This window comes from Methanobrevibacter sp. V74, assembly GCF_963082495.1.
Lineage (GTDB): Archaea > Methanobacteriota > Methanobacteria > Methanobacteriales > Methanobacteriaceae > Methanocatella.
In genome coordinates this window covers 309,043-366,713 of the sequence record NZ_CAUJAN010000004.1, presented here as the reverse complement: position 1 = coordinate 366,713, position 57,671 = coordinate 309,043, and the positions used below count along the sequence as shown (strand labels likewise).

The 57,671-nt window shown below is 30.3% G+C and carries 56 protein-coding genes, 1 tRNA gene and 1 pseudogene (2 of these 58 only partly in view); 30 read left to right on the top strand and 28 right to left on the bottom strand.

What is annotated here, in order from left to right:
- On the top strand, positions 1-464 hold the 3' portion of the coding sequence (locus Q9969_RS08935) for a site-2 protease family protein (protein ID WP_305515456.1). It extends 667 nt beyond the left edge of the window; only the last 464 of its 1,131 coding nucleotides appear in the window; its start codon lies off the left edge, out of view; its stop codon occupies positions 462-464.
- Between the two features lie 47 nt (positions 465-511).
- Here Q9969_RS08935 and Q9969_RS08930 read toward each other — a convergent pair whose 3' ends face one another.
- The gene (locus Q9969_RS08930) at positions 512-925 is read right to left on the bottom strand and encodes a ferritin family protein (RefSeq protein WP_305515454.1); all 414 of its coding nucleotides are present in this window, start codon (positions 923-925) and stop codon (positions 512-514) included.
- 18 nt (positions 926-943) lie between these two features.
- Positions 944-2,170 (bottom strand): FprA family A-type flavoprotein, encoded by a 1,227-nt coding sequence (locus tag Q9969_RS08925; RefSeq protein WP_305556724.1) that lies wholly within the window; start codon positions 2,168-2,170, stop codon positions 944-946.
- Positions 2,171-2,637: 467 nt separating this feature from the next.
- On the opposite strand from Q9969_RS08925, the gene Q9969_RS08920 reads away from it, so the two are divergent.
- The 3 genes from Q9969_RS08920 (at position 2,638) to Q9969_RS08910 (ending at position 5,275) form a co-directional block, all read left to right on the top strand.
- Complete coding sequence (locus tag Q9969_RS08920; RefSeq protein WP_305515451.1) at positions 2,638-3,081, top strand: hypothetical protein; 444 nt, start codon at positions 2,638-2,640, stop codon at positions 3,079-3,081.
- Between the two features lie 311 nt (positions 3,082-3,392).
- Positions 3,393-4,679 (top strand): DUF4143 domain-containing protein, encoded by a 1,287-nt coding sequence (locus Q9969_RS08915; protein ID WP_305556710.1) that lies wholly within the window; start codon positions 3,393-3,395, stop codon positions 4,677-4,679.
- A gap of 113 nt (positions 4,680-4,792) precedes the next feature.
- The gene (locus Q9969_RS08910; protein WP_305555439.1) at positions 4,793-5,275 is read left to right on the top strand and encodes a helix-turn-helix domain-containing protein; all 483 of its coding nucleotides are present in this window, start codon (positions 4,793-4,795) and stop codon (positions 5,273-5,275) included.
- Positions 5,276-5,346: 71 nt separating this feature from the next.
- On the opposite strand, the gene Q9969_RS08905 is transcribed toward Q9969_RS08910, so the two are convergent.
- Complete coding sequence (locus Q9969_RS08905; protein WP_305556707.1) at positions 5,347-5,532, bottom strand: hypothetical protein; 186 nt, start codon at positions 5,530-5,532, stop codon at positions 5,347-5,349.
- 73 nt (positions 5,533-5,605) lie between these two features.
- On the opposite strand from Q9969_RS08905, the gene Q9969_RS08900 reads away from it, so the two are divergent.
- The gene (locus Q9969_RS08900; RefSeq protein ID WP_305556704.1) at positions 5,606-5,848 is read left to right on the top strand and encodes a hypothetical protein; all 243 of its coding nucleotides are present in this window, start codon (positions 5,606-5,608) and stop codon (positions 5,846-5,848) included.
- Positions 5,849-5,869: 21 nt separating this feature from the next.
- Positions 5,870-6,103: a transposase gene (locus Q9969_RS08895; protein WP_342766070.1), complete on the top strand. Its 234-nt coding sequence runs from the start codon at positions 5,870-5,872 to the stop codon at positions 6,101-6,103.
- A gap of 12 nt (positions 6,104-6,115) precedes the next feature.
- Here Q9969_RS08895 and Q9969_RS08890 read toward each other — a convergent pair whose 3' ends face one another.
- The 3 genes from Q9969_RS08890 to Q9969_RS08880 form a co-directional block, all read right to left on the bottom strand.
- Positions 6,116-6,430: a hypothetical protein gene (locus Q9969_RS08890; protein WP_305556696.1), complete on the bottom strand. Its 315-nt coding sequence runs from the start codon at positions 6,428-6,430 to the stop codon at positions 6,116-6,118.
- 297 nt (positions 6,431-6,727) lie between these two features.
- On the bottom strand, positions 6,728-8,344 hold the full coding sequence (locus Q9969_RS08885) for a hypothetical protein (protein ID WP_305556682.1): 1,617 nt from the start codon (positions 8,342-8,344) through the stop codon (positions 6,728-6,730).
- Positions 8,345-8,390: 46 nt separating this feature from the next.
- The gene (locus Q9969_RS08880) at positions 8,391-8,513 is read right to left on the bottom strand and encodes a hypothetical protein (RefSeq protein WP_305515440.1); all 123 of its coding nucleotides are present in this window, start codon (positions 8,511-8,513) and stop codon (positions 8,391-8,393) included.
- Between the two features lie 1,270 nt (positions 8,514-9,783).
- Between Q9969_RS08880 and Q9969_RS08875 the strand changes: the two genes are divergently transcribed.
- The gene (locus Q9969_RS08875; RefSeq protein ID WP_305515517.1) at positions 9,784-10,554 is read left to right on the top strand and encodes a V4R domain-containing protein; all 771 of its coding nucleotides are present in this window, start codon (positions 9,784-9,786) and stop codon (positions 10,552-10,554) included.
- Here the strand turns inward: Q9969_RS08875 and cobI are convergent.
- Positions 10,551-11,252, bottom strand: a complete 702-nt coding sequence (gene cobI / locus Q9969_RS08870; protein ID WP_305556679.1) for a precorrin-2 C(20)-methyltransferase — start codon at positions 11,250-11,252, stop codon at positions 10,551-10,553. The two genes, Q9969_RS08875 and cobI, sit on opposite strands and share 4 nt — an antisense overlap.
- Before the next feature lie 75 nt (positions 11,253-11,327).
- On the opposite strand from cobI, the gene Q9969_RS08865 reads away from it, so the two are divergent.
- Positions 11,328-13,157 carry an ATP-dependent DNA helicase gene (locus tag Q9969_RS08865; RefSeq protein ID WP_305556672.1) on the top strand — a complete coding sequence of 610 codons (1,830 nt, stop codon included), beginning with the start codon at positions 11,328-11,330 and terminating at the stop codon, positions 13,155-13,157.
- A 1-nt stretch (position 13,158) separates the two neighbouring features.
- Here the strand turns inward: Q9969_RS08865 and Q9969_RS08860 are convergent.
- The 6 genes from Q9969_RS08860 to Q9969_RS08835 form a co-directional block, all read right to left on the bottom strand.
- A tRNA-Arg gene (locus Q9969_RS08860) sits at positions 13,159-13,232 on the bottom strand.
- 16 nt (positions 13,233-13,248) lie between these two features.
- Positions 13,249-14,247, bottom strand: a complete 999-nt coding sequence (locus Q9969_RS08855; RefSeq protein WP_305556657.1) for a topoisomerase IV — start codon at positions 14,245-14,247, stop codon at positions 13,249-13,251.
- Between the two features lie 11 nt (positions 14,248-14,258).
- Positions 14,259-14,570, bottom strand: a complete 312-nt coding sequence (locus Q9969_RS08850) for a transcription factor S (RefSeq protein ID WP_305556654.1) — start codon at positions 14,568-14,570, stop codon at positions 14,259-14,261.
- Positions 14,571-14,627: 57 nt separating this feature from the next.
- Positions 14,628-15,053 (bottom strand): NUDIX hydrolase, encoded by a 426-nt coding sequence (locus Q9969_RS08845; RefSeq protein ID WP_305515529.1) that lies wholly within the window; start codon positions 15,051-15,053, stop codon positions 14,628-14,630.
- A 29-nt stretch (positions 15,054-15,082) separates the two neighbouring features.
- Positions 15,083-15,361, bottom strand: coding sequence for a DNA-directed RNA polymerase subunit L (locus tag Q9969_RS08840; RefSeq protein WP_305515532.1), 279 nt, complete (start codon positions 15,359-15,361; stop codon positions 15,083-15,085).
- A gap of 14 nt (positions 15,362-15,375) precedes the next feature.
- Positions 15,376-15,945: an exosome complex RNA-binding protein Csl4 gene (locus Q9969_RS08835; protein WP_342765953.1), complete on the bottom strand. Its 570-nt coding sequence runs from the start codon at positions 15,943-15,945 to the stop codon at positions 15,376-15,378.
- 335 nt (positions 15,946-16,280) lie between these two features.
- On the opposite strand from Q9969_RS08835, the gene Q9969_RS08830 reads away from it, so the two are divergent.
- The 7 genes and pseudogenes from Q9969_RS08830 to Q9969_RS08800 all read left to right on the top strand — a co-directional run bounded on the left by Q9969_RS08830 (position 16,281) and on the right by Q9969_RS08800 (position 25,533).
- Positions 16,281-16,553, top strand: coding sequence for a hypothetical protein (locus tag Q9969_RS08830; RefSeq protein ID WP_305556651.1), 273 nt, complete (start codon positions 16,281-16,283; stop codon positions 16,551-16,553).
- Between the two features lie 6 nt (positions 16,554-16,559).
- Positions 16,560-17,129: a transposase gene (locus Q9969_RS08825; RefSeq protein WP_305556645.1), complete on the top strand. Its 570-nt coding sequence runs from the start codon at positions 16,560-16,562 to the stop codon at positions 17,127-17,129.
- Positions 17,050-17,673, top strand: coding sequence for a transposase (locus tag Q9969_RS08820; protein ID WP_305556628.1), 624 nt, complete (start codon positions 17,050-17,052; stop codon positions 17,671-17,673). The genes Q9969_RS08825 and Q9969_RS08820 overlap by 80 nt, the downstream gene beginning before the upstream one ends.
- Positions 17,674-20,794: 3,121 nt before the next feature.
- On the top strand, positions 20,795-21,211 hold the full coding sequence (locus tag Q9969_RS08815) for a hypothetical protein (protein ID WP_305556625.1): 417 nt from the start codon (positions 20,795-20,797) through the stop codon (positions 21,209-21,211).
- 15 nt (positions 21,212-21,226) lie between these two features.
- Positions 21,227-22,834 (top strand): hypothetical protein, encoded by a 1,608-nt coding sequence (locus Q9969_RS08810; RefSeq protein WP_063720327.1) that lies wholly within the window; start codon positions 21,227-21,229, stop codon positions 22,832-22,834.
- 742 nt (positions 22,835-23,576) lie between these two features.
- A pseudogene (locus Q9969_RS08805) lies at positions 23,577-24,779 on the top strand (ATPase, T2SS/T4P/T4SS family); the annotation flags it as partial.
- Positions 24,780-24,786: 7 nt separating this feature from the next.
- Positions 24,787-25,533, top strand: coding sequence for a sugar phosphate isomerase/epimerase family protein (locus Q9969_RS08800; protein ID WP_305556597.1), 747 nt, complete (start codon positions 24,787-24,789; stop codon positions 25,531-25,533).
- On the opposite strand, the gene Q9969_RS08795 is transcribed toward Q9969_RS08800, so the two are convergent.
- The 3 genes from Q9969_RS08795 to Q9969_RS08785 form a co-directional block, all read right to left on the bottom strand.
- The gene (locus tag Q9969_RS08795) at positions 25,530-27,845 is read right to left on the bottom strand and encodes a DEAD/DEAH box helicase (RefSeq protein WP_305556594.1); all 2,316 of its coding nucleotides are present in this window, start codon (positions 27,843-27,845) and stop codon (positions 25,530-25,532) included. The genes Q9969_RS08800 and Q9969_RS08795 overlap by 4 nt on opposite strands.
- A gap of 1,258 nt (positions 27,846-29,103) precedes the next feature.
- The gene (locus Q9969_RS08790; RefSeq protein WP_305556591.1) at positions 29,104-29,481 is read right to left on the bottom strand and encodes a PIN domain-containing protein; all 378 of its coding nucleotides are present in this window, start codon (positions 29,479-29,481) and stop codon (positions 29,104-29,106) included.
- Positions 29,471-29,704: a hypothetical protein gene (locus tag Q9969_RS08785; protein ID WP_042692044.1), complete on the bottom strand. Its 234-nt coding sequence runs from the start codon at positions 29,702-29,704 to the stop codon at positions 29,471-29,473. The genes Q9969_RS08790 and Q9969_RS08785 overlap by 11 nt, the downstream gene beginning before the upstream one ends.
- A gap of 287 nt (positions 29,705-29,991) precedes the next feature.
- On the opposite strand from Q9969_RS08785, the gene Q9969_RS08780 reads away from it, so the two are divergent.
- From Q9969_RS08780 to Q9969_RS08770, 3 genes are all read left to right on the top strand, one after another.
- Positions 29,992-30,300 carry a hypothetical protein gene (locus Q9969_RS08780; protein WP_305556565.1) on the top strand — a complete coding sequence of 103 codons (309 nt, stop codon included), beginning with the start codon at positions 29,992-29,994 and terminating at the stop codon, positions 30,298-30,300.
- 645 nt (positions 30,301-30,945) lie between these two features.
- Entirely contained in the window at positions 30,946-32,988 is a 2,043-nt protein-coding gene (locus Q9969_RS08775; protein WP_305556562.1) for a hypothetical protein, read from the top strand.
- Between the two features lie 294 nt (positions 32,989-33,282).
- Positions 33,283-36,303, top strand: coding sequence for a hypothetical protein (locus Q9969_RS08770; protein ID WP_305556551.1), 3,021 nt, complete (start codon positions 33,283-33,285; stop codon positions 36,301-36,303).
- Between the two features lie 48 nt (positions 36,304-36,351).
- On the opposite strand, the gene Q9969_RS08765 is transcribed toward Q9969_RS08770, so the two are convergent.
- The 7 genes from Q9969_RS08765 to hpt all read right to left on the bottom strand — a co-directional run bounded on the left by Q9969_RS08765 (position 36,352) and on the right by hpt (position 42,796).
- Positions 36,352-37,875 (bottom strand): Mur ligase family protein, encoded by a 1,524-nt coding sequence (locus Q9969_RS08765; protein WP_305556537.1) that lies wholly within the window; start codon positions 37,873-37,875, stop codon positions 36,352-36,354.
- The gene (locus Q9969_RS08760) at positions 37,868-38,791 is read right to left on the bottom strand and encodes a Mur ligase family protein (RefSeq protein ID WP_305556858.1); all 924 of its coding nucleotides are present in this window, start codon (positions 38,789-38,791) and stop codon (positions 37,868-37,870) included. Before Q9969_RS08760 ends, Q9969_RS08765 begins: the two co-directional genes overlap by 8 nt.
- Positions 38,792-39,165: 374 nt before the next feature.
- A complete protein-coding gene (locus Q9969_RS08755) occupies positions 39,166-39,525 on the bottom strand; it encodes a PIN domain-containing protein (protein ID WP_305556534.1) in 360 nt (119 codons plus the stop codon).
- A complete protein-coding gene (locus tag Q9969_RS08750) occupies positions 39,522-39,752 on the bottom strand; it encodes an AbrB/MazE/SpoVT family DNA-binding domain-containing protein (protein WP_305556531.1) in 231 nt (76 codons plus the stop codon). The genes Q9969_RS08755 and Q9969_RS08750 overlap by 4 nt, the downstream gene beginning before the upstream one ends.
- Before the next feature lie 696 nt (positions 39,753-40,448).
- Positions 40,449-40,631, bottom strand: coding sequence for a transposase (locus Q9969_RS08745; RefSeq protein WP_305556520.1), 183 nt, complete (start codon positions 40,629-40,631; stop codon positions 40,449-40,451).
- A gap of 586 nt (positions 40,632-41,217) precedes the next feature.
- Complete coding sequence (dph2, locus tag Q9969_RS08740) at positions 41,218-42,225, bottom strand: diphthamide biosynthesis enzyme Dph2 (protein WP_305556504.1); 1,008 nt, start codon at positions 42,223-42,225, stop codon at positions 41,218-41,220.
- A gap of 1 nt (position 42,226) precedes the next feature.
- Positions 42,227-42,796: a hypoxanthine/guanine phosphoribosyltransferase gene (gene hpt / locus Q9969_RS08735; RefSeq protein ID WP_305556500.1), complete on the bottom strand. Its 570-nt coding sequence runs from the start codon at positions 42,794-42,796 to the stop codon at positions 42,227-42,229.
- Between the two features lie 82 nt (positions 42,797-42,878).
- Here hpt and Q9969_RS08730 point away from each other — a divergent pair, with 82 nt between their 5' ends.
- The 6 genes from Q9969_RS08730 to Q9969_RS08705 all read left to right on the top strand — a co-directional run bounded on the left by Q9969_RS08730 (position 42,879) and on the right by Q9969_RS08705 (position 47,915).
- The gene (locus Q9969_RS08730; protein WP_305556855.1) at positions 42,879-44,228 is read left to right on the top strand and encodes a signal recognition particle protein Srp54; all 1,350 of its coding nucleotides are present in this window, start codon (positions 42,879-42,881) and stop codon (positions 44,226-44,228) included.
- A 1-nt stretch (position 44,229) separates the two neighbouring features.
- Complete coding sequence (locus Q9969_RS08725) at positions 44,230-45,435, top strand: tRNA pseudouridine(54/55) synthase Pus10 (RefSeq protein ID WP_305556492.1); 1,206 nt, start codon at positions 44,230-44,232, stop codon at positions 45,433-45,435.
- Between the two features lie 4 nt (positions 45,436-45,439).
- Complete coding sequence (moaC, locus tag Q9969_RS08720; protein WP_305556475.1) at positions 45,440-45,907, top strand: cyclic pyranopterin monophosphate synthase MoaC; 468 nt, start codon at positions 45,440-45,442, stop codon at positions 45,905-45,907.
- Between the two features lie 70 nt (positions 45,908-45,977).
- Positions 45,978-46,139 carry a preprotein translocase subunit Sec61beta gene (locus Q9969_RS08715; protein WP_305515323.1) on the top strand — a complete coding sequence of 54 codons (162 nt, stop codon included), beginning with the start codon at positions 45,978-45,980 and terminating at the stop codon, positions 46,137-46,139.
- Between the two features lie 49 nt (positions 46,140-46,188).
- On the top strand, positions 46,189-47,013 hold the full coding sequence (gene hisF, locus Q9969_RS08710) for an imidazole glycerol phosphate synthase subunit HisF (RefSeq protein ID WP_305515325.1): 825 nt from the start codon (positions 46,189-46,191) through the stop codon (positions 47,011-47,013).
- Positions 47,010-47,915 carry a DNA glycosylase gene (locus Q9969_RS08705; RefSeq protein WP_305556472.1) on the top strand — a complete coding sequence of 302 codons (906 nt, stop codon included), beginning with the start codon at positions 47,010-47,012 and terminating at the stop codon, positions 47,913-47,915. The genes hisF and Q9969_RS08705 overlap by 4 nt, the downstream gene beginning before the upstream one ends.
- 278 nt (positions 47,916-48,193) lie before the next feature.
- Here Q9969_RS08705 and Q9969_RS08700 read toward each other — a convergent pair whose 3' ends face one another.
- Positions 48,194-48,625, bottom strand: coding sequence for a peptidylprolyl isomerase (locus tag Q9969_RS08700; protein WP_305515328.1), 432 nt, complete (start codon positions 48,623-48,625; stop codon positions 48,194-48,196).
- A 536-nt stretch (positions 48,626-49,161) separates the two neighbouring features.
- Between Q9969_RS08700 and mtrH the strand changes: the two genes are divergently transcribed.
- Entirely contained in the window at positions 49,162-50,103 is a 942-nt protein-coding gene (gene mtrH / locus Q9969_RS08695) for a tetrahydromethanopterin S-methyltransferase subunit H (protein ID WP_305515330.1), read from the top strand.
- A 184-nt stretch (positions 50,104-50,287) separates the two neighbouring features.
- Entirely contained in the window at positions 50,288-51,448 is a 1,161-nt protein-coding gene (locus Q9969_RS08690) for an aspartate aminotransferase family protein (RefSeq protein ID WP_305515332.1), read from the top strand.
- Between the two features lie 192 nt (positions 51,449-51,640).
- Here Q9969_RS08690 and Q9969_RS08685 read toward each other — a convergent pair whose 3' ends face one another.
- Complete coding sequence (locus Q9969_RS08685; protein WP_305556469.1) at positions 51,641-52,084, bottom strand: NUDIX hydrolase; 444 nt, start codon at positions 52,082-52,084, stop codon at positions 51,641-51,643.
- Between the two features lie 322 nt (positions 52,085-52,406).
- Between Q9969_RS08685 and Q9969_RS08680 the strand changes: the two genes are divergently transcribed.
- From Q9969_RS08680 to dapF, 4 genes are all read left to right on the top strand, one after another.
- A complete protein-coding gene (locus Q9969_RS08680) occupies positions 52,407-53,018 on the top strand; it encodes a hypothetical protein (protein WP_305556461.1) in 612 nt (203 codons plus the stop codon).
- A 322-nt stretch (positions 53,019-53,340) separates the two neighbouring features.
- On the top strand, positions 53,341-53,724 hold the full coding sequence (locus Q9969_RS08675; RefSeq protein WP_305556445.1) for a hypothetical protein: 384 nt from the start codon (positions 53,341-53,343) through the stop codon (positions 53,722-53,724).
- Positions 53,725-53,813: 89 nt separating this feature from the next.
- Positions 53,814-55,097, top strand: coding sequence for a diaminopimelate decarboxylase (gene lysA / locus Q9969_RS08670; RefSeq protein ID WP_305515340.1), 1,284 nt, complete (start codon positions 53,814-53,816; stop codon positions 55,095-55,097).
- Positions 55,098-55,106: 9 nt separating this feature from the next.
- Complete coding sequence (dapF, locus tag Q9969_RS08665) at positions 55,107-55,967, top strand: diaminopimelate epimerase (protein ID WP_305556442.1); 861 nt, start codon at positions 55,107-55,109, stop codon at positions 55,965-55,967.
- Between the two features lie 60 nt (positions 55,968-56,027).
- Here the strand turns inward: dapF and Q9969_RS08660 are convergent, their stop codons facing one another.
- The 3 genes in view from Q9969_RS08660 to Q9969_RS08650 are tightly spaced (at most 8 nt apart) and all read right to left on the bottom strand, a layout consistent with a single transcriptional unit that may run on beyond the window.
- Positions 56,028-56,612, bottom strand: a complete 585-nt coding sequence (locus Q9969_RS08660) for a HemK2/MTQ2 family protein methyltransferase (RefSeq protein WP_305556439.1) — start codon at positions 56,610-56,612, stop codon at positions 56,028-56,030.
- 5 nt (positions 56,613-56,617) lie between these two features.
- Positions 56,618-57,490 (bottom strand): 16S rRNA (adenine(1518)-N(6)/adenine(1519)-N(6))-dimethyltransferase RsmA, encoded by an 873-nt coding sequence (gene rsmA, locus Q9969_RS08655; protein WP_305556431.1) that lies wholly within the window; start codon positions 57,488-57,490, stop codon positions 56,618-56,620.
- A gap of 8 nt (positions 57,491-57,498) precedes the next feature.
- On the bottom strand, positions 57,499-57,671 hold the 3' portion of the coding sequence (locus tag Q9969_RS08650; protein ID WP_305515348.1) for a DUF655 domain-containing protein. Its footprint extends 454 nt past the window's final position; the window shows 173 of its 627 coding nt (coding positions 455-627); the start codon falls outside the window, past its right edge; its stop codon occupies positions 57,499-57,501.

Below are 57,671 nucleotides of genomic sequence, written 5' to 3'. Positions count from 1 at the left end.
GAATACTGAAAGAAGGTATGGTTCTACAGGCTATTGATAATAAAACAATCAGCAATTCAGAAGATTATGTTGGGGTTGTAAGTTCATTTGCTCCGGGGGATAACGTAACGATTCAAACGGATCAGGGAAATTATCAGGTAACTCTTGGCACCAATCCAAATAATGAATCTTTAGGCTATTTCGGAATTCAGGCAGTTAAGCATTTCGAACTGGTGGATGATAGTTTAGGACCACTTCCATGGATTTTATTCGAGCTTGTTGAGCTATTCAAATGGGTGGCTATGCTGAACTTGGGAATTGGCCTATTCAACCTACTTCCGATGAAACCTTTAGATGGAGGGTACATGCTTGAAATATTGCTTAGCTACAAATTATCTGAAGAACAGTATAAACCAACAGTAAATGCCCTATCGGTAGTTTTAGCAATGGTCATTGTATTTAGTTTGGGGGCAGGTTTTATCTGATTAAAAAAAAATAAAAATTGAAAGAATAGTTAAATTCTTTCATAAATCTAGAAGTACCTTTCCAGGATTCCTTCTAAGATTTTGTAATGGCGACCTTCGTCTCTGGAGCTGTCTCTAAAAAAGTCAACTGCAGTTTCAATACCTGCTTCTGCTGCAATTTCTGATGCATCTCTTTTTTCTTGGTTAGCCATTTTTTCCCCATCCATCATCCATTCGATGTTTTCTTTGAGGGTAGGTTTGATTATTCCATTCATTTCACAGAATCTAGCTGCATGTTCAGCTTCTTCCCATGCCAATCTTTTAAATACTTCAGCTAATTCTCCATATCCTTCACGGGAAGCTTGTCTAGACATTGCTAAATAGATTCCTACCTCTTGAGTTTCACCCATAAAGTTGTTTTGAACTTCTTTTTCTACAGGTGTGTCTTTTGTAATGCCAACTTGGTGTTCGTATTTAACCATAATATTCTCTCCTTATATTTATAATTCTTTACATGCTTTTGCTAATTTTTTACCTAATTCATAGCTTGTATATTCCTCTTCAGCAGTTGGTACAAAGTAGATTTCTTGAGTGTCCACAACATCAAATCCACAGTTGTTTAATTCTTCAGCAAGCACTTCAGGAGTTCCTCCTTTTCCTCCCATTGAACCAAATGTAACTGCTTTTCTTTCAATGCCGGTTCTGTTGAACAACAATCCTTTTAAATAGTACATGATGTCTCCAATACTTGGATATGGAACGTCATTAATGGTGGGATCACCAATAGCTACTCCTTTACTGGTCAAAATACTTTTGACGATTTCAGATCTTTCATCTTCATGTAAGTAGAAGATTTCTACATCATAACCTTCAGACATCGCACCTTCAGCAATTTCATGAGCCATTTGTTGGGTAGAGTAATGCATAGTGTCGTATACGATTGTGATTTTATCTTCACATACTCCAGTAGCCCAGTTTTGGTAAGCTCCGATTACTTGCATTGGATCAGTCCATATTTGTCCGTGGGACGGTGCAATCATTTTGATTTGGTCAAGCAATCCTAATTCTACTACTTCATTTAACTTTTTAAGAACTAATTTTGAAAGTGGGGTAATTAAGTTTGCATAGAATTTTTGTGCAGCATCCATTAGTACATGCTCAGGGATTTCGTCTGAGAATCTTTTGGTGAAACATAAGTGTTGGCCAAATGCATCGTTAGGGAATAAGATGCCTGTTTCATCAGCGAGTAAGGTAAACATACTGTCGGGCCAGTGCAATAGGAATGCTTCAAGGAATGCCAAAGTTCTTCCACCAACATCTAAGCTATCACCAGTTCCAACAGTGACAAAGTTGGCCCCTTCAAGGCCAGGGTAGTGTTTTATCAATCCTTTTACTGCAATTTTAGTACAGTATATAAGTGCTTCTGGGAATCTTTTGTGTAAATCCACTAAAACTCCAGAGTGGTCTTTTTCAACGTGATTTTGGATGATGTAGTCAACTTTAACCTCTTTTCCTTCTTGAGCAAATGCATCATCGATACGTGCCATCATTTCTTTTGTTTTTCCAGGGTAGGCATTATCAATTAATGCTACTTCATCTTCACCAAATACAAGGTAAGCATTGTAGGTGGTTCCGTCCAATGTGTATCCGTGATAGGATCTTAAATCCCAGTCAAGTACTCCAATCCAGTATACACCATCTGCTATTTTTTCTGCATTAGCTTTCATTTTTAACAATCTCCGATTTATTTAAATTCAAACTATGAATTTGATATAATTTATACTATTTCTATTATATATAATTTTGTTTTATACGAACAGTTTCAAAAGTTCTGATACTTATTAGTATTCAACAGCTCTCTTTCAAGATATTATAGCTATGGGAAATAGAGGTGTTAAGTATTATGGATGACGTGCTATTAAAAAATTTTTCAATAAGCTGTAACCATGCTCAGGGTACATTCTTCAGCTATGAACTTTCACTGAGAAAGTACTGTGAGTATTTTGGTATGAGCCTTAAGATCTTATTTATGAAGCCGAGAAGACGAAAACAATGGAGTAAAATGGAAACATAGCCGGTTAAAATCAAAATTGGTCGAATATAAGCATTACATGTATCAGCATTATGCTCCAGGAACTGTCAGAAAAGAAATGAACTGCATTAAATATTTCTACAAATTCTATGAATAGAGATATTGTCACTACCTAAGATTAATGAAAAAAGTATTCAAAAGCCCGCTACGATATATTTCAAGGGCTTGCCGGATAAGGCAGTAATTAGAGAAGCTTTTCAAATTGCTTCTCCTTTAATGAAAGCTATAATTTTGTTTTCCTGTTCCAGCGGATGTGCAAGAACAGAAACATTGAGTTTGACTATTGGAGATTACATTGGGGCATTATCTGAATATCTGCCAAACAGAACCTCATTGTATAATGGTGGTATGAGTTTGGACAAGGTTAATGATTTGCAGGGAAAGACCAAAAACAAAACAGATGCAGCATATTTTATGACAAACCCTGATGATTTGAAATTTGAATATATCGAGCATCTGCCAGCAGTAACAATCAACACTGATGTTGAAAAGCTATCCATCAAATCACCTCAGTTCACTCAATGGAAAAAGAAAATGAATCATTAAGATTAGAAGTAGGTAGCATGAGAAATGAACTTGAGGAGATGAAAGGTTTGAAGAAAGAACTTTTAGACATCATAAACATGGTTAGTGAAGGGCAATGTCATTGATGTGGAAAAGTGATAACATTTGGCATGTTTTGTTGAATGCTATCAAAAAAAATTTTATAAATCCATAATTTTACAATAGATTATCTATGATGAAAAATATAAAACAAACTTGATGAAAAACATAAAATTTATAATATGAAAAACATAAAATAAATTTAGTGAAAAATATAAAATAAAACTGGTGAAAAATATAAAAAAGTGATTAAGATGAAAAAATATTTACCAAGATATACAGACCAGGAACTAAAAGAATCTCTAGAATACGTGGGTGCTGTACTAATAACTGGTCCGAAGTGGTGCGGTAAGACTACCACAGCAAAACAGCAATGTAAAAGCCTAAAGGAATTACAACATCCTGTTCATGGAAAATCATACTTAAAACTTGCAGACACCAATCCCATAGAACTCCTAAAAGGTGAAAAACCAATGCTGATTGACGAGTGGCAGATGGCACCAGAGCTATGGGGTACTGTTAGATATTTGGTAGATGAATCAGATGAAGATGGACTGTATATTTTAACCGGATCGACAATAGTTTATGAAAGTAAAATCGTGCACTCGGGAGCCGGCAGAATAAAAAGAATCATAATGCGTCCGATGAGCCTATATGAAAGCGGAGAATCTACAGGAAAAATCTCATTAATGGATCTATTTGACAATGAGGATTTAAACATTGATGGAGTAACATCAAACTTAACAATACCTGATTTAATATTTGCTGCCTGCAGAGGGGGCTGGCCAGAATCACTAAACAAAAAAACAAAAAAACAGCAATTGGCAATAGTATCAAATTACATAGATATAATATGCAATAGTGATGTTTCAGAGGTGGATGGAGTTAAACGCAGTCCTCAAAGAGTAAAAGCTATTCTAAAATCCTACGCTAGAAACATATCTACACTGGCAACTAAAAAAACACTCATGAAAGATATAAAAACAGAATATGAAGATATTTCATTGCCTACATTCAATTCGTATATTGATGCTCTTGAAAGGTTATATGTCATCCAAAACATTCCTGCATGGTCACCAAATATTCGCTCAGCAAATACCATCAGAAAATCTTACAAAAAGGAATTCATTGATCCATCAATAGCTGTAGCAAGCCTTAACCTAACACCTGAAAAATTGCTGAAAGACTTTGAAACATTTGGATTCATATTTGAAAACATGTGCATACGTGACTTGCTTGTTTATTCAAGCTCAGTCAATGGTGAAGTGTTATATTACAATGACGACAGTGGTCTTGAAGCGGATTGTGTAATATATCTAAATGATGGAAGATATGCATTAATAGAATTTAAATTGGGCAACCGTGAAATAGATAAGGGAGCAGAAAATTTACTTAAGCTAAAAAAGTTGATTAAAAAAAGTGTGGAAAACAGAAAAATTGATTTGGAAGAGCCTAGTTTTCTAGCAGTGATTACTGGTGGTGAAATGGCCTACACTAGAGCCGATGGAGTGAAAGTTGTTCCAATTGGATGTTTGCGATAAATGTTTTATGATGTGTAAAGTAATCATCTAAAATTTGGCATTGTCAAAAGAAATATTTAGAATTATAGTTACTAACCAAACTTTTATTATAGATGTCGGATAAATTATAAAATATGTCTGGAAAATCTAAAATTGATGTTTTTAATAAAATGACTAAAACCGCATTAGATGAGGAAATCAGCAATTATGTGGCTTATCATAGGTATTATCAAAGATTGATTGCTGTTAAAATTGTTAGTGAAGGCAATACAATAACTGATGCTGCGAATATTCTAGGAAAATCATATCAAACAGTTCACAGATGGATTAAAACATGTGAATCTGAAGGATTGGAAGGTTTAAAACCTTCTTTTGGTGGTGGAAGGCCATCAAAATTAACTTATGATCAACTAATTGAATTAGACAAAATCATTGAAAAAACACCAAATATGTCAATGAAAGATGTACATCTTCTTGTTAATGAAAAATTTAATGTAGATTACAGTTTAAAACAAATAGGAAAAATTGTAAAGAAATTAGGATACAATTACAGCAAAGCATATCCTAAATTTTCAAAATCCCCTGAAGATGCTGAAGAACAGTTAAAAAAAACTTAGAAGAACATAACGTAACAACACGATATTATAGTCTTATTTGATGAAGCATCATTCCAAAATGAACCCTACACTCAAAAATCACTATATAAAAAAGGAACCAAACACACACAAACTGTAAATCCATACAAATTCAAAATCAACGCCATTGGATCACTAACAATAAATGGAAATTCGACCATCACAATCACAAATTCATCAACAGCACCAGAAATTGCAATAGCACTTCTAGAATTAAGAATAGCAAATACAAACAACAAAAATACAGTAAAAATATTAAATAAAATAATATTCGATGTTAATCTAACTGATGAAGATATAGATAAAATATTAATGAAAAACAACAAAGATAATGAAGTTTTCGCAGCAAAAATTTTAAAAACATTAGAAAAATATAAGGACAATACCACCTCAACAATCGCTAGAATCATTGGAAAACACTGCAATAGAGAATCACTCAACAATGTGAAAAAAAGAAGAGAAATAAGACGAAAAATAACTTTAAATCTGTTACAAAAAGAAGACATTAATAACAAAAATGCAAACCGAACAAAGAATATGTTTAATTCTAGATAATTATAGCGTCCACAAGTCTGCATTCATCAAAAAATAGCATTACATCTTATTGAATTAATATACCTCCCACCATACTCTCCTCACTTAAATCCAATTGAACAAATATGGAGACAAATAAAAAGAAAAATAAAACATTATTATCTTGAATCAAAAGAATTTCTGCGAGATTTAACAATAGAAACGTATAATGAATCGATTTCTGAAACAAAAGTTCATGACAAATGGCTCGAAACATTTATACCAAAAATTTGGTAATTAACTATAATTTTAGCCTTTTAGTAATTTTCTTCTACCGTGCCATATTAATTGCCGTTGTCTTTTTCTTAATTGTTTATACTCTTCAGACATTTGCGCTGTAACGTATCCATGTAGTCTTCGATACTCATCTATCCTGACAATTTCTGCCTGCACAATAGCTGCTTCGCCTTCATGCCAGCAGTAATATGGATGATGGCAGGGAACATCATTTTTAAATGCCAGTCCTGTTTTGCAGTTGTTGCAGTAATCCACAAACCACAATTCATTTTCCCTTTCTATTTTTTTCTGTTTAGCTTTGATTATTTGTTGTTTTATGGATTTCATAATATATTTAATTTGTAAAGACCATGAAGACTTTTCACGAAGTCTTTTCAACAAGGATTTTTAAGTCTTTAATACCCTAAATAATAGTTATTATGATATTTTCAATTTGAAAAGACTATTTTTCTAAAAACATGAGACAGTATTTAAACTTCATCACATATCTTTAAAATTATGGTTTTTTCAAATAACAAAGCACCACAAAACCAATAAATAATGTTTCAATTAACTTAAAAACGATTTTAAACCATTTTGTGAAAAGACTTTTCAAAAAGTCTTTTCAGATCTTCATAGTTTTTTTTATAGCCACGGTGGCTTTTTCACTTCATCATCAAAGTTCATAATGCTTAAATCCTCTACAAACTTATCTTCCATCATAATGTCTATAACCCATTCTCCAACCTCACGGCAGATGATTTGGTGTACGGTATCGTCAATGTGCTTTAAATCATCATTGATGTATGAAACTTCACTTTTTGTCAAATCATATACATTGGATTTTCCGGATTGATCAGTTACCTGAAGAAATCCCTTGTTTGCCAATTCATATATGTATTTCTTCACTGAATCCTTGCTCAATCCAAGATTTTGGAGTGAGAAGTATTGGTTGGTTGTAATTCCCATGTTCAATGCCTCTGAATCATCTTGCTCCATCCAGTCATCGATATTGTTTCTGATGTCATTTAAAACTTCAACCGCTTTAGGCGCCAGGTTTGCAGATATGCTTTCCCTGTATGGCTTTAATAAGCTCATGAATTGTTGCACGTCTGCAATATTGGTAAGGATTACCCTTTCACCGTCAATGTCATGGATTTCATGGTTATAGTAATTTAAGGCAGTTATTGTTTTCAATATGCCATTGAACTTATCAAAATCTCTTTTATAGAAATTTGAGTTTTTCAAAAAGTTAATGACAAAGTAAACATAGGGATTTATTATTACGATGTCCTTAAACACTTCATTAAGGTGCAGCAGCATGTATGGCACAAGTTCGGCATCACTTTCATATTGTTTCAAGATTTTGTAGCTTTTGCCATGCTTGAATTCCAATGCAGTGTTTCTGAGATTGAATATTTCCTTGTTGTCCATTCTTGGAGTTATGAATATGCTTCTGCTCATTTCCTGCTCCTCGAAATTGTGGTTGGGTATTGTAGTGTATGTCAGGCAGGGTCTACCCTTAAGTTTCAAATCCCTTACGTCCCATCCTCCTTCACCATCCGGAATGCTTAACGGCTTGTTTAGAAATCCATCGGATTGCAGTTCCTTCATGAGATTTTTTGACTCTTCCATAAAGTCATGGTCATTGATTCCGCCCATGTCACCATAGTTGACAATCTTGCCGTCATAAAAATACTCATCTTTTTTGGCACGATTGAACAGTGCAGCTTCAGTGATTTTCTTTTCATTGACAATGTAGTGATTTGGAATTAATCTTAATGCAGTTTCCTGAATGTGTGATTTTCCACTGCTTGCTTCACCAAGACATATTACGGATACTGGACTTCCCAAAACAACTTGGCCTGATACAGTAAATGCATACAATATGTTGTTTCGCTCACCTGCTGTAAACCATTCAACAATACTGCCAATATAAATCAAAGGATAATCCAATGATTGCAGTTTGGTGATAGCTTCCTTTAATTTAACAGTATCCTTTTCCTGCTCAGCTTGCTTTTTGTCAGCTATTTCCTGTTCAATGATTAATAGTTCATTTTCATAATGAAGCTGCAGGAGCTGTTTGAGTTCTGTGAACTGATTGTTGAACCTGTTTGGTTTCATATCACCTTTTGGATTTATGATTTGTCTGAACTGTCTTGCGACATTACTTCTGGAAGATAATGTTGCAGGAGATCTGTTTTCATATTCTCCAATCTTATTGCCGTACTTGTTTTTGAATACATAGGTAACCTTATCCACATTCTTTTTGTTGATGATAAGTGTTATTGTATCCTTTGTTGGTAATTCAGCTATGTTTGCCATATATATTCCCTAGTTTTTCAATTCTATCTAAAATTTCCCACATCCTATCCCACAGGTTCTTTGGCATATAAACATATGTTACTCCATCTATTTCATCTTCTAACATTATTTTTCTCCTATTTTTCCCATCATTGGGAGTTATACAATCAACAGTCTAAGTCGCTCTTTCCAGAAGGCTTTGAAAAATAAAAATAGTATCGAGAAAAGTTAGTATTTCCATCCTTTATCGAATATTTAGAATAAGATAAGCATTGCTTTTTTGGATTTGAAAATCTTTATATATTCCTTAAAATAAACTAGATATTAGGTTAAGTCTGGAAAATATTAATTTTTAACAAAGTTTGTCGGCTCTGTTTAACTATTTCTATTTTTCTCGACTGGCCTTAGGATTATATTAAAAAATAATATTTATAAGCTCGTTATTCATAATAAAATTATTTTTTTATAATCCTTTTTTATAATCTATTTTTCTCATTACTTTCTTGATATTTTACCTCTCTATATTGATTTTCAGGCCTCACCAAAAAAAGTTGTCTCTCCGTGAAATGTTGATTTCACTTCGTAAAATTGACTTCAATGGTGGAGGGTAGTTGATAGTTTGTTAATTTGGATATATAAACATTTCTATTAGTATTTATTGTTAAAATGTTCATTTTTTTGAGAAAAAATTGTGTCCATAATCCTTGTATTTTTCGAAATTTTGCTAAACATTAAAACATAAATTGTCTATAAAAAAAGTCAAATGTATAAATCAGAAATGCTTCAATAAGCATTAAATTAATGTTTCACGCCTAATAGGGCTTTATTATCCTTTTTATTATCCTGTTTATATAAATTAAATAATAGTGTCAACAAATGCCTTCCAAAAATTTTATCACTTGTAAAAAATAAAGTTTGTATCAGAGTTTTAGTGGTCCGAATCGATAAGTATCGGAACTTTTTTATTAGTTTTATACGAATTGTTTCAATAAGTGTGAATTATTGTTGGAGTATTGTATCAATTGTTATGGCTGTGAAAAACATTCCATTTAGAAAACGAACAGGAATCTTGCCATCTTAATTTCCATTTGAACCTCAGTAATAATCCCAGGATACTATTCACTTAATTTTTGGCTGGACAGAATTATAATCAATATAGGTTATAGTTTCGTGTTGACTGCTTATAAATTATATGCTGATGGTATGTGATGAAAACATTTTAGTATACGAACTATTTTACATGTTTTAAACGAACAGTTCGTATTTTTAACATTATTTATCTTATTGTATGTTTAATTTTTTTTCAATATTATTGAATATTTTAGCAATTTTTGATTTTTAGATAATTTTATTAATCAATAAAATTAAATATTGTTATATCTAGTGGGGGATTAGTTATGAGCGAACAAAAACCAATTCAGATTTTTTCAAACTTGAATGAGAACATCGGTGTTAATGTTGTAAAAAGTCCAGTAAAATTGACAATTCTAGAAATGCTTAGAGATAGCGAAATGGAGTTTGAGGAAATTGTAACAAATACAGGCAAGTCAAAATCCACCGTATCAGTTCATTTAAAAAGCTTAAGAGAAAATGGGATTATTTCATACAGAGTTCATCCTATAGATAATAGAAAAAAGATATTTTTTATAAATTCCAAATATTTAGGTTCTGTAAACATATCCGAACCAAAAGAAATTGAAGAAACTAGTTCTGATTATTTAATAGAAAATATAATCGAAGGGGATGAGGAATTTTCAACATTATTGTTCCATACATTAAAAGCAATGCTTATTCAAGAAGGGGTAAACATAGATCCTATTTTACAATCAACCGGAAATAGCATTGGCAAATCTATTTTTGGAAGGTTATATGATGATGATTTATATATTTTCATGGAAAATATTGCTAATTTTTGGCAAAGAAAAGGACTCGGCAGATTAACCTTTGATGTTGGTCAGATAATTAAAATCACAACATATGATTGTTTTGAATGTAAGTTATTGCCAAGAACCGGAAAACCGGTATGCTTTTTAGACACCGGAATCTTTGAAGGTTTATTCACTAAATTCTTTAAATTGCCTGTTAGCGTAATCGAAACTCAATGTTACACTATGGGTGATGAAAAATGCGTATTTGAGATCGAACCTCAACAGGTTAAATCTCATTAATCATCAAATTTAATTATTGTGGTTGTCAAATAGGGTTTTTCATTAAAAAATCCTTCAATTATCTTTTCGTTTTCACGTGTACAATTTTGAACAGAATAGATTTTTTTAGGCCTATTTTTGGCTTCAATTGCAGATTCTAATTTAGAAGTGTTTCTTGATGCCTTCATAAGCACAATAGAATCACTATATTCTAGAACTTCTTCTAATCTATCATCTATTTTAGGAACAACAGTTAAAATATCATTCTGTTCAACAAGAGCCTCATTTTTAGCAGCGGCACAAGCCGTAAATGAAGTAATTCCAGGTACTGTTTCAATTTCATAGCTATCAATTAATCTTTTTTGCACATAAGAATAGGTGCTGAATATTGAAGTATCGCCAAGGGTTATAAATGCAACGTCTCTCCCGCTGTTTAAGTATTGTGCAATCATTTCAGATGCGCTGTCCCAAATTTTTTCAAGTTCTTTTTTATCTTCAATCATTGGAAAAATAGGCTCTACAATCATTAACCTTTTATAATCTTTTCTTTCTTTAAGTATAGGCCTTACAATAGATAATGCAATGCTCTCTTTTTCTTTTGCAGATTTTGGTGAAAATACTACTGGGACTGTTTTTAAAATATTAGCAGCTTTCAATGTTAATAATTCAGTATTTCCAGGGCCTACGCCAATTCCAATTAACTTTCCTTTCTTTGCCATATAATCACTTAAATATAATTTTGTAAAATAATTGTCTACTAATTATTTATAGTATACCTAACTAATATATTTTTAATGTCAAATTCAATGTTTTGTCCAAATTGTGGAATGCTAAAAAGCAATTGTACTTGTGGAAAGTACAATAATGATAAACCTAAGAAACCTACTAACTTATTCAGCTTTTCAAAATCTAGAAGTTCATCTATTTCAGACGATGATATTCCTGAGGTTTATTCAGCTGAGGATCACAGGCAAGATGAAGGGACGGCTGCTTATTTAAAGGAAATTTATCCTAATATCGATGAGGATATAATAGTTAATTTCCCATTCAAAGAACCGAGAATGGGGCAATTAGACATTATTCAAGACATCAATGATGCAATTAAAAGAGGATATAAATATATTATTCTAGAGGCAGGAACTGGTACAGGCAAGTCTGCAATAGCTACAACTCTTGCTAAAATGTATGGGTCAGCATATATATTGACAATGACTAAGCAGTTGCAAACCCAATATTCCAATGAGTTTTCTTTTCCATTAGTTAAGGGCAGAGGAAATTTTGCATGTCTTCATGATAATTTGGAGTCAACTTGCGATATGGGGGCATGTAAAACAACACCTACATCAAGTAAATTTTTCTGTCCCTATGGGGTTGCTAAAAATCCAACATTGGATGCAGAATTGGCTTTTGAAGATTCACATGGTGGAACTATATTTTATCAATCGGATAATCACTGTCACTATTGGAATCAGAAAGCTAATGCAATAAACTCCCCAATAACTTTAATGAACTATGATTATGCTATTGTTGAGTTGAATTATGTAAAACACTTCGGTACTCGCTCATTATTGATTTTAGACGAAGCTCATAATATTGAAAATAAATTAATGGCTACAATGGAAGTCAATTTGTATAATAGGACTCTTGAAAAAGACATTAATAAAATAATGTCCAGATCCATTTTGGAAGATGGTGAGCTTGAAGACTGGACAATGGAAGTTGATGCAATTAGAGACGCTTATGAAGATATTGATTTAAAAGATGTAAGTAAGAACAAGGCCGATAGGATCAAGTCAACAATTGGAAGACTTAAAACTCTCAAAAACAATCTTGAAAAAGAACCTAAGAACTGGGTCATTGATAGTGATGAAACTGGAGTGTCATTTAAACCATTAAGGGTTCATCACTATGCCAAAAACAATCTGCTTAAATATGGGGATGTTGTCATATTTATGAGTGCAACAATTTTGTCCCATAAAATGTTTTCTAAATGGTTAGGTTTAAATCCAAATGAAGTTTATCACATAAAAGTCGATAGTCCATTTACAAAGGAAAAAAGGCCAATCATTCTTAATTTGGCAGGTAAAATGTCTGCAAATAGGATTAAAAAGACAGCTCCAAAAACAATTCCAATCTTGGAGGAAATCCTAAAAAAACATGAGGGGGATAAAGGTTTAATACACACCCACAGTTATAAATGCCAACAATATATTCTTAATAATTTATATAACTCAAGATTAATATCACATACCTCAAAAAATAGGGAACAGGTACTTAATTTCTTTGAGAAAGATGAAAATCCTTTAGTGCTGGTCTCACCATCAATGAGTGAGGGTGTTGACTTGCCTTATGATAAATGCAGATTCCAGATTATTTATAAAATGCCTTTCCCATACTTAGGCGATAAACAAGTCAATATGAGGATGAAACGTGATAAAAAATGGTATGCTTATAAAACTGTAATGACATTAATGCAGGCATATGGTCGTGGAATGAGGGCTGAGGATGATTCATGTTACACCTACATTATAGATAGCGATATTAACATGTTATTTAAAAGTCCGATGTATAGATCATTAATGCCTGACTTTTTCAAAGAAGCTGTAGTTCGTATTAAAGAATAAGCGGACCTGGAGGGATTTGAACCCCCGATTTCAGGATCCGAAGTCCTGTGTCATTCCTGACTAGACCACAGGCCCATAAAAATTAAATAGATTATTTCTCTTTTGTTTTCTTATCTTTTGAATCAACAGAAATAATTTCTAAGTCATCCATATCTTCTACTTCAGCGAAAATATCATCAATGGATTCACTATCAAGTTTAGCTTGTTCATATTCCTTTTCTTCAATTTCTTCAGCAGTCAAATCTTTTTTTTCATGTGATTTTTCTTTTGCTGGCGGAATATTTTCGATATCCTCTGATTTTTCTTCAACTTCTTTAACTTTTTTAGTAGAATCAGTAGGTTTTTTAAGAGAAGATTTCAAATCATCCATATTAAATTCTCCCACCTTGTAGGAGTCCTTATCTAATGGAATTTTGCTTTTTGGGATAACTTTTGGGGATGGTTCTTCTTTTTTTGGTTTAGGAGGGTCTTTTTTTTCATTTTCAATTGAATCAATGCTCTTTGTAATATTTGACAATGGATTTCCAAAATCTAATAGTTTGTATAGGCTATAAATCAATAATAATGCTCCAATTGCAAGGAATATAATAAAAGCAAAGCTGGTTTCTCCTGCAACAACATTGTCGATAATTCTTTCGCTGCGGGATTGGAAAATAAATATTGATATGATGATTAAGATCACACCTATGGCACCGCTTACAATAGCTAAAATAGGTTTTCCACCAATTTTTGCATTCATGACATTATCAAAGTTTTCACTTATTTCCCCAACGAAATCTTCATTATATTCATCGGCAATGTTTTCTTCATCGCTATCTTCAATTTTTGGGGGTTGTATAATAAAATCCTCATTAATTAGGTTTTCTTCTAAATTAATAGCACTTTCGTTTTCATCGCCTGGATGGTAAATGAATTCATCATCAATTTCTAATTTCTCAAAATCACTGTCTGAGTCTTCATTGAGATATTCGATTAGCTCGTTATCTTCTTCTATATCTCCATAATTATCGATTTCATCTTCTTCTTTGACATTATTAATCATGTCTTTGAGATTAGAAATTCTATGCTCTTTTTCTTTAGAATCTTTCATAAGCAAACCTCTTAGTCGTATGCTCTCCACGTATGCTTACATTTGGTACATGTAAAGATACGGGTAGGAGCTTCATCTGCACTGCGAGTTTGTAATAATTTATAAGTAGCTTTGTCATTTCCGCATTCCGGACAAGTTTCATTTGTAATTGGGCCAACATCAATATCCTTTCCAAGTATTTTAACATTGTCTTCAGCATTAATTTCTTTAGAAACTTCATACATGTCATTTTTTTCTAATTCATTAGAATATCCACATGTTTTACATTTTAAAATGCCATCGTTAGGAAGCATCATCGCTCCACATTTTGGACAAAATTCCATATTAACTCCCCCTTTTAATACATTATATTTAAGTTAATCACTTATTTAAATATAACTTTATAAATCTATTTTTTTAGATTTAACTAAACATTCTTTTATTATTTTGCCGTGGTCAAAAGCAAGGTTGATTTCATCTAGTTTTGCTGCATTAAAAATGCCAATATCTTTAGCATCACTGGCTGCTTTACGAGCTCTAAAATCACCTTTAGCAGTATATGCAACAGTTACTGTGTGTCTTCTCGGATCCCTATCTGGTGCGGAATAAACATTGACTAAATCTTTGATTTCAACATCAATGCTGGTTTCTTCTTTCGCTTCTCTTATTGCCGCACTTTCCACACTTTCACCGTATTCGACAAATCCTCCAGGCAACGCCCAATAATCTTTAAAAGGATCATTTTTTCTTTTAATCAATATAAAATTGAAATCATCATCATAAATAAAAATATCGGTAGCTAATGAAGGAGTTTTATAATCTGCCATTAAATCACATAAAAATAAACTTATTGAAGCTATAAAGCTTCATCAAAAAGTTTTTTAAGTTCAGAGCTTTCATTTTGGAGTTCTTCAGCTGCTTTTTTCAACACGTTTCTTGGTCGTTTTCCTCTTTTGGTTTTAATAGTCATTTCAGGCTTTCCGGTAAGGGGATGATCAATGTTGTAAACAGCATATTCTACATCAGGGTTTCGCATTAAAATATGTCTTAAAGCATTGTAAACTCCATGACTTTCATCAGAAACAACAAAAGTGAGTTCCAAAGTTTTATCTTCAATAATTTCAAAATTTTCCATTTTATCAACCTTAATTAATCATTAACATAATTATTAGAAACTTTACGTCTTTCTTTTTTGTTACAAGTATTACATTGAAGTTCGCTTTCTTTTTGTGTAGTGTGCATGTAATCTCTACAACGGGTACACATTGCTTTTAAGACTCCACAGTCCTCATCAACAGTTCCCAAATCAACATTATCTCCAGTTATTTTAATCACTTTTGCTTGAATAATGTCTCCAATTCTAAAAGCGTCTGATAATTTTTCTAAGTAGTCTTTTTTTGCTTGTGAAATATGGATTGCACCCATATATGGCAGAGCTAATGGTCGTCCATTATCTTTCATACATTCAATTGTTACATTTGCTCTTTGAGGCTTGATATCGGTAATTTGACCGTAAACGATATCTCCTACTTTTAAAAGAGCAGGTTTTGCATCTGACACAACAGAAATAACCTTTCTTTTTTGATTAATTTTAACATTTCCAAGTACTGTGGATTTAATGTCACCATCATCATCATAAGTACCTTCTCCTGGGAGATACTGTTCTATAATTCCTAATTTATCTCCAGGCATTACAATTTTTTCATTTTTCATATTCAATTAAAATCACCAAAATAAAGATTTATAAAAATTTCTTTAATATAACAATTTTATTTCTGTTCATATTTAAAACTATTTGTACCTTTCCATTCCTAGAAACTTAAGATTTTTTATTTTTTTTATCATTGTTTATTCATTGAAAATTGCTAATTTTGATTTATTTTGCTTTAATCAGTTATTATTTATTTTAATACTTTATTAATTAATTTTAATTTATTTATATCTAATTTTAATAATTATTAATAGTTTATTTTAAATATTATTAATTATATATATATTTATATAAGTAATTAAAGTTTTTTAATCATGAATTTATTTGATTGGGGGTTGGATTGATGTATTCTTATGATAGATTTGTCAAAGATTTTTTCAGTTTATTTGATGTTTTTATATCTGAAAAATATGTAACTGAAGATAATAAGTTTATTAGAGATAGAAAAATGACTCAAAAAGAGTATACAACATTTATTCTTTCTCAAAGAAGCTGTACATCTTATATTGAAACGATTAGATTTTTCACAATAGGATTGAATAAGAAGTTTAAAACAATTTCTAGCCAAGGAATTGGAAAACAAAGAATGTTCATTGACCCAAAAGTTTTTTTTTAAATTGATATGAATGAATCTTTTATTGACCAATTATATGGCAAATATTCTGGATTTTCAAAATTTAAAGGATATATTGTTAGTGCTTGTGATGGAAGTATTATTGATCTTCCCAATGTTACTTTAACACGTGAAGAATTCCCTGTTGGTGATGAAAACCTGTTAAAAGAAAAAAGAATTCGTGCAAGAGTTTCATGTCTTTTAGACGTTCATTCTAAACATATTTTAACAGCAAAAATTGTTGAAACAACAATAAATGAAGTAGATTTAGCAATTGAACATTTAGAGAACTTAAAACAAAGATTAAACATTACAAAATTAATTACCATTTACGATCGAGGATATTCATCAATCGAACTCATGGCAAAAACCATTGATTTAAACTCTAAATTTTTAATAAGACTACCAAAAAATGTATTTAGACATTTAATCAAACAAATGAAGACTAATGATGAAATTATAAAAATAAATTTAACAAATAATAGATTAAGTCATTTTGATGATGATGAAAAATTTAAAAGAAAAAGCAAGAAAGATGGGGCGATTAGAAATTCGCATAGCATTAGTAGATATTGGTAAGAACGAACCTGAAATACTTGCAACAAATTTAACATCTGAAGAATTCTCAACAGAAGATTTAAAAGAATTATATGGTAAAAGATGGGCAGTTGAAACTGGATTTGACAGATTAAAAAATTTAATCGAAATCGAAGATTTCAGCGGAATTCGAAGAACAATAATCGAACAAGATTTTCACGCCCACATATTCGTTTATAACCTAGCAATGACAATTAAAAATCATGCAGAAAACAATATAACAAGAATACCCAGAAATAAAGATGAAAAAATAATTTATCAGTCGAATTTCGCAAAAATAACGGGAAACATCTATTTATTCTTATTTGACCTAATATTTGAAACGCAAACGAAAAGAGAGCAAATAATCGATTTTATAGTAAAAGAAGCATCTAAAGAACTAATACAATATAAAGAAAATCAATACAATAATAATAATCAGAACGAAAAACCCCGGATGTTTATAATAAACATCCAGGAAACAAGAAAAAAACACACTAATCAAATAATTTCACCAAAAATTAGTGAGTTTTCACATCTTGTTTAATAGTTCTGTTCACAAATCATATAAAAAACTTACGAAAATCAAATCCTAATCCCAAAATAATATAACAACGTTATCAAATAAACAGAATTAATAAAAAATTTCACATGAAAAATCTTAAGTTTCTAGGAATGGTACCTTTCAAAATGGCACTTTCAAAAACTTATGTGATTTAAATATCTGCAAGTTTTTTATTAAAAACTTTTTCTTAATATTTGGAGTTATTTTTATAATTTAAAGCTAATTAATCTGTTATTTTGAAAAAATTAAATGAATAGATTAATCGAAAAAATTAGTTATCACACAAGTTTTTGAAAGAGTCTTCAAAATCAAAGAAGAAATACCAAAATTACTAACAGACGATAAAAAACAAATACGACACACAATAAAAGAGAAATATTAAAAATAGCCAAAAAAGACATAATGTGCACTAAAATAAAAGCAACTGCCAACGAAGAAAGAGATAAAAAGAAATAAGACAGCTTAAATTAAAAAAACCTTAGATTGACAGCATTGGGAAAAATAGAAAAGTTAATTAATTTCTTTCCCCAATATAGTATTGAGGGTTTGTATTTTTTGTTCATAATATGCCCTCAATCCTTAATAAAACTTTGTATAATACTAAAAATCTATTTTTAAACTATTATAACTTTCTATAACGTAAACAATTAAATATCAATTATTTAAAAATCAATAAAATTTTCACTATCTTTAAATAAAATGAAGAAAGAATTAATTAAATTGATTTGCAACTTTGGCACTTGCAAAATTAAATAAGACAAATAACTATTTAAACAAAGAAATACAAATATTGAATTACTAATTTTTAAAAATAACAAATATAAACATGATATATAACCAATAAACTAATAAAATATTAATAAAATAGAAAACAATAATTTTTAGAAGAAAAATTAAGTTGGCGATATTGTAAGTTTGTTTGAAAATTATGTATTTTTTGTTAAATTTAAATTCAACTAAAGCATTTTTGATATGTGTTTTAGCAAATTCCGGATCATATTCTCTATAATCAAAATAAACCACATTTAATTTAAAATCAAACATTTCTAAGAATAAATCAACGATATTAAGTGAAATAATGTTTAGAAATGTAGAGAACATTTCCTGACCAAATAAGCAATATTTAAATAAGTCTTCGACACAATATATTTCTGTAGGTTTTTTATTTTTAGGTTTCATGTATAATAATTAACCTACATCTAATTTTAATGTTCCTATAAACTCGGGACTGTCAATTTGTTAGGTCTTCATTTCGTCTTTTTATCCAGCCATCTTTTTTGTGCATTAATGCACTCCATAATCCTCTTGTTTTATAACTTCTTTTTTCATATTTAGGCATTGTATTACCATTGAAATTCTCTATTGTTATTTGTACTTTCTAATTTTTCTTTATAATCTTTTTAGAGAAATTTTCGATATTCTGGGAAAAATTCTTTTTCAAAACATTCGACTAAATGTTCTGGATAATGCTTTATTTTTTTCTTTTAAAGGGTGTTCGCCAAAAGCAATTCATCTAGGCAACATTTTCTTTATTTTTACAATTGAAGCATTATTCGTGTTTGTCAAAAATTAATTTTTGAGTTTTGGCGGACACTCTTCTAAATTGAAAAGTTACAATGTTGATGAAATAATAATTTAATTCATCCATTATTTATTCACATATTTCTCTAAAACAGATTATAATTTTTTATAGCATTTGGAGATAAACCTCTTGGTTTAACCAACTTTCTTAACTGAACATCCTCTTGAAAATTTGGTTTTGGTTGTCCTGATTAATGGATATGCAGATTACTAATGTTTGGTAACCCACATAATACATGGCATTAAGAGTAAGCTACAAAAAATCATGACAATTTTAGGCAGTGCAGTAATGTCCTGTTGTCGCACCTTTTTTTAATGGTATTTGGTCGAATGATCCTACTTCTTCATTTTATGCATTTTTCTTATTTTCGGAAATCATATGTTTATCTGTTAGTATGTAATAGGGGGTTTGTATGGTATTAATTGCCTAATTGAAGGTAATGAGAATTGTGTATCATGTTTTGGACTTTTATTTGCTGCGTAATTTTAGGATCATTCGTGTGTCAACATTTGATTGCAATATTGGTTTTTAATGTAAGCTTTTCGTGATTTGCCTCTATATTATGTGCATAATAATTTTATCAGCATAGTCGCTTGTGTGCCCAGTTCCATCCATATGGCAACTAATTTTACATTCTGATGGATGCATAAAAATTAATTAAGTCATTTAAATCTTTTAATTATGGTGTCTGACATTCTTTTACAAAGAATTTTTTGAATAGTTGTGAAGTGTGGTAGCTTATTAAGACCTAGGAATTTTCTTATTTTATCTATAAGCTCCAAACATTCAACTATTTCACGATAGGTTGGTCTTTAAATAGGTTTTCATTGCTAAAATAGTGAATAATTGTGGCTGATTGTACATAATAGATTGCCTGTAATCACAGGAAATACTTTGGAAAAATCCATTTGGAATAGTTATAGGTTAATTCAACAAAATTTTAACAGCATATTTTTTCATGTTTAGCAATGGAAAAAAATAGTTTTTTCTTCTTGAGGTTCATTTGTTAATTTTAAGTCCAAAATCCAAAAGGTTTAACTGTCTTGAATTCAAATAATAAATATGGAGAATATTTTATTTTTTTCTTCATATTAATATATATTCTCCATTTTAATATATATATAGTTATTTATCGCATTATTTGGATAATAGTAAGTTATATTTCAAGTGTAAAAAAATTAAAGAAATAAAATCGCTTAAAATCAAAATCTAAGCATTTTTGGAAAAATTTTTTTGCTAAGTACACGTTCAAGTGAAAAATAATAATGAATGAAAAACATGTTAAAATTAAAAATAAAGAATTTATATGACTTATTTAGACAAAACAACTAAATAAATTCGATGTTACCATAAATTTTGATATGGTTTCTACAAGGTTAAAATCATATAATTTTGAGTAAACCTACCAATAGAAAGAGTATAAAAAAGATGTCCTCAGAAAGTTTTTAAAAGAAGAAAAAATAGATATTAAAATAAATAAAATAAGAAAAAATATGTAGTGTATTTACTGAATGTTTTCTCTTGAATTATTCAAAACATCATTGCTCTAAATTATCCATCGGAACTCATAAAGTAATCATAGAGAGTGGAGAACCAACTCAATACCTGCAAGCTGATTCAAAAACAAGTACGATAAAAATAAATAAAGCACCTACTATAGTAAATGCTAAAGATATAATTCATAAATACAAAGCAAACAAATATTTTACTGCTAATATTAAAAATAAAGTTACAGGAAAAACAATTACGGGAATAAAGGTTTTTCTTAAAGTTTTCACAGGAAAAAACTACAAAACATACACATTAACAACAAACGATAAAGGTACAATTTATTTAAATACAAAAATTTTAAGTGTAGGAACACATAAAGTTATTATAAGTTCTGCAAACAACAAATACACAATATCATGTACCAGAAATATAAAAATAATAAAATAAAAGGAGGATATAATAATGAATAAAATATTAATATCAACATTATTATTAATTATTTTAATATTCAGCATAGGATTAGTATCAGCTAATGAGAACATTAATGATACAATAATAGAAGACAATACTGATGCTCCAAATCTTTCTTATTTATCTAATATAGATAATGTTCCTTTAAAAAAAACAGGTGGAGTAGTTAGATATGTTAATGGAAGCACTTTTGAAGATATTCAAAAAACAATTAACATAGCAAACGATAATGATACCATTGTCCTTAATGGAACTTATAAAAGTACTGGTCATCAAATAATTGTTAATAAAAGCATAACAATCACAAGTGAAAATGGGCACAGTACTTTAGACGCTAATAAAAAATACAGAGCATTATACATACTTTCTGACAATGTAGTACTAAAAAACTTAAGAATAATAAATGGGAAAGTAAATGGGGGATATTTATCTATCTTGGAACCTTTAGAAAGTGGTCCTGGTGGTGCTATATATTGGAAAGGTAATAATGGAACTATAATCGCTTCATCAATATATAATAATGAATTTTATAGTGTAAGTTATGGTGGAAGTGGTGCTATTTATTGGGAAGGGGCAAACGGAACTATTCGAGATACATTTTTCTTCAATAACACAGGATATCATGGAATTATGGGTGCTGCTTCTCATTATAAGTTTTTAGAAGGTGTTGTTCATGGTGATTATATTGGAGATTTATATGATAATGATCCGTCTAAACCTGCTAGATTTTATTGTGTTGTTGTAAACTCTAAAGGACATTTAACTGCTAATAATCTTTCCATCAACTATGGAACAGCAGGTAATTTTCTTGTTAAATTTAGTTTAGGAGATATTCCATTTAAAGGAGACATTGTTAAAGTACACATATTTAAAAAAGGTTATGATAAAATATTTAACCTAACTATTGATGATAAGGGTTTAGGTGTTTTAAAGTTACCTGATAACTTAAATGATGGTATTTACAAGGTTGAATTAAGTAGTCATGATAAACTTTATAAGTATAGTGCTAATGCGATTATTAAAGTTAATAAAGTTCCAGCATTTATCCATGCTGATAATTTTAAAACCATATATAATTCAGGAAAATATTTCACCGTTGAACTTATGGATATAAAAAATTATTATTTCATTAGCAATGTTAAATTAGCATTAAAAGTCAATGGTAAAACATACTATGCAACTACAAATAAAAATGGAAAAGCCAAATTTAATGTATCAAAATGGAAAGCAGGAAACTATAAAGCTTATATTAATATTTTAAACAATTATAAATCACCAACCCAAAAGGTTAATATTAAAATCAATAAAATCCCCACAATTGTAAAAACAAATAAAATCACAGCAAAAATCCACAAAGACAAAAAATTAAACATCAAAATCATCAACAAAAAAACCAAAAAAGCAGTACCTTTTATTAAAATCAAAGTAAAATGCTTCACAGGAAAAAAATACAAAACATACACATTAATAACAGATGAAAAGGGACAAACTCACTTACACACATGTTGTTTAAAAGTCGGAACACATAAAGTAGTTATAAAATCAGCAAACCAAAATTACGCAATAAACAAAAACACTAAAATTAAAATAAAAAAATAAGGATTAAAACTTATATAATCCTTATTTTAACAATATTTATTATAACTGCATTTTTTTAAAACATAGATATTCTTATCTTTGTTTATTAATTTAGTTATTATAATAGTATTGATTAAGAGGGGTTATTTCATTGATGAATGGTAAAATATGAAATCTCTTTCAAAAACTTGTGTGATTTGAATTTTTTGTGGCATGAAAAATTTCTCTACTATTTATTATTTATTTTTAATTTAAAAGTAGTAAATTGTTTATATCAGCTTAAACTAATATATAGAATTTCTATGTAATAGTATGGAGTCTATATGACTTAAATTTTTTGATTTGGTACTTGAATTTTCTGAATTCCGTGAATTTGAAGGTCTTTCTCGTTTGAATGTGAATCTATTAATAATAGTTCTAATTATATTAGAAAAGAGGGGCAAAATTCATTTTGAGAATAAAATTGCTAAGTTGTCCTTCTTGTAAATCACCAAACAATATTAAAAATGGAATTTTACGAAACGTAAACTTATATTTTTAAGAATTGATGAAAACTTAAAAAATGTGGTAAAATTTTTTCACACTGATTTATATTTACCTGTTTCTAACAATTCAAATATTACATTCGCTGCTGATTGTATTGATGATTTATATCAGTTTATGATGCAGGACTTCATAGAAATCTCTTATTACTTAAAAAACAACATGATGTTGAAATATCACAACCAATTGTGTATTTACTGAATGTTTTCTCTTGAATTATTCAAAACAATATAGAATTTCGATAGCAGAAGTGCCTTTTTCTGAAAGTTTAGAAATAACCGCAGTTAAACCTGTTGTTAATATTGAATTAAGTGATTATCATTTATCTGATAAACTAATGGATAGGATAAGAACTAATGCAGAAGGAATATTAATATCCGGTTCACCAGGAGCAGGAAAAAGTACTTTTGTACAATCTATTGCTAAATTTTACTCAGAAGAACTAAATAAAGTTGTAAAAACAATGGAATCGCCAAGAGATTTGCAATTACCCAATGAAATTACACAATACAGTCCCCTTGAAGGAAGTATGGAGAATACTGCCGATGTTTTACTTCTTGTTCGTCCAGATTATACTATTTATGATGAACTAAGAAAAAATAATGATTTTAATATATTTGCAGATATGAGATTAGCTGGTGTTGGAATGATTGGTGTTGTGCATGCAACTAGACCAATTGATGCAATTCAAAGAATAGCTTCAAGAGTAGAACTTGGTGTGATACCTTCAATTGTTGATACTAGCATCTATATTGAAGATGGTGCTGTTAAAAATGTTTATGAAACAAAAATAACCGTTAAAGTTCCAACTGGTATGAAAGAAGCAGATCTTGCAAGGCCTGTTATTGAAGTTAGAGATTTTGAAAGTGGAGAACTTAAAAATGAAATCTACACTTATGGTGAACAAACAATTGTTATGGATGTTGATTTAGTAAATCAAGATACTGATTTACAATCACAAAAATCATCAGTTGAAAAAATAGCTGAAAAAGAAATTTTAAGGAAAATAAAAAGGATACTACCTAAAAAAGCAAAAGTAGAAGTTGAAGTAATATCACCTGAAAGAGCTAAAATCTATTTTGAAGAACAACACATCCCAGAAATCATTGGTAAAAATGGTAGGCGAATAGCTGAAATTGAAAAAGATATCGGAATAAGTATTGGTGTTGAAGTGCTTGAAAAAAATATTCAAAATAGAAAATCCTTTGAAATTGACATAATTCACACAAAAAAACAATTAATTTTAGATTTAGGTCGTGACAATGGTAGAAAAAACTTTGATATTTGTATAGGTGGTGAATATTTACTTACTGCCACCACCTCTAAAAAAGGAGAAATTAAAATTAAACAAGGAATTGAACTATCTAATTTTATTATAGAAGCTATAGAAATGGGATTAGAAATTACAGCAATTAAAAAATAGTGATGATATGAAAATTGGTGCATCAACATTAGCAGGGATAAATGACAAATTAGAAGATAGTTTAGAATTTATTGAAGAGTTAGGACTTGAATATGCTGAAATTCTACACCAGTACCCTAATCAAGATATTAATATAGCCAATGTAGAAAGCTTTAATTTAAAATATTCTATGCATGCTCCATTTATGGATGTTAATATTGCTTCTTTAAACAAGCTTAGTAGAGAAAACTCAATTAAACAGATTAAACAAACAATAGATACTGCTAATAAAATTAATGCTGAATGTGTTGTTGTTCATCCAGGTTTAATTCCCTTTTTAGCCAGAGGTTTTGAAAAAGTTGTTTATGACTTATCTAATGAATCTATAAAAGAACTTGGAGAATATGGGCAAGATTTAGGAGTAATGGTAGCTATTGAGAATATGCCTTCTTTTGAATCAATGATGTATCAAAAATTAGAGGATTTAAATGAAACATTAACTTCACTTGACATGTTCATGACTTTAGATATTGGTCATGCTAATCATATTGGATATGCTACAAACCAAATGTATTTTGATTGTATTAAACACATCCACATGCATGATAATTTTGGTGATGATGACTCCCACCTTGCTTTAGGTGATGGATCTATTGATTTAAAAAGTATCATCAATACTTTTGAAGATAAAAAATATGATGGCATCTACATCATCGAAGTAAATGATAATGATTCCATTAAAAAAAGTTATGAGTATATAAAAGAAAACTTTTAAATAAGACGCTTTTCTTTTATTTCATTTTTAAAATATAAATATTTGGAATCAATAACATTCCTAATACTTTTAGCTGTTTTTAAACCAATTCCTTCAACTTCTTGAAGTTCACTTTCAGATGCATTAATAACATTAGATACAGAGCCAAAATGCTCCAATAAATTTTTAGCATTAACAGGCCCAATGTTTGGAAGGGATTCTATAATAAATAGCTGTTGTTCAAACAAACTCAGTGGTTTTTTATCTGTTCTTATTTGAATAGGAACTTTCTCACCACTTTGTTCACGAATAGCTATTCTTTTAATCATAGCTGCAGTATCCTGAGCGTTTCTTGTTGGAATAATACTAATACCAAAGTCAAGTGCAATTGAAGCTATAGAACCTCTAATAGCATTAGGATTAATCATACCCGAATATAAGTCATCGCCTTCAAGAATCATCAAAGGACGTTTAAACTCTTCGGATAATTCACGAGCCTGTTTGAATAATCTTTTATCAACAATTGAATCAACAAAATCTTTAGCAGTTTTTCTCTCAATAGCTACTTCATCACTTACCTGATAATCGGCAACTGCCATTGATTGGATTTTAACATCAATTTCCATTTCACTTAAATGTCTAATAACTTTAGAATTACCTTCTCTTGAATCAGCAAAAACCAAAGGTAATTTTTCATTTTCAGGCTTATCAATGACTTTAATCTTTTTTTCATTTTCCATTCTTTCAACTGCAGATTCATTAAGTTCGGCTAAAACAACAGGATCTATTAATTGATTTTTCATCCTACTTTCTTTGTAAATTGAAGAATAATAATACCCCTCATCCATTGTTCCCGTAGTTATAAGAACTTTTACACGACCAGTTCTTTTACGTCCAGTTCTCCCCCTTCTTTGAATCATCCTAACTTCAGAAGGAACCGGTTCATATAATATGACCAAATCAACTGCAGGAATATCAATACCTTCTTCAGCTACACTTGTAGATAATAAAACATCATATTCGCCCATTTTAAAGGCTTTTATGATTTCTTTTTGTTCTTTTTGAGTTAATCCTTTTTCCCCATCCCTAGAAGCTTGTCCATAAAATTTAACAGATTTGATTCCTTCTTTTTCTAGTTTTTGATGAATCATTTCAAGTGTATCTCTGTATTGTGTGAAAACCATAATTTTAGAAGATTTAGAATCTTCTTTTTCGTATCGTTTAGATTGTAATTTAGTTTGACCATCACTAGTAGCCAACTCTTTTTTAAGAATTTCAGTTACTTTTCTAAGTTTTGGATGTTCCCAACCATGTTTTTCAGCATCACGAGCAAGTTTAACAGCACGTCCAAAATTATCATCATAAATTAATGATTTAGCTGCTTTAGTTTTCTTTTTACGTAAACGCCCTATATATTTATTAAAAGTTTGGATTCCTTGAGTTTCAATAAGGCCTTGTGCATGTTGAATGTTAATAACAGCACTTAATATTGAAATTGCTTGAAAAGATTCTTTAGAAGGATTTGCAGTTCTTCCAATTTCACTTTGAATTTTGGCTCTAGCTTTTAAAATATCCCCTTTGTTTACAGAAACAGTTTTAATAATACCCATATTTTTTAAAGCTTTAAGTCGGATTTTTAATGCCTTATCAACGTATTTTTTAATTTTTTCAAGTTCACTGCTCATTTTTACCTTAACCCAATCTATTTCAACTGGATTAAAATATGGTTTTACATCATGATCCTCCTCAGTTTTAACTACAATATTTTGAATAAATAAATTCTCACAAACTTCTTTTATTTTTTCTTTATCAGAACCTGGAGAAGCAGTTAAAGCTAAAATCAAATTATAATTTGATTTTTGAACATATCTAGATGCCAAATAAACATAAGAATAAGAACCTACTCCATGATGGCATTCATCAAAAACTATTAAAGAAACATTATTTAAATCATATCGACCTTTTAGCAAATCTGATTCAACAGTTTGAGGAGTAGCACAAACAACTCTTGATTCTTCCCACCGTTTAGTTCTCTCATCAGTTTTAACCGCTCCTGTAATTGATGCACAAGGCACCATTAAAAATTCTTTAAAACTAGCTTCGTGTTGAATTGCTAGTGGTTTACTCGGAGCTAAAACAAGAACTTTTGAATTTTTAACTTTATTCAATCTATCTGCTGCAACTAGAATAGCTACGATAGTTTTACCTAATGCGGTAGGTGCAACAACCATAGTATTTCCTTTTTTTAAAACATCCCCCGCTAAAACTTGTTGGTATAACCTTGATTCTATAGAGTTTTCTTTAATTAAAGGATGTTTTATATAACTAGTCATGATTAAACCTGCATATTAACATTTTATATATTTAATTATTATTTAAAGCATTATTAATATATTAACAAAGAGCATTTGCTAAGTAAGTGCGACGGGATAGGGTCTCCTTTTTCCCTACTCTTGTATCAGTGAGACACTTCTTGTATGAAGTTGTTTTAATCCCTGTTGTGTTGGGATTTCCTCCTGTGAAATTCTTAGCTTGGTAACGAGCCTAAGAAGTTGCATGAGCAAAATGTCTAATGAAACACTAGTATCCAGTGTTGTCAGGTTTTTACAGGGCTAGAGGAAGAATAAGAATGGTTAATTAAAGTGAACGAATGCAAGCATCGTGACAAATGACGATAGGTAGGATACAAAGCACTATAAAGAGTGCTACTATCGATTGCAATTAGGAAATAAGTACTTTACTTATGCTTATAACGCACAACCCGTAGAATTGCCGGTGTAAAGTTCGAACCTTACCTTATTCGTATCTGATGGGAGATTAACCCGGTAAGCCATTTGAAGTCCTAAAAGAAGACTCTTTTTTTAGGTAAGCGGATTGCGAATGAAGTGGAATTCTTCAGGTGGTAGAGGATTTTGAAAAAAGCGAAAGCCGTTAATTATCGAAAGATAACAGGAAAACAGGGAAATTATTAACTGTGAACGGATACCTGCCCTTTTGTGGTAGGCATGGAAACATGGCTAACTTTCAAAGAGTAGACAACGTGTAAATAAAACTATTAATGTTTGTTTGTTAAAAGGATGGTGATAAAGTTGAGTTATGCTCAAAACAACATTGTTTTAGAGTCCACAACATCATACGCTACGATATGGTCTGATACTGATTGGAAGAAGACCTATAAGTATGTAAATAAACAAAGATTTAGGATATTTCGTGCCGAAAGTGAATATTTTCAGATAAAGGTCTATTTGAGCCGTATGTATCGAAAGATACACGTACGGTTCTCGAGAGGGTGCGGATGAGTAATCATCCAATCCTATCTAACTATCTTTCATTATAATTCATAAATAACATTATTTTATAGCTCCAAGAGTTTTTTTTATCGGATCGTGATTTAAAAATATATTATCATTTAATTTTTCAATTACAATTTTAGAATGAAATTCCCTCAATAATTAGTTATAGATGTTGTGTTTCTGTTAATTTTTTAATAAGAGCATTTAAATCAAAAATTTTATTAGTTAAAAATAAAATACGCAATAATATATTTATTCCAATTTTAATAACTCAATTTCTTTAAATTTATTGAAAAATTTATCTAATGAAACAACATAGTCCAACATCAAGGTTATTAACAATAATAATGCTTGAACAATCAATAAAACTAGCTTTATAATTTTTTTCATTATATTTTTTAAATAATGTAAAAACCCTATCATTATATTTTTCTATTTCAAATTCATTGATAATATTAAAATTATCATTTAAGAAATAATAAGCTTTTTCAGTTAATTTAATATTCTTGGTTTTCATCATAACTACAGTTATTACTTCATTTAAAACACCATTACTAATATAACACTCATTTTCAAATAATATGTCTTTATTTTTTTCAATGATTAATCTAGACTTGTCATTCTTTTTAAAAATAGGTATGATAAATGAAGTATCAATGAATATTTTATTCATCATAAATCAACTCATCTATATTCCAATCTTCTCCATCATCATCTATCATTCCAAATACATCATCAAATGTTGTTTTTTGTCTAGGAGTTATTATTATATTATTATCTTGAATATCCCAATCAAATATAGTATTTTTATCAATAGGAAAGTCTTTAAATTCGTCTTTTATTATTTTTGGTAAATGTAACTCATCATTTCCATATAATTTACTAGTTGCTAAAGTCATAATAATCATGTTCTTTTATAATATGAATATTATTATTTAATCAGATAATATTTATATCTATCGGAAAATCTGATTTGACTATTTATATCAAATATTGAAATCTTACTCTAATTTAAAAGAAGTAAAATTAATATATTAAATGAATCTAATATATTAACATGAATAATAAAAATATAAAAACTTCAAATAGTTATTATATTGGATAAACAATTTAAACTTTACGAAAGGATTCCAGAATTTTCTCGATCGAACCAATGAAGATAAAATTCGAATTGGGTGCAATTCTATTGATAATTCTTTGTTTGTTTCAACAAGAAAAGGTGAAAAAATATTTTAAGCCAGTTAATGTAGTTTGTCAGGAGTATAATTCACGTGATATTGTTAAAAATGGAACTTATTCTAGAAAATTAATTTTTTTAGAAATTGGAGAAAAGAATTGTGTTGTTCAGAAATATAAATGTAATAAATGTGGCCATATAATTTATACGGATCTTTCTAGTATTGTTAATGGAAACTCAAATATTACTATTCCTGTAATTGAGCATATTGAGTTTTTGTATAGTTATTTTAATGGAAGTCTTCATAAAAATTCGTAAATTATTGAAAAAAGAACATAACATCGAAATCACATCAAAACGTAGAAAACATCATTTTTAAAGTCTGATTATGAAATTAAGCATGAAATGGACTTTTTCAGGATATTATTATATTTAGGAATAGCCTTTGGATTAAAAAGAGAATGGATAATTGGAAAGTATCTTTTTAGCTTTATTCGACTTAAAATTAAATACAATATTGGCTAAAAGAATTGGTCGATTCAGAGACAATTAGATAAACGTATACAACTTCTTTAAACCAATCACTACGCAACCAAGAGAAAAAAAATGCATCATAACAGAATTTCAGAATTCAAAAAAAACTCACTAATTACTTCAATGACTCAAAAATAGCAATACATTAAAAAATTATTTAAAACAGATGAAGGAATTTTAAAAAGATTTAATCTAAAACTTAAGTATTAGAATAAAAATATAATGTGATTTTCTAAAAATCACTTAAGTTTTTGAAAGTGCCATTATATTATAATTAATAGTTATCTTTATTAACTATTTAAATGTGAAATAATATTATTAAAGTTAGTTGAAATATATTAAAAATTAATATTATTTTGATTTACTTTAATATTTAAATAATGTCATGAAATATGGCAATTAGAATAATAAAGAGGGTTGAAATTGAAAATGAATAAATATTTATTATTATTTTCACTATCCATTATATTTTTAGTTAGTATTAGTTATGTTTCTGCTTTTGAAGATGTAAATAACAATTTAACATCCACAAATGATGCTAATTTATTAACTATTAATGATGATGTGGAAAATACGAATTTAATTTCTTATTCTTCTGATGATTCTAAAAAAGCATCTAACATTGATAAAAATTATGTTATCAATCAAAAAAACTATAAAATATATTTTGATGATAATAAAGTTTTAAAAAGTAATTATGGTGGAAGCAAACTCACATTTTATGGTGCTTTTAATGATTTAGGCGCGTTTACTATAAATTCAACAGATACCAAGATTACTGGAAAAAATACTTTATTTTACAATACTGTTTTTAATATAAATGCTAATGGCGTGATGTTAACTAATTTAAACTTTGTTTGTAATGATGATTTTAGCTATAATGAAGGAGCTTGTATTTTAATAAATTCAAATAATGTTACAATTTATAATGTCAACATTAATTATACTGTTCCTAAAAATATTATAGGTTATGGAATTTATTCTAATGGGTTAAATTATAAATTATCTAATTTACAACTCATAAATAATACAGTTAAACTCTATGGAAACGCTATTACAAATGGTTATAATTATGGTGTTGTTTTAACAAACACTCGTGATGCATTTATTTCAGGTAATAATATTATTTGTTCTCTTCCTTTAAGATCTGTTAATTGGGGAACTGTAGGTATTCGTATGGATGCAGTTGCAGCATTAGCAGCAGAGTCATGTTACAACCTAAGATTATCTGATAATTATATAAAATGTAGTGTTATTAATAGTTTAAAGAAAGGATATCCAACATTAGATGCTGTACTAATTTATGCATGCAATAATTCGACAATTGAGAGAAATATTATCCTTGAAAGTGATTATATTACTAAAAATGGTACTGATAATTATTTGTATGGTTTAGATGTGTATTTTTCTAGTGATGTTATGATTGTTGGCAATAATATTCATATCCGCACTACTGGTGGTAAAGAAGCACATGGTACTGCTTATCCAATTCAAGTAACAGGTCATGCTGAAAATGTACTAATAGCTTTTAATAACATTAGTAGTTATAGTAACGGTCCTAATATTGGTATTTATTCACAAAATTACAATGGTATAACCCAATTAGATATTGTTAGTAATTTTATTAATGTTACTGGAGTCGCAAGTAAGCATTATTGGGCTTTAGTAAGTGGAATTGAAGTACAAGATTCTGACGATAGAATATTTAATAATACAATTATTGTTAATACTGTAAATAAATTTGAAAAAGGATTTAATGTTTATGGTATAAGTTACACTCAACCTACTAATGGGAATCATAAATATAATATTCAATACAACAATGTTTCAACTAACAGTGATCGTGCAGTTGCACTTAGAGGCGGTGGTAATTCTATAGTATCAGATTCTATTGTTGCAAATAATATTTTAAAGACTAGAAAATATTGTGGAAACCGTGCAGTAGATGCAATTGGACCGAGAAATGTTGTCGTTAATAATACTGATGGTTCTAAACCTGTGCGTAAAATGAGTGCTAATGAATACCCTAATTCGTTGAAATATTATTTTGATAATCCATATAAAGGAAAAGGTTTGTCATTAAGTTGGATGAATACTAAAGGAAATTCTATTAGTGGAAATGGAGATAATGGTGGAAAATCTATTAATTCTGGAAATGGTGGTACTAATAAAAACAATGTTTTTGGAAGAAACCCCAATAATACTAAATCACAAGCCCATAATGGAAATTTAAATTCATCACATTATACTTATGGTACTTCTGGTGTTGATATTACAAGTGCTTCTTCCTCTTCAGGTTCAATTGAAGGAAGTAGTCAATTAGATGCTTCTAATTCGAAATCTTATGAGGTAAGTAAAAAAATAGATACTTTAGATGGAATTAATTATATTCAAATGATTACAATAGTTATTATTATATTAATTTTCTCAATCATAGGATATAAAACAAAAAACAAGAAAAATGAATTATAAAACTTAATTTAAACAGTATAGGTCTAAAAATAGACCTTTTTTTACTATTTTTTAAAAGCAAATAATCGTTAGGTTTATATTACTTAAATACATCATATAATATTGAGTAAAATAGCATTGATAAATAATTATCTATAATTTAATAAAATTGCATTTTATTCAAGTTTTAATGATTTAGTATAAATCAAATTCAAATGATTAACTAAATTATTTTTTTCTAAAAAAAATTCAAAATTTAATTAAATGGGAGGAATAAAAATTAAATTAAATAAGATAGCAATATTATCATTACTCATGATGCTACTCTGTTTTATTGGAACAGCAAGTGCTACGGAAGATATTAATGATACAGTAGTTGCAGAATCAACACTTGATGATAATTCTGTATCTATTGATAATGTTGATGATTCAAATGATGATATTCAAACTATAAAAAATTTAGATGATGATTTAGCTTCAGAAAACTCTAAAATATCATCTACTAGTGGAACACCCACTACTGCATATGATTGGAATACATTGAAAAATAAATGTGAAGCCCCAACTAGTCAATATATTACTTTAACTGGAACTACTTATACCATTGGCGAAGTAATAAAGTTCAAAAATAGTGCTACCATCGTTGGTAGTAATGTCAGTTATATTACTGGAGGTTCTACTTCTAAAACACCGTTTTTAAACATTAATCCTGCATTAACCTTACATTTTATTAATGTTAAATTTTTAAATGTTAATGCTAACAATTTATTACAACTTGATGGTACAGTTTATTTAGAAAATTGTACTTTTAATAATATTCAAACTGCAACAGGACGTAATTCAGTTATATATAATACTAATAATTTGATGTATATTTCTGGATGCAATATTACTAATTGTAATACTGGTTATGGTGCAGTTTCTAATTATGTTTTTGGAAGTACTACAAGTGTTGTAATGTATGTTGATGATTGTAATTTTGTTAATAATAGTGCCAGTGTTGAACCTGGTGCAATTAATAATTGTGGAATTTTATATGTAAATAATACTCTGTTTGACGGCAACCATGCTAATTGGTGGGCTGGAGCAATACATACTCATACAAATGCTCAAACTGAAATTCAAAATTCTATTTTTAAAAGAAATACAGCTGGATGGAATGGTGGAGCATTATACACCTACAGTAAATTAAAAATATATAATTCTACTTTTGAAAATAACAACTGTACTACCAATAATGGTGGTGGAGCAATCGGAGCATACAACTATGGCTCTGAATACAATATAACCATAGATTCCTGTAGATTTAACTATAACAAAAACCTATGTGAGGCTTACACCAACATTTCAACTACTTCTCTTGGTCGCGGAGGAGCCATCTCTGTATTGAATGGAGGTTACTTAACCGTATGTAATTCTAATTTCACTGGAAACTATGCAAGAATAGGCCAAGCAATTGCTGCTGCAACTTATACATATGAAAATGGTACTGGTGGAAATCCCCATATTAAAATTTGTCATAACCTATTTGTCAATCACACCGCAACTGGAATTGATACTGTTGTAATTACTGGTAATGATTACTGTTTCTGTAATAATGTATTTATCAACAGTTATCAAGCCACCCCATATAATGAAACTTGCATATGTAATTCTCCTAAATCTTCTGTAAAATCTTTATTAAGAATGTCAAATGATAATGTTTTAACAGAGTGGCACAATATTATTTATGTTAATGCTTCATCTCCTAATGATCCAGAATCTGTTGATGGTCAAAGTTGGGAAAATGCATATGGAGGAAAAGATTCACTTCTTAGAGCTTTCCGGGATATTCTAAATAATGGAGTAATTTATGTAGCAGATGGAGAATATACTGCAGAGGACTACAATTATTTTCCTCTAGAGTGTAGCAGAAATATTACTGTAATTGGTCTAGGTAGCAAAGTTATACTTAAATTACCTCTTGAATCAGGTGCTGCTGGTGTAACAAATGTTACTCATAAATTTGTTAATTTAACAATAGCTGCAGGTACAAGTATTGATACAGGTATAAATATTAATTCTACTTTTATTAATTGTACATTTACTGCACCTATGAGATTCGGTAATGAGACAAAGTATTATAGTACTACTATGGATCCGAGAATGTTTTTGGAATATGGATATGCAAAAACAAATTCAATGACCTTTAACAATTGTATTTTTAAAGATATTGATGCAAATAATGTAGTTAATTTATATAAATACTATGCTGTAAATCTTAATAATTGTATTTTTGAGAATATTACTGCTGATTCTTTAGTTTACCGTGAGGGTACTGGTTATTTTGAAGATGATGGCATTTACTTTAAAAATTGTACTTTCACTAATTCTAAATTTAATGGTGTAGTTGATTCTGCTGCTAATTTTGATGATGCTATTGCTATTGAAGATTGTACATATGACAGTGCTGTTGCTATAGGCACTACTGAAATTAATGGTCATTTTTATGTTAATGCTACTAAACTTAAAGTTACTGCTGTTGACACTAATTTAACAGTTAAAATTGCAGACATTACTTATGGTAACGGATTTACTATTGATGTTACTTTATTAAATAATGTTTCGGGTAATGTTACTGTAAATATTAATAATAAAAATTATAGTATAACCGTTGTTAATGGCAGTGGATCTTTAAAAGTTAGTGATATTTTAGATGCCAGCAATTATATTGCTGTAGCTAACTTTGTTGGCGATAATGTTACTACTTACTCAAGTACTGCTAATACTACTTTTACTGTAGCTAAAGCTACTCCTACCATCACTATTTCAGGTGGTTCTAAAATTTATAATGTAGCTAAAACTTTAACTATAACCTTAGCTAACCCAATATCAGGTACTGTTAGTGTTATTATTGGATCTCAAAAAGTTAATGTTAAAGTTACTAATGGTAAAGGTACAGTTAGTGTTAATAATTTAAAACCAGGTAACTACAATGTTAAAGTTATATTTGCATCAACTTCCAATTATAATGAAACTTTTAAAACTGCAAAATTAACTGTTAAAAAAGCAACTCCTAAAATGAATGCTAAAAAAGTAACCTTTAAAGCTAAAAAGAAAACTAAAAAATACTCTATTGTATTAAAAACCAACGAAAACAAAGCTTTAAGTAAAGTTAAAGTTACTATAAAATTAGGTAAAAAAACATATTCTGCTAAAACAAACAGTAAAGGTCAAGCTACTTTCAAATTAACTAAATTAACTAAAAAAGGTTCTTACAAAGCTACTGTTAAATTTGCAGGTAATGCATACTACCAAGCATTAAGTAAAAAAGTAACTATAAAAGTTAAAAAATAAGGAAGTTTATAAACTTCCATCTTTTTCTTTTTTTATCCATTACGTAAATTATAACTCATAAATAACATTTTTAAACTTAATAGCTGCCTCTCCAATAGCTACAATCATGTCACAATCTAAATTTAAAGCTTTTTTTATTCCATCCCGCACATTATTTTCGCTAGCTCCAAGAGTTCCTTTTTTTTCAAATTCGCTTATATGATTTAAAAATATTTTATCGTTTAATTTTGGGTTTTCTTTTAATTTTTCACTTGCAATTTTTTGAGAAGCAGATGATGCTGGAACAATAAATTTTGAAAATTTAACTACACTATTAAAAATCTCTAAATCTCCTTCAAGACCTGATTCAGAAGAAACTGTAATAACTGTTGTAAAGTCCCCGAATAATTTTTTAAATTCCCCTAAAACTGTTTGGACTCCTGCAGGATTGTGAGCATAATCTATGAAAATGTTTTTTGAATTTATTTTTGCTACTTTTTCCATTCTGCCTTTAACACCTGTGAAAGTTGCAACTGATTTTAAAATTTTATCAAAAGGTAACTTTAAGAATTCATGAGCAGCTATAATAACTCCAGTAATATTATATACATTGTGAAGTCCATCGATTCCCATTTTTACTGTTAGTTTTTCACTTGGAGTGTATAAATCAAAAGTCCTGTTTGTTAAATCAACATTTGTTGCAACATAATCAAATTGAGGAGTTGTAATTCCACATTGGCAGTAGTAATATCCACAACCGGAAATAATTTCTTTAACGGCAATATCTTCTCCACAAACACATTCTTTAATTCCTAGAGAATCTGGAAGTTCATCAACTCCAAATGTAATAAGTTCTCCTTGATAATTTAATTCTCTTAAAAGTCCAATTATTGTTGGATCATTTCCATTTACTATTAATTTACGATTATTTAATTCAGATATAAATTCTCCTTTTACATTTGCATAATCCATAAAACTTCCCAGGTCATTTAAATGATCTGGAGTAATATTGGTAATCAAACCACCGCACATGTCAGAACTTTTTACTATTCTGCCAACTGTGCCAGGTATTCCGAATGTTCCAACTTCCAAAATTCCCACATCCGCATTTAATCTTGATTGCAAAATCGGGATAAATTCTGCATTACCTTGCATTCCATCTAAATTATGTTCACAAGGAACAATACCATTATCAAAAGCTATTTTTTTAAGCAATGTTGTTGATGTTGTTTTACCATTAGTACCAGTTATTCCAAAAACTGCTTTGTTTGGTTTAAATATTTCAATTATGTCATTTAATTCTAAAATTGGTTTATTTATTCTTTTAAAAATATCAGAATCCTTAGGTAAACTTGCTGGTGGAATAATATAATCTGCCTTATTGAAAAATGCATTTGGTGTTTTACCATAAAAAACATCTATATCATATGCATTTAAAGCATTTGCAAACTTACAATCTTTTTTTTGAGACAAATCGGTTCCAATAACTTTGAAACCTCTTTCACAAAGTATTCTAGCTATTAGATTATTATTTGCTCCACAAACACCAATTACACCAAAAATAGTGTTTTTATCAAAATCAGACTCATTCATATTTCCTACTTCCCTCTTCAAGCCCTTTCATAATTTTATCAACAGTAGTTAGTCTATCATAAGCTATAAGTGGACCCATATGTAAAATAATATCTCCTGGTTTAGAATATTTAAAAGTAAGCTCTGCTGCTTTTTCTATTGTTTCTACAGCAACTTTTATAGCATTCGGATTTTCAATAGCATCCAATATTTCATGTGCTGCTTCAATCTCCACTTCCTGAGTAACCTCATTAAATCCACTAGCTATTATAACATCCACATATTCTCCTACTAGCTTGCCAACTTCGGCTTTATCCCTTTTAGAAAGCGTGTCAAAGTGATCTAAAAATAAAATCACGTTATCGTCTTTAAAATATTCTAATGTAATTTTCATACCATCATATAAAAATGCAGAATCTAGAATTACATCTCTTCCATTATAATCACCAACATATTCCATATGAGCAGGCAGTCCTCTAAATTCTGTTAATGCAGTAATAATATCCTTTTTTTTAATACCATATGTTAAAGCCAAAGCTGATGCTGCAAGTGCATTTTCAAAGAAATAACTCATCATATTAAAAGGGGCTGTGAATTTATTTTCACCATACTCAATAGTTAATGACTCATCTCCAACAATACCTTTAAAGTCAACATCCTTATCTAATGCATAGTAAATAGCATCATTTCTTACTTTTGAAATAATGCTCCTACAAGAATCATTTGAAATAAATGTTTCACTCATCGCCTCTAAAATCAGTTTACGTTGTTGATACTTTTCAAGAGAACCATCAAACTCAGATAAATGATCCTCAGCAATATTAGTTAAAAGACCTATTTTTAAATCCAATTTATTTAAAAGTCCAATAGTTCCATGAGGAAGTTCAAAAATAGCTATATCACAATTTTCTGCTTCACCTTTAACAACACCGTCGATAATAGCCTCACTAACTAAATTATTAACTAAAGAAGAACATGACCAAACTTTAGTATTTACTGAATGTTTTCTCTTGAATTATTCAAAACAACATTAAACAATAAAAAAAGAGGATGAGACACAATTATTTCATGTTTAATAATAACATCAAATAATAAAAAACATTTAAATTTAGAGTTTAAATCTAAAAAATATATAAATTAATATTAAAAATTTAGACAAAAATTTTAATTTCATGTTTGTGTCACACCCTCAAAAAACAAAAAAAAGAAATCCTTCAGAAATAACTTTCTTAAGAAAAAAAAATAAAATTTCATAATCCCAATAAATTAATACCTTCAACTCTTTTAAATTCTTTATCAAAAGTAACTAAATTATAAATATTGAAATTTATTCATAGTTAATATAATACTTGAATCTGTAAAACTTAATTTAGTTTTATTTGAATTACTACCCACATAATTTTCAAATATTTTAAAATTTTCTGAATTATAATTAAATAAAGAATATTCATTTAAAACTTCAAAAGAATCTATTAAATTATAATAAATTTCTTTAGCTGAATAAATATTTAATTTTCTTCCAGCTAATGTTAAAACTTCATTTAAAACATTATTATTGATAAAACAATTTTCCTTTAAAACATACTTTAAATTAACTGCTTTATCATAATTAGAATCTGAATCTAAAACTAAAGCCATAATAAAAGAAGAATCTAAAAAATATTTTTTCATTTATATAAACTCCTTTTTAATTCAACTGAATTAGTTTTTTCATCTAAATGAAAGGCACCTATTAAATTTTCAAAATTTCTTCTTTTTCTAAAATTAATTTCAGGTTTTCCATCTTCTGTTAAATCCCATTCTATAACATACTCTTTATTAATATTACATCTTTTTCTAATTTCTTTAGGTATACTTGTTTGATAATTTCCATATATTTTAGAAGTTGCTAAAACCATATTATTAAACCTCCTATTAAATATAATAATTTATTTATAATTATGTTAATATAAAAGTATCTGTTATTTCAAAAATATAATATTATTTTAACCTTGTAGAAACCCTCTTCTAAAAAATTTTTATGGTTCTGTAAATGTTATATAATACATCTTTGAGTTTTGTTTCTTTATTCTGTAGTTTTGTACTTCTACTAGAATTAACGCCATTAAATTCTTCTTTTTATTACGGAAATTACGCTTTCAACATTCATTCTTCGTGCATAGACATCATGCCAGACGGATTGTAGCGCTATTTAATCTATAATGTCCTGTTGTCGCACCTTTTTTTTAATGGTATTTGGTCGAATGCTCCTACTTCTTCATTTTATGCATTTTTCTTATTTTCGGAAATCATATGCTTTGTCTGCTAGTATGTAATAGGGGGTTTGTATGGTATTAATTGCCTGATTGAAGGTAATGCGAATTGTGTATCATGTTTTGGACTTTTATTTGCTGCGTAATTTTAGGATCATTCGTGTGTCAACATTTGATTGCAATATTGGTTTTTAATGTAAGCTTTTCGTGATTTGCCTCTATATTATGTGCATAATAATTTTATCAGCATAGTCGCTTGTGTGCCCAGTTCCATCCATATGGCAACTAATTTTACATTCTGATGGATGCATAAAAATTAATTAAGTCATTTAAATCTTTTAATTATGGTGTCTGACATTCTTTTACAAAGAATTTTTGAATAGTTGTGAAGTGTGGTAGCTTATTAAGACCTAGGAATTTTCTTATTTTATCCATAAGCTCCAAACATTCAACTATTTCACGATAGGTTGTCTTTAAATAGGTTTTCATTGCTAAAATAGTGAATAATTGTGGCTGATTGTACATAATAGATTGCCTGTAATCACAGGAAATACTTTGGAAAAATCCATTTGGAATAGTTATAGGTTAATTCAACAAAATTTTAACAGCATATTTTTTCATGTTTAGCAATGGAAAATAGTTTTTTCTTCTTGAGGTTCATTTGTTAATTTTAAGTCCAAAATCCAAAAGGTTTAACTGTCTTGAATTCAAATAATAAATATGGAGAATATTTTATTTTTTTCTTCATATTAATATATATTCTCCATTTTAATATATATATATATATATAGTTATTTATCGCATTATTTGGATAATAGTAAATTATATTTCAAGTGTAAAAAAATTAAAGCAATAAAATCGCTTAAAATCAAAATCTAAGCATTTTTGGAAAATTTTTTTGCTAAGTACATATTCAAGTGAAAACTAATAATAAATGAAAAACATGTTAAAATTAAAAATAAAGAATTTATATGACTTATTTAGACAAAACAACTAAATAAATTCGATATTACCATAAATTTTGATATGGTTTCTACAAGGTTGAAATTTTATAATTTTTAGTGTCTATTACTATATAATTAAAAAGTTTCATCAGGAAAACCTTAGGTTTCTATGAATGGTACCTTTCGTGGAACAAAATTTCATCTAATTGGTAATGTTCCCATTCGCGTTTGTTTAACACAATTTCTAATTCTTGCGGGGTTATTAATGGTTTTTTATACATTTGCGAATCATCAATAGCTATTCTTGGACATGCGCTAACAACAAAAGCATCCAAATCAAGATACGGCAGTAGTGCATCAGGTGAGACATTATCGAGAAGTATGATGTATGCTTCCATTTCAGCATCTTCAATTGTTTTTTTAATTTCTCTAGCAAGCATCATTCTATATTGTCCTTCTTTAGAAGACACTATTACGCCCCATTTTTTTGCACTTCGTGCTTTCGTAATTCTTGCAAAACGTATTCTTAAGATTCTATCTGCAAACTCATCCATGCTTCTAATTTCTGAGTTATATGGGTCAAGTGCTATTACTGGAACATTTAAGAATAACTTAATCCCGAGAGGGTGGAAATTTCCGCTGCCAATAAATAAAATAGCATCAACTTCAAGGTATTTAATCGATGAGAAGTTACAACCAAGCACCTGTCCTTTTCTTGTTGAGGGAGATGAGCCTAAAATCACTTCTTTGCCATTGTCTTCTAAAAAATCCTTAGTTTCATTTAAGAGATGCAGGTGTTGGGTCGTTGTCACCAAACCTATTCTTGATACATTTTTCAGGTTTTCTAAACATTTTTTAAGATCTTTTTTAATATCGATTTTAGAATATGCTTCAATAAATAATGTCGGGACTTCATATTTCAATGGCAAAGGAGTATGGCCGTAGTGTACAATTAAATCTACCGAACCCTTCATTTTCCAGTCGCTAACATCACAAGCTCCAAAGCAGGGGTCTCCTGAGATAATGACAATAGTATCCGTTTCATTTTCAATCGCTTTAGCTATTTTTGTTGATTGTACTTTCAAACCTTCTGGAAATTGAAGTCCTACAGTTTTGGCATCAAGGGATTTGATTTTACGGATTGCCCGATCTAAATCCATATCGTACATTGACATATTAATCATCAATCGTTTTTTCAATAACTACTTTCCCATCAGTAATGTCTAGTTTTATAATTGATAATACATCGACCCCTGTTGCGGCTTCAACAATTTCCTTACCCTTTCCTTTTTCAATAACCGCCACGGTTGATTTAATGTCCAAACCTAAGTCTTTTAGGGTTTTAATTAACGCAATTAAAGTTCCGCCAGTACTTACCACATCGTCAATAAGCAAAATTTTTTCTCCAGCATGCAAATCGTTTATGTAAAGGTTTGATGAACCATAACCTGTTTTCTGATATACCTGTGTTTCTCCTTCAAGACCATATTGTCTTTTACGAACTACAACAAATGGAACATCAGTTGCAAGGGACAAGGCAGCTGCAAGATGTATTCCCATCGCTTCAACAGCAACAATTTTATCAACATCCAAATCTGCATATTTGTGCACTGCTAATGATAACTCTCTTAACATTTTAGGGTTCATTGCAGGAACTCCGTCACTTATAGGATTTACAAAGTAATTATATTCGCCTTTTTTCACAATTGGCGAATTCTCTAAAGATTTTTTTACTTCTTCTAACATAATACTCACACGAAAATTATTAAAACTTATAATAAATATAAATATATCTTAATATAATAATTAAGTTTTCTTATAAGAAGTGATTAATATGCTTGGAAATTTAAGTGAAAATCTTACTAATACTATGAAAAAATTAGTAGGAATGTCTGTCATTGATAAAAAGACAATTAAAGAAATTGTAAAGGACATACAACGTGCTTTAATTCAATCTGACGTTAATATTAAATTAGTTTTAGATTTATCAAAAAAAATAGAATCAAGAGCTCTTGAAGAAGAACCTCCAAAAGGCATAACTCCAAGGGAATATGTCATAACAATTATTTATGAAGAGATGGTGAACCTTTTAGGCAGCGAAGCGGCAGACCTTGACATCAACGATAGGCCGTATAAAATACTATTTTTAGGTTTGCAAGGTTCAGGTAAAACCACTACAATAGGTAAGCTATGTAGGTATTTGCAAAAGAAGGGTTTCAACCCTGCGGTTGTATGTACCGACACATGGAGACCAGCCGCTTATGTTCAGTTAAAGCAATTAACTGAAGAGATGGATGTGCCATTGTACGGAGACCCTGACAATAAAGATGCCCTTGATTTGGCTCAAAAGGGTTTAAAAGAATTTAAGAATAGAAAAGTAATTATTTTCGATACTGCAGGAAGGCATAAGGAAGAATCAGATTTGATTGCTGAAATGGATAAATTGGACAAAATTATCAGTCCTAATGAAGCTATTCTTGTCATTGATGGGACAATCGGCCAACAAGCCGGCGAACAAGCAAGGGCATTCTCACAAGCAACTGATATTGGATCAATCATTATTACAAAATTAGACGGTTCTGCAAAAGGGGGAGGAGCAATGTCTGCTGTAGCTGAAACCGGCGCTCCAATTAAATTCATTGGAACTGGGGAGAGAATCGATGACTTTGAGCAATTTGATCCTGAAAGATTTATTTCTAGACTGCTTGGTATGGGAGATATCCGCTCTCTTATAGAAAAGGCAGAAGAAAATATAGATGAGGATGTTGCGGAAAAAACCATGAATAACATATTGACAGGCAAATTCACATTGATGGATATGAAAAACCAGTTTGACATGATGAACAGCATGGGTCCAATGCAGCAGGTATTAAACATGATTCCAGGTATGGGTAATAAAATATCTAAGGAAACTTCTAAAATGACTGAAGATAAAATCGAAGGTTATAAGGTCATGATGTCATCAATGACTGAAGAAGAAATGCTAAATCCAAAATTAATTAAGCAGTCACGTATTCAAAGAATCGCACGTGGCGCGGGTGTCGATGAAGATGAAGTTAAAGAACTGCTTAAATATTTTAACAATACCAAAAAGACAATGAAAGGACTCGGAAAACGTGGCGGCCGTATTAGAGGCGGAAATATGAACCGTATGTTGGGACATTTCATGAATAGATAATATGAAATTGGCTGAAGATATTTTAAAGGAAACTGATGGAAAAATCTGCAAACATTGTCTTGGGCGTAAATTATCTAAAACGATTGAAGGCACTAACAATATCGAAAGGGCAGATAAGGCATGCAGTGAATTAGGTATTAATTTGGATAATGTTGATTGTGTTGTCTGCGATAACTTATTTGATAAACTGGATGATGATTTATACAAAAAGATCGATGATAAAGTCAATCAGCTAGAAATTGAATTCGATACATTTCTTGTGGGATGTCAAATCGATAAGGACATTCAAAAACGTGATGAAGAATTGTCTGAAAAGTTCAACTTAGGTGTTGAAACTGTTAAAAAAGAAGTTAACAGATTAATAGGTCTTGGGATTTGGCAGAGATATGACAGGGAAGCAGAATTCGAAAGACAGGATATTGTTTTCAATGTTGATTTAAAAAACGAACCTAAGGTAAGAATTCAGATCAATCCATTATATATTGAAGGAAAATACAATAAATATAAACGCGGAATACCTCAAACTAAATGGCCATGCACCAAATGCAAAGGCAGAGGTTGTGAGGAGTGTTATGGCACTGGCAAACAATATTCCGAATCAGTTGAAGAGTTAATTTCCGAGCACTTTTTAAAATTAACCAAAGGAAGGGAAGCCAAGTTCCACGGAGCTGGAAGGGAAGACATTGATGTATTGATGTTAGGTTCTGGAAGACCTTTTGTACTTGAAATAAAGGAACCGAAAATTAGAAATCTTGATTTAAGTAAACTGGAAACTGAAATCAACAGGATTAATGAGAATAAAACCGCCTATCATAATTTAAAATTATGTGAAAGGCCAAGAAAAGCTGAAATAAAACAATCTTCTCCGGATACTTATAAAGTTTATCAGGCCATTGTTGAATGTGACGAGGCATTTGATGCGGATAAATTAGATGATTTGACAAAACTGAATGAAATTCACCAACAAACACCAATAAGGGTACTTAGAAGACGCACGGATATGGTGAGAGTAAAACACGTGCTTGACCTGTCATATGAAATAATCAATGACAAGACATTTAACATGAGGATAAAAACTGAAGGTGGACTATACATTAAAGAATTAATTTCTGGAGATGGGGGAAGAAGCAACCCCAATGTCTCTGAAATTTTAGGCGTTAATGCAGCATGTGCACAATTGGATGTAATTGAAGTAAGCGAGAAATGATATTATGGGAGATGAATTTACACATTTAACGGAAAACGGAATACACATGGTTGAAGTTGGAGCTAAACCAGATCAAAAAAGACGAGCAGTAGCTAGTGGAAGCATATTATTAGATAAAAATACTGTTGATTTGATTCAAAATGAGGAAATTAAAAAAGGAAACGTTTTGACCACTGCTCAAGTTGCCGGAATTCAGGCCGTTAAGAATACCTCTTCAATGATACCTCTCTGCCATCCTTTGGCATTGACCGGAATTGAACTTGATTTTGAAGTTAAGGAAGATGAAATCGTTGCAATATGTGCTGTTAATACTTTAGGCAAAACCGGTGTTGAAATGGAAGCAATCACCGGCGTTAGTGTTGCACTTTTAACTGTATGGGACATGGTTAAAGCTGTTGAAAAAGATGAGTTCGGCCAATATCCCGATACAAGAATTAGCGATATTAGAGTTATCAAAAAAGAGAAAATTTAAACTTTATATATGATGAAGAAAATAAGTATACTACAGTTATTTTTATAAATTAATTTGATGGGAGATTACTATGGGTAAAAAAGATAATAAAATTTCTATGCCTCAAACCGGTGCAGGTTTAGTTAGATATTTTGATGAAGAAAGTTTGGGTCCAAAACTTTCACCTGAACACATTGTTGTCGCTACTATTATCGTAGCAATATTATGTTTTGTTTTAAGGTATTCTGCTTAAGAATATTTTACAAACAACCTTTTACTACTTTTTTTTATATGTTGATACTATGTTGACCAAAAGAATCATTCCTTGTTTAGACTGTGATTTGCAGGTTCCGGAAGGTCGTGTTGTTAAGGGAGTTGAGTTTAAAGAAATTAAATATGCCGGAAATCCCGTTGACCTTGCAACTCGTTATTATGAAGAAGGAGCAGATGAAGTTGTGGTTTTAGATATTACAGCATCTCACGAACGCCGAGCAACAATGGCTGATGTTATTGATAGACTAACAGAAAATGTATTCATGCCGATTTGTGTAGGTGGAGGAATAAGAAAAGTCGACGATTACATTAACATGCTTAAAGCAGGGGCAGACAAATGCTCAACAAACACTGCAGCCATTAAAAATCCTGAATTATTGACCGAAGCTTCTAAAGTTGTTGGCTCACAAGCTGTTGTCATTGGAATTGATGCGAAAAGAAGATATGTGAATCATCCTGATGAGGCTAAGGATAAAACAGTTATTGAAACTGACAAAGGATATTGTTGGTTTGATACAAGTATCTATGGTGGACGTGAGTTTACAGGCATTGATGCAATCCAATGGGCAATTGAATGTCAGGAACATGGAGCTGGAGAAATATTGTTAACCAGTATGGATGGAGACGGAACTCAAAACGGTTATGATATTGAGTTGAATAAAAGCATTAATGATGCAGTTGACATTCCGGTAATAGCTAGTGGCGGTGTTGGAGAACCAAAACATATTTTGGAAGTTTTTGAAAAAACTGATGTTTCAGCAGCTCTTGCAGCAAGCATTTTCCATTTTAACCAATATTCAATTGGGGAAGTTAAAGATTACCTGCAAAAAAATAATGTTCCGGTCCGTTTATGATAATTAAAGCTCCAATTGACTTGGATTTAACAATCAATTCAGGCCAAACCTCACAACCTCCTTGGATGAAAGTCGATGGCGAATATGGAAATGTGGTTTTAATTGATGGTGAACCGGCCATTTTCAAAGTTAAACAATCTGGAGATTATCTGGATTTTAATTTAGAGAATAAAAAAGCCGTTTCTAAATTGAATTATATTTTTGACTTAGATTTTAATTTAAATAAATTCTACAAGTATCTAAACAGTCATGAAGAACTTAAAGGAATGTCTGAGTTCTGCCGAGGTTTAAGACTATTTTTAGCACCTGATCCTTTCGAATGCATTATATCCTCAATTTGTTCAGCTAATAATTCTATTAAAAGATGGACCAAATCGGTTTCTCAAATAAAAGAAAATTGGGGAAATAAGTACGGCAATTACTACTATACATTTCCTCAAAGCAATGTCCTTTCAAATGCATTTTTGGATGATGGAGAAGAATTTAATCTGTCATGTATTTCAGATATTTCAAAGTGCTGCACCAATCTTAAGAATTGTGGCGTGGGATATAGAGCAGCATACATGAGAAAGGCAAGCGAGTTATTTGCACTTGAAATGGACCTTTCGCAAATATTTACAATGAGTTATGATGAAGCATTTCAGACAATGCTTGAAGTTCCGGGAGTCGGTCCAAAAGTGGCGGATTGCATATTGCTTTATGGGTTTAATTTTAAAGAAGCTTTTCCAAGTGATGTATGGATAAAACGTATTGTGTCTTACTTGTATTTCGATGGTAAAGACATAAGGGTTTCAAAAGTTCGCGAATTTGGAATGGAAGAGTTTGGTAAAAATGCAGGTTATGTCCAATTGTACATGTTTCACTATGCAAGAAGGTCGGGTTTAATTGGCAAATTAAAATAAAGTGTTTATATTGCATTATGGCATTAAGCTATATTTGACGGAAAATAAAAATTTACTTCTTATTGGTATCAGCTTTTGATGGCCGGGAGAGGGGAAAGTCATTAGGAATTTACATTGCCGTGATATATTGTATCTCGGGCAACAGATTCAGATGGCATGATTAAATCAATGTTTGTTTAATCGATTCTGCACCTGTCCTGTAATCAAATTGATGATATTAAAATAAGTGGTTAATGGGTAGCCGTTTCGTTTAAAAAGAAGTGGGGGAAAGATAATAATTATCTTTCTTCGATGGTTACTTTGTTCATTACATCTCCTTGGCGGATTGCATTAACAACATCTTGGCCTTTAATAACTTGACCGAATACGGTGTGAACGCCGTCTAAATGTGGCTGTGGGCTGTGAGTAATGAAAAATTGGCTTCCACCTGTGTCTTTACCTGCATGCGCCATAGACAATGCACCAGTTCCGTGTCTGTGTGGGTTTCCTTCAGTTTCACATTTGATGGTGTATCCAGGTCCGCCAGTACCGTTGCCGTTAGGACAACCTCCTTGAATTACAAAGTCGGGAATAACTCTGTGGAAGGTTAAACCATCGTAAAATCCTTTATTGATTAATTTTTCAAAGTTGTCTACAGTTCCAGGCGCTTCATTTGGGAACAATTCGAGAACGATGTCTCCTTTATCAGTTTTAATAGTTGCGACTTTCATTTTATCACCTACTTTTTATATGGTAGACTCTATTAATTAAAGTTAATGGGTAATCTGCCCAGATGATGTAATATTATTTTTACATATTAATCGGGATTATACTGATTATATATTTGATGTATTAGATTTGGTCGTTAGTCTTCGTTCTTATTTAAAATTCTCATTTCAATTTTTTATTTTGATTTTAATTATTTCTTTAATTTTTAATGATTAAATATTACTAATTTTTTTATTCGTTGTTTTTTAAAAGAATTGTGAAGTTCAATATATATTTAAGCTATTTTCAGTTTTATTTTAGTAATAATTAAGTATATTTAAATCATTGTAATATCTATCTGTTTTATCTAAAATAACTTAATAATTGTTATTTTTTAATATAAATTATCCTAAAACAATATATTTATATATAATTAATTTTAAAAAGTTTAATTGGTCTAAGATATAATATCGGTTAATTGTTATAATTATTTGTTTTCTTTTTCAAATATTTTTAGCACATATCCTAGATCGAAATAAAACTAAAGAGGTAATTTAAAATGTTCAAATTTGATAAAGAACAGACAGTTTTTGACTTTGCAGGTGTAAAGATGGGCGGTCAACCAGGAGAATATCCTACTGTTCTATGTGGCACAATCTTTTATGGCGGACACAACATAATCAATAATGAATTAACTGGAGATTTCGATCATGAAAGAGCTGAAAAGTTAATAAATGACATGGTTAACATGTCAGATGTAACTGGAAATCCATGTATTGCACAAGTTTTTGGTCAGACTGAAGAAGCTATTGTAAAATACTTGGAATTTATTGGAGAAATAGGCGATATGCCTTTTTTAATAGACTCAACATCTGGGGATGCTAGAGTAGCAGGAGCCCAATATGCTGACGAAGTGGGCCTGACTGATAGGGCAATATACAATTCTATTAACATGTCCGCTGATAAATCTGAAATGGAAGCACTTAAAAATACAGATATAGACGCTTCAATTATTTTAGGATTCAATCCAATGAATTCCACTGTACAAGGTAAAATTGCCATGTGGGAAGATGGTGATGACGGAGCTTATGAAAAAGGTTTGCTTGAAGTTGCTGAAGAGTGTGGAATTACAAAATTCATGATGGATACTGCGGTTACTCCATTAGGTCAAGGAGCAGGTGTTGCAGGAAGGGCTTCATTTGCGGAAAAAGCTAAATGGGGATATCCGGTGGGTTCAGGTATTCATAATATTCCATCAGCATGGGATTGGTTAAGGGATTATAAAAATGAATCAGGCAACAAAACAGCATTTACTGTATGTGATATTGGAGCAAATATTTTGCAAGTCATGTGCTGTGGCGACTTTGTATTGTTTGGACCGATAGATAATTCAACAATCTGCTTCCCGGCTATTGCCCAAACAGACATGTTCATCGCTGAAGCTGCTAAAGATTTAGGAACCGAATCAATCGAAACACATGCTATAAATAACTTATTGTAAACTTTGATTCAATAATTAACTTTTCGAGTTGAATTTAATTCCTCTTTTGAAAATTAAAATTTAAACATTGAAAACCTAGATAAAGCACTAAATTTTTATTTAGTGCTTTTAATGTTATTTTTGAAATTATTTCATGATAAATCTAATATATTATGGAAAATATAATAGATTGTAGGAGGATATAATGAACACTCAAGATTTAATAAAAATTGAAGACGATTATTTTATTAACACTTTCACAAGACAACCAATCGTATTGGATCACGGGGAAGGTGTTAAAGTAACGGATATTGATGGAAAAGAGTATTTGGACATGTTTGCAGGTATTGCAGTTAACACTTTAGGCCACAATCATCCGGCATTAGTGGAAGCAATACAAGCTCAGGCAGAAAAACTCATACATATATCAAGTATCTATTATAATGAACCTGCACTAATTTACGCTAAAAAACTGATTGACAGAACAAACTTCGACAGAATATTTTACGCAAACAGCGGTGCTGAAGCAAATGAAGGAGCTATTAAATTAGCCGTAAAATACACAGGCAAAAGCGAAATAATCTCAACTGTTGACTCTTTCCATGGAAGAACAATAATGACCCTTGCAGCAACCGGGCATGAAGAGTATCATGAGCCATTTAAGGCAGTAATGCCACAGGGTTTCATCAATGTCGAATACAATAATCTCGATGCCATTGAAGAAGCAATAACTGAAAATACTGCAGCTATCATTGTTGAACCTGTACAGGGTGAGGGTGGAGTAAATGTTCCGGATATAGGATATTTAAAAGGAATTGAGAAAATCTGTAAAGAAAATGATATTGTATTCATTGTCGATGAAGTACAAACCGGATTTGGAAGATGCGGAACATTATTTGCCCATGAATTATTTGGGGTCAGACCGGATATAATGACAATGGCTAAAGGAATAGGTGGAGGAGTTCCGATGGGCGGAATCCTTGCAACCGAAAAAGTAGCTGGAGGATTTGCACCGGGCGATCACGGAACTACTTTTGGAGGCGGTCCACTTGTATGTGCGGCGGCAAATGCTATTCTGGATACTTTTGATGAGGAAAATATTCTTGATAATGTTAATGAAGTTGGGGAATACTTCTTATCTGAACTGAAAAAATTGGATAAGGAAATCATTGCCGATGTGCGTGGTTTGGGATTGATGGCAGGTGTAGAATTAACCAAACCTGGAGCTGAATATGTCGATAAACTCCGTGAAGCAGGATTTTTAATTAACTGCACTGCTGGAAATGTTTTAAGATTTTTACCGCCATTGATAATTACAAAAGAAGAAATAGATGCATTTGTTAAGGCTTTAGATGAAATACTCTAAAGTTCACTTTTTAAATTATTTTCCAGTATTAAATTTCACTATATTCAAAGCGTTCTGTTTTTAATCCAATAAACTTATGATTTAATTTAGAGAACATATTGTCTTGTACTAGATCAATTAGACTTATCATTAATTAAAAATGAATATGGTATGCTATTTTTACCGCTGACCACATTTTCATTGATGATTGATTTATATCATCCAATTCATTTTTTCCAATACTTCTCTAAAACAGTCTGACAATTCCAAAGTCTTAATCTCATCAATTGAAGCGTATTTTGCATCAGTATGCTCTTCACTTATTTTTAGCTCACCTTCAACATCATCCAAATACATTATCATCTGCACGGTTCTTTTGTATGGATAGTCATGCTGTATGGCTATTGCAAGATCACCTACCTTGCAATCTAGGTTTGTTTCTTCTTTAATCTCACGAATAAGTGCATCATCAAAAAATTCTCCATTTTCCACTTTGCCTCCAGGCAATTCCCAAGTATCTGGAGCGGTTCTATTATTTGGATGTCTTTTTACAACTAAAATTTCGCCATCGCTATTTTTTATTATTCCCCGCATTGTTAGGCCATAATCTCTTTTCATATTAATTAATTTAAATGTGTTTTTTATACATTTTTTCATTTCATTGGCAAATCCTGGGACTGTCAATTTGTTAGGACTTTTGATAACATCTTGTGTTTATTTTTTCAAAGTCTTTTTTCCAGCCTTCTTTTAATTTTTTACTTCTTAATTTTTCGTTAAATTTATATATTGGTTATGGTTTAGTTTTTTTTTAGTTTTTATATTTTTTTTATTTTTCATGAAATTATTTCGTTATATTATCGTTTAATTTTGATATATATTAACAATAATTTTTAAAATTAATTATTTATGATTATAAACTTTTTATAGTTTATTTTAAGTGTAATTAACTATTTATAGTATGGAAAACAAATAATTATATATGTACAGCAAAATTAAATGCCTTCCATATCTTAAATTGGTTGGCGAAGCTTATATATTTATCGGTGCATTTAAGGATCCAGTTCGAAATGGATTTTTGGTTGAAAAAGATTTTGATGAAAAAATTTATCCTCAATTAATTTTGCCTATTGGTGCTATTCTCGACGATGATTACTTTGTTAATAGTCAGGGTATTGTTGAAGAACGTGAACCTTATTGTAAACATTGTGGTGCTAAAAAATTTTCTAGAAAAGGATATAATTGGAGATTACTTTATTTGGATGATGGAACTCCTGTTAGAATTAAAGTTAAGCGATATAAATGTAAAAAATGTAAAAAGAAGTTCCAAGTTGAATTCACTGAATACTGGGGAAAATTCTGCAATTATTCCAATAAAATGAAAAACAAAGCAAAAAAACTCCTACAACACGGATGGAAATCACTAAGAAACATTGGAAATGATTTTAAAACGTTATTGAACTTTAGTATTTCACATGAGTCAGTTAAAAAAGCTTTAAAAACTGATGACGGACTGTACTGGTTAAACGAAGAACTAAAACTCTCAGGATATTATGGATATGATGCCCAATGGGTCAGAAATGAAGGAAAATGAATATACAGACTAGATATATTTGATATAATCAATAATATACCCTAGCATACCTAATATCCAAAAAAGAAACATCAAAAATAATTCACGATTTCATTGACATATCAATCCCTTTAAAACACCGCAAAGCAATAATAACTGACTTAAAAGAAGACTATGAACAAATAATGATAAAATTAGGCTTTGCACACCAACAATGCACATTCCACCTAATAAAAAAACATGACAACCAACTTAAAACCAAAAATAAACGAAGAACTCGATAAATACGAAACAGAATTACGAAAAAAACAACACAAAAATCTCAGAAAACAAAATCAAAAAAATGAGAAAAAAGAAAAAAGAAGAAATATCTGATAAAATAAAAATATATGTTGGATTATTTTACGAATTATTCCACCAACAATCACTCGAAAAAGCAATAAGTTACATAAAACTATTAAAATATGAATTAAAGAATTTTCCAAAGATGATGCAAGACTACTTAAATAAAAATTTCTTCCCAGTTTACAGAAAATATCTAATATTCCTTGAAAAAGACCATATTGGAAAATTAGATAGTACAAACAACAAAATAGAAAATTACTTCGGAAATACATTAGATAAACACACAAAAAGAATCTATAGAACTCCTGAAGGAATATTTGACTATATCATGACAAGAAAAGATGGGTGGATAGAAAATCAAAAAAAAGTCCTAACCAATTGACAGTCCCCAAATCCTATTCCTTCACTACTTTTAAATAGATTAAGGCAAATAAGTAATGTTATAATGTAACTTTTTAAGGAGTTTAGATTATGAATTTAAATATTAAAACAAACGATAAAAACCACTTGGATATTGGTGGTGCAGATGCAGTAGATATTGCAGAAGAATTCGGAACTCCAACTTTTGTAATTGATGAGAGCAGAATAAGGGACAATTATAATAGGTTTTATTCTGCTTTTTCAAAATATTATCCTGATTTTAAAGTATTTTATGCATGTAAAGCTAATACCAACCTTGCAGTAATGAAAATATTGGAAAGTGAAGGCTGCTGTATCGATGCTGTTTCACCTGGAGAAGTTCACATCTCAAAAATGCTCGGATTTTCAGGGGAAAGAATCTTGTTTACAGGCAACAACATTACCAATGATGAATTAAAATTCGTACATGATGAAGGTGCAGTTTTAAACATCGACTCAGTATCCGCACTTAAGAGATTGGCTGGTGTGGTGGATCCTGAAGGATTAAAGATATCCTTTAGGGTAAATCCTATGGTTGGTGCAGGACATCATGACCACTGCATTACAGGAGGGGTAATGAGTAAATTCGGCATCATGGATTCAGAAGCTGTTGAAGTATATGAAATGGCAAAGGAATTAGGTTTCAACCCAATAGGTATGCACTCCCACATCGGGTCAGGTATTTTAGATCCGGAGCCATTTAAATTAGCTATCGAATCTACAATGGATATTGCAGGAAAAGTGCACCAGGAAGCCGGAATTGACTTTGAATTTGTTGATTTTGGTGGGGGTGTAGGGGTTCCATACAGTCCCGAAGAGAATGTCGTAGATTTAGGCAGGTTTGCGGAAGTTAACATTGCCCTGTTTAAGGAAAAGTTAGAACAATATGATATGGGTTCTCCTACAATGTACCTTGAGCCTGGAAGATTCCTGGTAGCTGATGCTGGTGTATTGCTTGTAACTGTTAACAGTATAAAACAAAGCTATCGTAAATTTATCGGAGTGGATGCAGGTTTCCATACCCTTTTAAGGCCGGCAATGTATGAGTCATATCATCATATTGTTGATGCAAGCCGTATGGATGCAGAAAACACTCAGGAAGTAGATATTGCAGGTAACGTATGTGAATCCGGAGACTTATTCGCACGTGACAGACCAATGCCTGATGTATGTGAAGGAGACGTTTTAGGTATCTTAAACGCTGGAGCATATGGATTTACAATGTCATCCAATTATAATTCACGCCCACTTGCTTCTGAAATTTTAGTGACAGATGGAAAATGCAGGGTTGTACGTGAAAGACAAGAATTTGAAGATTTATATGCTAAACAAAGTATTCCGCCACACTTAAAATAGGCTGATAATATGGTAGACTTAAAAGGATTAAGATTTTCAAAGATGCATGGAATAGGCAATGACTTTCCAATCATAAATGAATTTGATGGGGAAGTTATTCCTGAAGCTGATAAGTCAGAAGCATGCAGAATCTTATGTCACAGAAACTTTGGAGTAGGTGGGGATGGAGTATTGTTTGTAGAACCGTCTGAAGTTGCTGATATTGGATATAGAATGTTCAATCCTGACGGAAGCGAAGCTGAAATGTGTGGAAACGGTATAAGATGCTTTGGAGATTTTGTATATCGGAAAGGTATTTTAAAACAAGAAAAAATGACTGTTGAGACAAGAGCGGGAATTAAAACTATTGAAATAACCTTAGAAAATGATGAGCCGGTATTATTTAAAGTGGATATGGGGTTATCCACATTTAAAACTTCAGAAATTCCGATGAATGCTGATGAGGATGAGTTTTTAAATGGGGAATTGGGGGTATTGGATACGAAATTCAACTTAACTGCCGTTAGTGTTGGAAATCCTCATGCAATCATCTTTGTTGATGATGTGGATGAAATTGACATTAAAAAGTATGGTCCTGCCATTGAAGCACATGAAGCATTTCCTGAAAAGATCAATGTGCACTTTGTGGAAGTTATCTCTGGAAACGAAGCTAAGATGAGTACTTGGGAACGTGGTGCTGGTGTTACGCTTGCCTGCGGTACTGGTGCAACTTCAACTGCAATTTCTGGTTTTAAACTGGGATTATTCGGCGATGAAATATTGCTCCATTTACCTGGAGGGGACTTAAAATTTAATATTTATGAAAAAGAAGGTGCTCTTGGAGCTTTCATGGAAGGTCCGGCAGAGCTTGTTTTCGAGGGAGAATTATAAAATTCCCTCATGATTTTTTAAAATTATTTTTCAGGATAAAAAGTATAAGAATTGCTTTATTTAAACTTTATAGGCATTAATCAATGTGATGTCTTCAAAAAAGAAATGTTCAGAGGCTTTTATTTCTGCCATGAATCCTAATTCATCTAGTTTGGCTAATGTTTCTTCATTGCCTGAAAGTGAAGACTGTATCATCTGGACAATTCCACCATCATTTAAATGACTTTTCAATTCATTTAAGAATAAAGCAATAACTTTCCTACCATTTAATCCACCATCGAATGCATAATTTAATGTGTCATCTATAACTTCCCCTTCTTCAGTTGGAAGATATGGAGTATTAAATAAAATTACATCAAACTTTCTATTTTCAAGAGGTTCAAACAGATTTCCAAATAAAATTTCTATATTTTCAATATTATTGGCCTGGAAGTTTTTCCTTGCAAGTTCACAAGCATCAAAATTAACATCGGTAACTGTAATGTTGTCAGTCAATCTTGAAGCATACATTGCAACAATACCAGAACCTGTTCCAATTTCCAAAACGCTCATTCCATATTCAATTTCTAAATTATCAGCTAATAAATAACTGTCTTCAGCTGGAACATATACATTATCATCGGTATTGATAATAAACTCTGGCATAATATCTACTCATTAAAAACCGGGTTTAATTTCTTTGAAACATACAAAATCTCTTCGGGAGTTAACACAATAACCCTTTTTGAGAGATATTCATTTATTTCATCATCTTCAATTGCATTTAATCTTTTTTTGAGAACTTTTTTATCAATATTGCCAATAATGTGCCTTGAATCAATTAAAGCATTTCTAATTTTTTTATTTCTGTGCTGGAATAAAGCTTTTGTAAATTTAGAATAAATCTCAAAGTCTTCTCTAGATATCCTATTTTCTTTAGGCTTTAGCCTAACAACCATTGAGTCAATTTTCGGTTTTGGAATAAAACTCTCTGAACTTACATCTGTCAGTTTTTCAACATCACATTTAAAATAAAGCATAGCTGAAAGCCTTGAATAATTTTTAGTTCCAACATCACCTGCCATTCGCTGCCCAAATTCTTTTTGATACATTAAAATAGCTAAATCAAAATCGTAATCCAGAAATTTAAAAGTAATCGGTGATGAAATTTGATAAGGTAGGTTAGAGACGATTTTATTAAAATAGTGAAAATCTATATTTAATGCATCATCGTTAATTAATTCTACATTATCTATTTTTTCTTTTTTAAGCCTTTGAATTAGTATTCCACAAATTCTAGGGTCTTGTTCAATGGCCATTACTTTTCCAGCTTTTTTGGCAAGGTCAATGGTTAGTGTTCCAATTCCTGACCCTATTTCTAATATAACATCATCTTTTGTTATATTTCCAAAGTTAACAATTTGATCTCTTTTATTCTTGTCGATTAAATAATTTTGACCAAGACTTTTATTTAACTTTATCCCATTCTGATTTAAGATATCTTTAGTTGTTTTAGATAATGATTGGGAATTTTCACTAATCAATTTATCACTTATTTTGTTCTTGAAAATCTAGGACATTGTGTAAATATGCAATATTTGTTTTTTCCTCTTTTTGGTATTGTTGTATCTAATTCTTGTTTAACTCTATTGACAATCATTCCTGCAGGATCGGCCAATGTCGGAAGTCTTTCAGCGATGTCTTTAAAACTTTCAAAAGGTTTTT

Excerpts from the sequence above, each read along its gene's own strand:
- Q9969_RS08810 (WP_063720327.1), top strand. The coding sequence starts at position 21,227 with ATGAATAAAATATTAATATCAACATTATTATTAATTATTTTAATATTC.
- Q9969_RS08820 (WP_305556628.1), top strand. The coding sequence starts at position 17,050 with ATGATGATGAAAAATTTAAAAGAAAAAGCAAGAAAGATGGGGCGATTA.
- hpt (WP_305556500.1), bottom strand. The coding sequence starts at position 42,796 with ATGTTAGAAGAAGTAAAAAAATCTTTAGAGAATTCGCCAATTGTGAAA.
- Q9969_RS08660 (WP_305556439.1), bottom strand. The coding sequence starts at position 56,612 with ATGCCAGAGTTTATTATCAATACCGATGATAATGTATATGTTCCAGCT.
- Q9969_RS08685 (WP_305556469.1), bottom strand. The coding sequence starts at position 52,084 with ATGAAAAAATGTATAAAAAACACATTTAAATTAATTAATATGAAAAGA.
- Q9969_RS08755 (WP_305556534.1), bottom strand. The coding sequence starts at position 39,525 with ATGAAAAAATATTTTTTAGATTCTTCTTTTATTATGGCTTTAGTTTTA.
- Q9969_RS08910 (WP_305555439.1), top strand. The coding sequence starts at position 4,793 with ATGTCTGGAAAATCTAAAATTGATGTTTTTAATAAAATGACTAAAACC.
- Q9969_RS08785 (WP_042692044.1), bottom strand. The coding sequence starts at position 29,704 with ATGACTTTAGCAACTAGTAAATTATATGGAAATGATGAGTTACATTTA.
- Q9969_RS08765 (WP_305556537.1), bottom strand. The coding sequence starts at position 37,875 with ATGAATGAGTCTGATTTTGATAAAAACACTATTTTTGGTGTAATTGGT.
- Q9969_RS08745 (WP_305556520.1), bottom strand. The coding sequence starts at position 40,631 with ATGTACAATCAGCCACAATTATTCACTATTTTAGCAATGAAAACCTAT.
- Q9969_RS08850 (WP_305556654.1), bottom strand. The coding sequence starts at position 14,570 with ATGGAATTTTGTCCAAAATGTGGAGCGATGATGCTTCCTAACGATGGC.
- cobI (WP_305556679.1), bottom strand. The coding sequence starts at position 11,252 with ATGGCAAAGAAAGGAAAGTTAATTGGAATTGGCGTAGGCCCTGGAAAT.
- lysA (WP_305515340.1), top strand. The coding sequence starts at position 53,814 with ATGAATTTAAATATTAAAACAAACGATAAAAACCACTTGGATATTGGT.
- Q9969_RS08890 (WP_305556696.1), bottom strand. The coding sequence starts at position 6,430 with ATGAAATCCATAAAACAACAAATAATCAAAGCTAAACAGAAAAAAATA.
- Q9969_RS08840 (WP_305515532.1), bottom strand. The coding sequence starts at position 15,361 with ATGGAAAATTTTGAAATTATTGAAGATAAAACTTTGGAACTCACTTTT.
- Q9969_RS08675 (WP_305556445.1), top strand. The coding sequence starts at position 53,341 with ATGAGAAAAAAGAAAAAAGAAGAAATATCTGATAAAATAAAAATATAT.
- Q9969_RS08855 (WP_305556657.1), bottom strand. The coding sequence starts at position 14,247 with ATGAAAGATTCTAAAGAAAAAGAGCATAGAATTTCTAATCTCAAAGAC.
- Q9969_RS08790 (WP_305556591.1), bottom strand. The coding sequence starts at position 29,481 with ATGATGAATAAAATATTCATTGATACTTCATTTATCATACCTATTTTT.
- Q9969_RS08690 (WP_305515332.1), top strand. The coding sequence starts at position 50,288 with ATGAACACTCAAGATTTAATAAAAATTGAAGACGATTATTTTATTAAC.
- Q9969_RS08865 (WP_305556672.1), top strand. The coding sequence starts at position 11,328 with ATGTCAAATTCAATGTTTTGTCCAAATTGTGGAATGCTAAAAAGCAAT.
- Q9969_RS08925 (WP_305556724.1), bottom strand. The coding sequence starts at position 2,170 with ATGAAAGCTAATGCAGAAAAAATAGCAGATGGTGTATACTGGATTGGA.
- Q9969_RS08900 (WP_305556704.1), top strand. The coding sequence starts at position 5,606 with ATGAAAAACAACAAAGATAATGAAGTTTTCGCAGCAAAAATTTTAAAA.
- Q9969_RS08875 (WP_305515517.1), top strand. The coding sequence starts at position 9,784 with ATGAGCGAACAAAAACCAATTCAGATTTTTTCAAACTTGAATGAGAAC.
- Q9969_RS08750 (WP_305556531.1), bottom strand. The coding sequence starts at position 39,752 with ATGGTTTTAGCAACTTCTAAAATATATGGAAATTATCAAACAAGTATA.
- Q9969_RS08800 (WP_305556597.1), top strand. The coding sequence starts at position 24,787 with ATGAAAATTGGTGCATCAACATTAGCAGGGATAAATGACAAATTAGAA.
- Q9969_RS08830 (WP_305556651.1), top strand. The coding sequence starts at position 16,281 with ATGTATTCTTATGATAGATTTGTCAAAGATTTTTTCAGTTTATTTGAT.
- Q9969_RS08825 (WP_305556645.1), top strand. The coding sequence starts at position 16,560 with ATGAATGAATCTTTTATTGACCAATTATATGGCAAATATTCTGGATTT.
- Q9969_RS08795 (WP_305556594.1), bottom strand. The coding sequence starts at position 27,845 with ATGACTAGTTATATAAAACATCCTTTAATTAAAGAAAACTCTATAGAA.
- Q9969_RS08715 (WP_305515323.1), top strand. The coding sequence starts at position 45,978 with ATGGGTAAAAAAGATAATAAAATTTCTATGCCTCAAACCGGTGCAGGT.
- Q9969_RS08725 (WP_305556492.1), top strand. The coding sequence starts at position 44,230 with ATGAAATTGGCTGAAGATATTTTAAAGGAAACTGATGGAAAAATCTGC.
- moaC (WP_305556475.1), top strand. The coding sequence starts at position 45,440 with ATGGGAGATGAATTTACACATTTAACGGAAAACGGAATACACATGGTT.
- Q9969_RS08930 (WP_305515454.1), bottom strand. The coding sequence starts at position 925 with ATGGTTAAATACGAACACCAAGTTGGCATTACAAAAGACACACCTGTA.
- mtrH (WP_305515330.1), top strand. The coding sequence starts at position 49,162 with ATGTTCAAATTTGATAAAGAACAGACAGTTTTTGACTTTGCAGGTGTA.
- Q9969_RS08680 (WP_305556461.1), top strand. The coding sequence starts at position 52,407 with ATGTACAGCAAAATTAAATGCCTTCCATATCTTAAATTGGTTGGCGAA.
- Q9969_RS08770 (WP_305556551.1), top strand. The coding sequence starts at position 33,283 with ATGATGCTACTCTGTTTTATTGGAACAGCAAGTGCTACGGAAGATATT.
- Q9969_RS08915 (WP_305556710.1), top strand. The coding sequence starts at position 3,393 with ATGAAAAAATATTTACCAAGATATACAGACCAGGAACTAAAAGAATCT.
- Q9969_RS08705 (WP_305556472.1), top strand. The coding sequence starts at position 47,010 with ATGATAATTAAAGCTCCAATTGACTTGGATTTAACAATCAATTCAGGC.
- hisF (WP_305515325.1), top strand. The coding sequence starts at position 46,189 with ATGTTGACCAAAAGAATCATTCCTTGTTTAGACTGTGATTTGCAGGTT.
- dapF (WP_305556442.1), top strand. The coding sequence starts at position 55,107 with ATGGTAGACTTAAAAGGATTAAGATTTTCAAAGATGCATGGAATAGGC.
- Q9969_RS08700 (WP_305515328.1), bottom strand. The coding sequence starts at position 48,625 with ATGAAAGTCGCAACTATTAAAACTGATAAAGGAGACATCGTTCTCGAA.
- Q9969_RS08880 (WP_305515440.1), bottom strand. The coding sequence starts at position 8,513 with ATGTTAGAAGATGAAATAGATGGAGTAACATATGTTTATATGCCAAAG.
- Q9969_RS08775 (WP_305556562.1), top strand. The coding sequence starts at position 30,946 with ATGAATAAATATTTATTATTATTTTCACTATCCATTATATTTTTAGTT.
- Q9969_RS08845 (WP_305515529.1), bottom strand. The coding sequence starts at position 15,053 with ATGGCAGATTATAAAACTCCTTCATTAGCTACCGATATTTTTATTTAT.
- dph2 (WP_305556504.1), bottom strand. The coding sequence starts at position 42,225 with ATGTCAATGTACGATATGGATTTAGATCGGGCAATCCGTAAAATCAAA.